Here is a 55380-nt window from a genome sequence, read left to right on the forward strand (position 1 = left end):
GTCGAGACGGTGAAGCCGTCGCCGTCTGCTTCGACATCCGTGACCTCGGTGCCCTGGTGGCGCTCGACACCGAACTCGTCGACCTGGGCGCGCGAGTCCTCCATGAACGCGGAGCCGTCCTCGCTCTCGATCCCGAGGTAGTTGAACAGGTGCGCCTTGTGCATCCACGTCTGGTCGGTGTCGAACAGCTGGGTCTCCAGCCCGTTCTTCGCGGTGAACAGCGCCGCGCTGAGTCCGGCCGGGCCACCACCGATGATCGCGACATCACTGTCCGTCATACCGTCGGCCGTACGACCGCCGGTCGGATAAATCGTGTGCGACGACCACTGGCCGCACGGTGGTGGTGTGGTTGGCTCAGCATTGTTCCGCCCTTCACCGAGTCGTCGGTCTTTTCGTGGTGCTCGTCGACCTCGAACCATGTCCGTCGCCGCCGAGACCAGACGCGCCGTCCACGAACAGCCGTTCGTCCACGAGGCGCTCCGGGCCGGGGTCATCAACTACACCGCCGCCGCCCGGTTCCTCGACGTCGGGGAGCCCGAACCCGTCGCGGCCGCGCTCCGGCGCTACGCCGAGGCCCTCCCCGACCCCGAGACCGCCTCCCGCGAGGCGCGGGTCACGATGCGAAGCGGGATCGGCCCCGCGGCCAATGCCGATCCGGAGGAAGCCGTGCTCGCGGTCGGCGACACCGCGTTCGCGGACGGGGGGTCACTCACGGGCGTGCTCGCCACGGGCGCGGTCGACCCCGCCGCGCTCGGACACGTCCTCTCGCGGTTCGCCGTCGAGGATATCGAGCCCGAGGCCGCCGGTGTCGCCGGTGACGCGCTCGTCGTCGTCGTGGGACGACGCGACGCGCCCGACGCCGTGCGTGTCGTCGAGGACGCGCTGTCGGCGGTCCCGGTTACGGGGACTCCGACGGATTGAAACGCTCGAACGCGTAGGAACCCCATGACGCTGCGCGTCGAGAACACGCTGACCGGCGAGCGCGAGCCGTTCGAGCCACGCGACCCCGACTCCGTTCTCCTCTACTACTGTGGGCTCACGGTCTCGGACCGCGCTCACCTCGGCCACGCGCGCACCTGGACTCACGTCGACGTGATGCACCGCTGGCTCGAATTCCTCGGCTACGACGTCCGCCACGTCGAGAACTTCACTGACGTCAACGAGAAGATCGTCGCCCGCATCGGTGAAGACGACCTCGGCGACTCGGAGCACGCGGTCGCGGACGGCTTCATCCAACGAACCCTCGACGACATGCGCGCACTGGGGCTCAAACGCGCCGAGGTCTATCCACGGGTCTCGGAACACGTCCCCGAGATAATCGACCTCGTCGAGACGCTGATCGAGAAGGGCTACGCCTACGAGTCGAATGGATCTGTCTATTTCGACGTCACGACCTTCGAGGACTACGGGAAACTCTCGAACCAGCGCCTCGACGACATCGAAGCCCAGGGCGAGGCCGACGAACGTTCGGAGAAGCGCCACGCCGCCGACTTCGCGCTCTGGAAGGCCGACGGGGTCTCGCCGAACGCGCTCGCCGACCACCGCTCCGAGGACCGTCCGGTCGGGGACCACCCGCCGAACGGCGAGATCTGGGACTCGCCGTGGGGCGAGGGCCGGCCGGGCTGGCACATCGAGTGCTCGGCGATGAGCATGACCCACCTCGACGACACTATCGACATCCACGTCGGCGGTCGGGACCTGGTCTTCCCCCACCACGAGAACGAGATCGCCCAGAGCGAGGCCGCAACAGGGGAGGAGTTCGCCCGCTACTGGCTCCACGCCGACCTCTTCTCGATGGACGAGGAGAAGATGAGCACCAGCCTCGGGAATTTCATTACTGTTGAGGACGCGCTCGCCGAATACGGCCGCAACGCGGTCCGCACGTTCCTCCTCTCGGGGAGCTACAACACCACCCAGACCTACAGCGAGGCTGCCATCGAGGAGGCCGTCGAGCGTGCGGCGCGCCTCGAACGCACCCACGAGCGCGCCGAGACGGTGCTCGACGGTTCGCACACGTCCTCGAAGTCACCCGACAGCGTGCTTCGGGAGTCGACGAACGACACGCGCGAGGCGTTCGAAGCCGCGATGAACGACGACTTCAACACCCGGGGCGCGCTCGCCTCGTTGCTCGAACTCTCGACGGTCGTCAACCGCCACCTCGACGACCGCGGGGCCGCCGGCGAAGCCTACGACTACCAAGGGCTCCTGGCGGCGGTCGAGACGGTCGAGGAGCTCGGCGGCGGGGTGCTCGGGCTGAGCTTCGGCGAGACGGCGGACGGCGACGTCAGCCTCGCCGACGAACTCGTCGAGCTCGTGCTCGAGACCCGCGAGGCCGAACGCGCCGCCGGCAACTACGACCGCGCCGACGACCTCAGAAACGAACTCGAAGCCCTCGGCGTCGAGATCGAGGACACCGACGACGGCCCCACCTTCTCGGTCGAGACGACGGAGTAGGAACGAAAAACACACCGCGACGACCGCTCTATTGAACGTATGAAGTCCGGCGAGCACTTCCTGATATCGATCCCCGTGGTCGGCGTCGTCCTCACGAAACTCCGCGAGCACTACTCGTCGCGTCAACTGGGACTGCTCGCGGTCTACGGCGTCGGGCTCGGCGTGCTGATCGACCTCGACCACTTCGTGCTCGCGCGGCTCCGCGTGGGCGACTGGCGACACACCGTGGACGTCCTCCGCAACCCGACACGTGTGTTCACCGACCAGGAGAACCTCTTCGAGGGGACGGGTGGGATGGCGAGCCTCCGAATCCTGAGCCACGTCGTGATCGGCGGCGCGCTGACCTGGCTCTGGGCACGGATCAGCCGGCCGGTCGCGCTGTTGACCGGGGCCGTGCTCTACGTCCACGTTCTCGCCGACCTCCTGCGCGACAACGACGTCGTCTGAGGCAACCCTCCCGAACGTATATGATGGTTCGTGGTGTAGGAAGCGGGGATGGCATCGAACGACGAGAGCGACGACCGGCAGCTCGCGGAGGACCGCCAACCCCGAACGGTGCTGTGCCAGCGTTGTAGCGAGGAGTTCGACTGGCACGAGGACGTCTGTCCGGCCTGCGGCTGGGAGAAGGACGAGTGGGTCGAGAGCGGTCGGTACGGCCTCGGCGGGTCCTACGGGATCGAAGGCTCCGGCTAGTCGCGCTTCAGTTTTCGCGCCCGGTCGAGCCCCTCGCAGATGGTTCCCTGTCCGGAGATGGTCGCGCCCGTCAGCCGTGCCCGGCGCTGTTCGTGGGCGAGGTCGTCGGCCGCGATCGGGTCCGCCTCGACGGTGGCGAAGAGCCGGTCGGTGGGTTCCCGGACCAGCCCGGTCTCGGCTGCCTTTTCGAGGTGGTCGGCGAGCGGGTCGGCCGGGACGCACACGGCGAAGGCGTCGTCGGCGAGGTAGACCAGCGCCTCGTCCGTTTCGTCCTCGAAGTCGACGTCCGCGCGGGTGAGGGCGACGACCTGGTCGGCGTCGAGCCCCGCATCGAGCAGCGCGTCGACGGCACGGTACTGGCGGCTCACGCGCGCCTTCTCCGCGAGGGTTCGACGGACCGCCTCGATGTCGTCCTCGGCGTCCTCGAAGACCGTCTCGAAGGCGAGGCGTTCGTTGACGCCACGGTTGATCTCCGTCGCGTGCATGTGGTCGTCGAGGGTGATCGTCGCGGTCGTCACGGTCGGAAGGGCTTCGAGCTCGTCGCGCGCGCCGGTCGCCATCATCCACGCGAACGCCGGCGAGCACCACGCCGTCGGCAACACGAGCGTTACCAGTACCTCCGACCCGTCGATCGTGAGGTCGTGGACGTACTCGAGGTCGACGATCGACTCGTCGAGCTCGGGGTCGTCGACCGCCGCGAGCCGCGCGCGGACGTCGTCGGCCGTCGGCTGGGCAGTGGCGGCCATCAGTCTGCGGTGGCACCCCCGTACTGGTCCCCGAGGTCGAACTCGGCGCTGATGGCGTCGTCGGCCAGTTTTTTCTTCTGCTCCTCGATGTCGATATCGTAGAGCTCGGCGGCGTTCTCACCCATCACCTTCTGCTTGGTTTCGAGGTCGAACTCGAGGCCGTACTCGTCGCGCTGGTCCTCGGTGAGTTCGGCCTCCATCACGGCCTCGACCACCCACTCCGGTTCCCAGAGCGCGTAGTCGCTGCCGAAGAGGAGGTTGTCCTCGCCGACCCAGTAGAGGAGTTCGCCCATGATCTCGCCGAACTTCCGTGGTCGGGCCAGCGCCATCGGCGCGACCACTGCGAGGCCGCCGTAGACGTTGGTCTCCTGGGTGGCGATGTGGGCGAAGTCGTCGAACCGGGGGAAGCCGACGTGCTCGACGATGAAGTTGAGCTCGGGGAACGAGGTCGCGGCGTCGTCGACGTCCCGCACGTCGAAGGCGTCGCGGTTGAGCGGGCGGATCGTCGGCCCCTTGTGAGCGTGGATGTTCGTGATGCCGAGCTCGGCACACTTTTCGAGGTACTCGAAGGAGTCCTCCGAGTCGAGCCGCCAGCCCTTCGAGTCACCCCGCCACTCGGCGGTGTAGAGCTTGACCCCCGTGATGTCGTGTTCGTCCTTTTGTCGTTCGAGTTCTTCGAGCCCCGCCTCCCCTTCACGCGGGTCGAACCGGCCGTTGAGCACGAACCGACCCTCGTACGTCTCGGCGAGCCCCGCGTTGTCCTCGATGGTGTTGAACCCGTTCTCGTAGAACTCGCCGAGGTAGGTCGGTTGGAAGACCGCCATGTCGTCGTGGCCGTCCCGAAAGAGGTCCTCGACCATCCGTTCGGCGCTGTACTTCCGGTACTCGTCGATGCTCCACTGGCGCTCCGCCGGTGTGAACGCGGTGTGGTAGTCGTGGAAGCACTGGATGAACTGTTCGCCGCCCTCGTGGATGATGTTCTCCGTGCTCGCGTCCCAGTGGTGGACGTGGGCGTCGATGACGAAGACATCCGCTCCCTCGTGCCGGTACATTGCACATCATCGATAGTGTTTGACAATCATACGTCTTTTGGCCCCGGAAAGCGGCTGTACCCCGATTTCGGTACGAACACTTTTGACCGTGACAGTCCTACCGCGGTGTGGTCACATGCAAGCAGCCAGACTCCACGAGTACACCGAGGAGATGGAGGACGCGCTCTCGATCGACGAGGTCGACGAACCGCAGGCCGAGGCCCCCGACGGCGTGGTCGTCGAGGTCGAGGGCGCGGGATGGTGCCAGACCGACAACCACGTGATCGAGGGCCAGTGGGCCGAGTACATGCCCCAGGACCTCCCGATGACCCTCGGCCACGAGAACGCCGGCCGGGTCGTCGAGGTCGGCGACGACGTCACGATGGTCGAGGAAGGCGACCCGGTGATCTGTCACACCGTGATGACCTGTGGGACGTGTCGCCCCTGCCGGCTCGGCGACGACATGCACTGTGAGGACCTCGCGTTCCCCGGCCTCTCGACGGACGGCGGCTTCGCCGACTACCTCCGGACGAACGAGCGGGCGGTGATCCCGCTCCCCGACGGCGTGAGCACCGTCGACATTGCACCCCACGCCGACGCGGGTATCACGGCCTACCACGCGGTCAAGCGCGCCTCGCGCGAACTCAACCCCGGCGACCACGCCGTCGTGATCGGGATCGGCGGGCTCGGCCACATCGGGCTCCAGTGTCTCGACGCGATGAGCCCCGTCACCATCACCGCGGTCGACATGAAGGACGAGGCGCTCTCGATGGCCGACGACCTCGGCGCACACCACACGATCGACCCGGGGAACGAGGACGTCGCGAGCGAGATCGAGGCGATCACCGACGGCGTGGGCGCACGCTCGGTGCTCGACTTCGTCGGGGCGGACGAGACCACGGCACTGGCTCCCGAGATCGTCGCCGCCGGCGGCGCACACACCGTCATCGGCTACGGTGGCCACGTCCACCAACCCTCCCAGGCGCTGGTCAACGGCGACTTCAGCTATCGGGGGAGCCTCGTCGGCAACTACACCGAACTCCAGGAACTCGTCGCGCTGGTCGAGCGCGGCGACGTCGACCTCCGGACCACGCGCTACGGGCTCGACGAGATCAACGACGTCGCGGCGAAGCTCGAACACGGCGAGATCGAGGGACGGGCGGTCATCACGCCGTAACCGGTCGAGGTTCGGGAGACGAAGCCACTAAATCGCCGTCGCCCGTAGGACGGGGTATGCCGGCGCTCGTCATCGTCGCCCACGGCTCACACCTGAATCCCGGCTCGCACGGACCGGCCTTCGCCCACGCCGACACCGTCCGCGAGTCCGGCGCGTTCGCCGAGGTCCGCGAGGCGTTCTGGAAGGAGGAGCCCTCCTTCCGGGAGGTCCTCCGGACCCTCGACAGCGAGGAGGTCTACGTGGTCCCGCTGTTCATCTCGGAGGGCTACTTCACCGAACAGGTCATCCCGCGCGAACTCCGCCTCGACGACTGGGACGTCTCGCTCTGGGACTCCTCGGGGACCGATGCCGACACCGCCACCCTCACCGCCGCGGACGTCGAGAAGACCGTTCACTACTGTGGTCCGGCCGGAACCCATCCCTCGATGACCGACGTGATCGTCCAGCGCGCCGAGAGTGTAACTGGTGATCCCGACGTCGGCGAGGACTTCGGCCTCGCGGTCGTCGGCCACGGCACCGACAGGAACGAGAACTCCGCGAAAGCCGTGAAGTACCACGCCGACCGGATCGCGGAGATGGACCGGTTCAGCGAGGTGAAGGCGCTGTTCATGGACGAGGAGCCCGAGGTCGACGACGTCACCGACTACTTCGAATCGGAGGACGTGGTCGTCGTCCCGCTGTTCATCGCCGACGGCTACCACACCCAGGAGGACATCCCCGAGGACATGGGCCTCACCGACGACTACCGCGAGGGCTACGACGTTCCGGCGGAGGTCGACGGCCACCGGATCTGGTACGCGGGCGCGGTCGGCACCGAACCCCTGATGGCGGACGTGATCCTCGAACGCGCCGCCGACGCGGGAGCGGACGTCACCGAGGCGCTCGACATCGTCCGCCGACGGACCGCGACCCCGGCGGCGGGGGACTAGATGAACGACTCCCAACTCGACGCGCTCCGCGAGGCCGCCGCCGACGACGTGGCGTGTGACGGTCTCTCGGTGAGCCACGACGGCTCGGGGTACGCCTTCGAGACGCCGGGCGCGAGTCACGCGGACCTCTCCGAGACCGAGTTCGACGCGCTCGCGACCGAGAACCCGTGGTTCGTCTCGAACTGGGAGTACTGGGACGGGCTGGACGGCGCGACGAAGGCGTTCCTCCGGTGGGTCGAACGCGCCGACGAGGTGGGGGTCCGGGAACGCTACGAGCGCCTCGTCGCCGGGCTCGCCCGCGAGTGGGGCCAGCTCCTGATCACCGCCGGGCTCGGCGACGACGGTGAGCGGGTCTACGAACTCCGGCACACCGCCGACGTCGACGTCGAGGTCGACGACCTCGAACACCACGACGACCCGCTCGACGCCCGCGAGCTGGCCACCCTCGACGACGACGGGGAGTACCGACCGCTCAAGACCGCGCCGACGCTCGCCACCGGGTGGGTCTTCCCCGCGCTCGACGGTCGCGACCTCGCCAGGACTGTGGAGTTCTTCTACCCCGCGACGGTGGCGAACTGGCACCGCGAGCGCGAGGGCGACCTCGACGTCACCCACTTCCGCGAGACCGCCGAGCGCCAGACAGGGATCTACGGCGTCGTCGACGAGCTCGACGTCGAGGGGGTCGAGAACCTCGCGGCGGCCTGCTGTGTGGATTCCCAGTGTCTCAAGCGCCGCGAGTGGGACGAGGATAGCAGTACGGAACTCGACGTGCCGCGCGGCGACGGCGTGTTCCCGTGTCGCGAGCCCTGCTCGCTCGTGATCGCCGCGGCGCGCCAGTGGGCGATCCTCGAAAACGAGGAGCCGCGAACCTACGAGGTCGAACTCACGCCGAGCGAACGGAGTCAGATCGAGACGTTGATCGAGGCGGTGGCCGACGGCCGGGTCGACGAGGTCCGCGAGGCCGACGTCGGCGACGGCGCGAACCGCTACCGGGCGCGGTACCTCCGAGCGAAACGGCTCGACGACGACGGCGGGTTCGAGGGGATCCGCGAGACGGACTCCTGATCAGTAGAGCACGAGATAGGCGGCCGCGATGACGCCGACGAGCACCGCGAGCGCGCCGATGTAGACCGCCACGACGTCCGAGAGGAAGAGCAGGACGATACCGACGATCACGACCACGGCCGCGGCCCCGAGGAGGGCGGGCGTGCTGAAGCCGTCGGTCGATCGAGCCGACGCCGAGGAGCCCGTCGAACCCGTGCGTCGCGGGGTGCTCGAAGCAGTCGAGCGGGTCGATTCGACGCTCCCCGAACTCGCGAGGCTCCCGCTCCCGGAGCGCTCGATGAGGGACTCGTCGATCTTGACGCGGCGTTTGCCCGCGTTGGGCTCGATGGTGAGCGGGACCGTCTCGGTCTGGCTGCCGTAGGCGGTCGCGATGGTGAGCGTGCCGCCGGCCGGTCCGGGGTCGCTGACGCTGACCGGGATACGCGTCGTCGCGCCGGGGCGGACGTAGTGGTTGCTCGATGGCACCGAAGCCACCCCCGAGAGCGCCTCGTCGAGCCGGAGGTGGACGTGGGTCCCCTCGCCGTGGTTCTCGAGTTCGATCACGAACGAGTCGGCGCTCGCGAAGCTCTCGGGGACGTCTATCGAGTGGAGCCCCGTGCGGTTGAGGTGGACGGTGAGCGTCGTGGAGTCGCTCGATTCGCCCGCCATGCTACGCCGGTGCGTCGTCGCGCATGTCCGGCGGCAGGAGGTTCGGGATGCCCTCCTCGATCGGGTACTCCTCGCCGCACTCGGTGCAGACGAGACGGCCCTCGAGCACCTCGTCGTCGGACTCCTGGATGGGTTCGAGTTCGAGTTCCTGCTTGTCCATCGGACACCGGATGATCTCCATCAACGACTCCTTCATCGCTGCTCGCCCCGGGTCATGCGCGAATCGATGGCCGGCGGTGATAAAAACATGGCGCTCGCCCGCGCGTCGACGGTCGGGGGCCGGTTATCGCTCGTCGATCGGGACGAACTCCTCGTCCTGGGGGCCGACGTATCGGGCGCGCGGGCGGATGAGGCGGTTGTCGGTCTGGTATTCGAGGATGTGGCCGACCCAGCCCGCGGTCCGGCTCATCGCGAAGATCGGGGTGTACATGTCGAGCGGGATGCCGAGCTGGTAGTAGACAGTTCCTGAATAAAAGTCGACGTTGGGCGCGAGGCCCTTGCTCGGGAAGTCCTCCTCCTCGGTGAGGTACTCCTCGATGGCGGCGGCGTAGTCGTACCACTTCTTCTCGCCGGAGGCGTTACCGAGGTCCTCTGACTTCTCGGTCAGGATCTCGGCGCGCGGGTCCTTGACGTTGTAGACGCGGTGGCCCCAGCCGGGGATACGGCGGCCGTCGTCGATCTGTTCGGCGATCCACTCGGTGGGGTCCTGACCGCTCTCGTCGAGTTCGAGCAGGACCTCCATCACGTCCTGGTTCGCGCCGCCGTGGAGCGACCCCGAGAGCGCCGAGATCCCGCCGGTCACCGAGCTGTAGGTGTCGGCGAGCGTGCTCGCGATCACCATCGAAGTGAACGTCGAGGCGTTGAGGCCGTGGTCGGCGTGGAGGATCAACGCCATGTCGAACGTCTCGGCGGCGACGTCGTCGGGCTCCTCGCCGTGGAGCATGTAGAGGAAGTTCGCTGCGTACGAGAGCTCCTCGTTGGGTTCCACGGGCTCCTCGCCGTTGCGGAGGCGGTCGTAGGCCGCGAGGATCGTCGGGAACTGCGCGGCGATCTGGAGCCCCTGGTGTCGGATCGCGTCGATGTCGCCGGGTTCGGCGTCGCCGTCGTAGGCCGAGAGCATCGACACCGCGGTCCGAACCGCCGCCATCGGGCGTTCGTCCGCCGCCACGAGGTCTTCGAGCGTCGTGATCACGCCCTCGTCGACGGCGTACTCCGCCGAGAGCTCCTCGACGAACGAGTCCAGCTCGTCGCGCTCGGGGAGCTCGTCGTTCCAGAGCAAGTAGAGGACCTCCTCGAAACTCGCCTCGCGCGCGAGGTCCTTGATATCGTAGCCGTGATAGACCAGCTGTCCGGCGTCACCGTCGATGTAACTCAACGAGGATTCGGCCACGAGAACCTCATCGAGCCCCTTCTGGAGGTCGTCTGCCATGGCGCTTGTACCCGACCTGCCGGGAAAAGTATTACCGTTTCCCCACGCACGTGCGCGAGCAACGCTTTTGCCCGCCCGGACGAACGTCGAGCATGGCACGCGAGGTCGACTACGAGCCGCGCAGCGTCAAGCGACTCCTCGCGGAGATGAAGGACATCGCCGAGCTCATGATCGACCTGTCGTACTCGGCGGTGCTCCTCGACAGCGACGAGGTCGCCGAGGAGGTCCTCCAGCTCGAATCCGAGATGGACGTCCTCCAGCTCAGAACCCACATGAGCCTGCTGATGGCCTCGCGCACCCCCGACGACGCCGAGGCGCTCGCCCCGGTGTTGGGGATCGTGGGCGCGACCGAGAAGGTCTCCGACGCGACCGGCGACATCGCGAAGGTCGTCCTCGAGGACATCCGGCTACCCGACGCGATCCGGGCGGCGCTCCCCGAGGCGGTCGAGACCCTCGTGCGCGCCCGCGTCGACCCCGACTCCCGGTTCGTCGGGGAGACCCTCGGCGGGCTGAACCTCGAAACCGAGACGGGGGTCAGGACCATCGCGATCCGGCGGGCCGGCGAGTGGATCCTGAACCCGGACCGCGAAACACAACTCGAACCCGCCGACGTCGTGCTGTTCCGAGGACCGGACGAGGGGGTCGCGGGGGTCTATCAGAGCACCACCGGCGAGGCCTACCTCCCACCGGACCCGCCCGAACCCCACACCCCGGACCTCGAACGCGCGATGGACTCGGTGGTGTTGATGAAGAACATGAGCGAGCTCGCGGTGGACCTCGCCTACGGCGCGGTGCTGTTCGACAGCGAGGCCCTCGCCGAGGAGGTCCTGAACCTCGAAGCCGAGGTCGACGCGCTCCAGTCGCGGTTCGAGGCCTGGACCCTCCGGGCGGCGGGCCGGGTCGAGGACCCGGTGTCCCTGCGGGGGCTGGTCCACCTCGCCCGAAGCACCGAGGTGATCTCCGACGCCGCCCTGGAGATCAGTGAGGGGGTCCTCCGCGGGATCGCCTCGCATCCGGTGATCGCCGAGGCCGTCAGCGAGTCCGACGAGGTGCTCGTCCGCGAGCGGATCGCGGCGGGGGGCGACCTCGACGGTACGACGCTCGGGGAGGCGATGGTGAAGACCGAGACCGGGATGCGGGTGATCGCGGTCCGGCGGGCAGGCGGAGAGCGCACGACCGACGAGCGCGACGACTGGGTGGTCTCGCCGGGGCCGAACACCGAGCTCCGGGCGGAGAACGTCCTGCTGGCGAAGGGGCCGCGAACCGGGGCTGACCGGCTTCGTGAGGCCTGTGGGGAGACGTCGAACACTCAGTAGGGGCGTGTCACTTTGTGTAGGAGAGGATCACAGTCACAAGCGGACAAATTTTATACGAGAAGTAGCAGTATCCCCAGCAATATGACTCTGGAAACACCGTACAGGCGCTTCAATCAGTGGATTAGTGGGGTGTCACTTATCAGGCGCATTCTTGCAGGGGCGGCTTTGTTCGCTGCTTTTTGGGCTCTTCTCTATTTTGCTCTCCTTGGAAGATCGTTGTGGTACTCCCTCTTGTTGGGTGGTTCAGGAGGTCTCGTTTACGCGGGACTACGCTACTGGTCGGCGAGATAACTCACCCCTCGTGAGCGAGGCGGTAGGCCGACACCAACGTCAGCCCGACCGCGACGACCGCGGCGGCGGCGAGGGCGAGGGTCACGGCGAGGAGGGCGAACAGTACGGGCGAGCCACGGGTGTCGGCGGTCGGGCCGGCGAGCGCGAACACCCGATAGACGTAGGCGAGAACCGCGAGCGCGACCCCGACCGCGAGCCCGATCTTGGCGTTGCGCGCGACCGAGAGCGCCGCGAGGAACTCCGTGGTCGGGGGGCGGTCGGGTGCGTCTGCCACGGCTGGACTACCGTCGGCGGCGGCAAAATCGCGTCGGTTCGCCGTCGATATCGAACGGCTAAAGTCGGTCGAAATGTCGTGTTCGAATAATGACGAGCCTCGGAACCGCGAGCGCCGCTCCCGGCGAGGTCGACACCGGTCGGCTGTCGGTCGGCGAGAGTCGCGACGGTGCGGACGTCGGTCTCCCCGTCTGTGTTATCAACGGTGCCGACGACGGCAAGACCCTCTATCTCCAAGCCGCGAGCGACGGCGACGAACTCAACGGCGTCGGGGTCATCCGACGGCTCGTCCCCCAGCTCGACCCGGCGGCGATCGACGGGACGATCCTGATCGTGGGAATCGTCAACGTCCACGGTTTCCGGGTGGCCGAACATCGAAACCCGATCGACGACACCAAGCTCAACCGGGCGTATCCGGGCGACAACCGGGGGACCTCCTCCGAACGCATCGCCGCCACCACGTTCGACATCGCGACCAGCGCCGACCTCGTGCTCGACCTCCACCAGGGGTCGACCAGTCGGATGATCCGCGAGACCAGGGTGCGGTGCGGCCCGCGCCACCGGCTCCACGACGCGTGTCTCGACCTCGCGAAGACGTTCGACTGCGGCTACGTCCTCGACCAGAAGGGGCCCGACGGTCAGCTCGCCCGTGCCGGGCCTGACGAGGGGGTGCCGACCATCGACCCCGAACTCGGCGGCTCCGTGGGCTTCGACGAGAAGAGCGTCGAGGTCGGGGTCCGGGGCGTGAAGAACGTCCTCCGGGAGTACGGGTTCGTGGAGGGGACGGCGAGCGCCGGGGAGCAGGTCCGGGCGACCGGCTTCGAGCAGTACGGCGCGTCCGCGGGCGGATTGGTCGAGTTCCTCGTCGACCTCGGCGACCGGGTCGAGCGCGGGGACCGGTTGTTCCGGATCACCGACGCGTTCGGCGGGGTGAAGGCCGAGGCGACCGCCGACGCCGCGGGCGTGTTCTGGCGTACCCGCCGGCTCCCGCAGGTCGCCACCGGCGAGTACGTCTGCTCGGTCGGGACCGACCTCGACACCTACTGATCAGTCGTAGGTCAGAGTGTAGCCGCCGTCGAACAGCAGGTCGCCGCCGTCGAGGTGTTTCGCGTGGCCCGAGAAGCCGAGCGCGAAGAGGTTCGCCACCTCGACGGGTTCCATCATCTCCTTCACTCTGGCTTCGCCGAGCATCACGTCCTCGACGACCTCGCGTTCCGATATCCCGCGGGATTCGGCGGTGTCGGCGATCTGGTCCGTCACCAGTGGGGTCTTGACGTAGGCCGTCGAGAAGGAGAACGAACGGATGTCACCGTCACCCTCGGCGGCGATGGACTGGGTGAGCCCACGGAGCCCGAACTTCGCCATGTTGTAGGCCACCTTGTCGCGGGTGACGTAGTGGCCGTGGATCGAGCACATATTCCCGACCGCGCCGGTCCCGTCACCCGCGCGCATGTGGGGCAGGCAGAGCTTCGTGAGGTAGAGCGGCGCGCGGAGCATCGCCTGCTGCATCAGGTCGTAGTCGTCCATCGAGAACTCCTCGATCGGGGCGACGGTCTGGAGCCCCGCGATGTTCGCGAGAAAGCGGATCTGACCTTGTTCGGCTGCGAACTCGACGACGTGCTCGATATCGTCGTCGTGGGGGAGGTCACCGGAAACGGTGTGGATCGCGCCGTCGAGGTCCAGCTCGTCGTGTTTCGCGGCGGTCTCGTCGAGGCCGTCCTCGTCGACGTCGGTCGCGACGGCCGTGAGGCCGTTGTGGGCGAGCGCGAGCGCGGTCGCCCGGCCGATCCCGGAGCCCCCGCCCGTGACGAGCGCGACGTTCTCGGGCGCGAAGGAGGAGTCGTCGAGGGTCAGTACGTCGTCGGGGTCGAACTCGGCGGGTTCGGTGAGGTCGTCTGCCATGATGCTCTCGGCCGAGGGTTCCGGGTCGGGACGCTAAATTCCCTCGCCCGACTGGTGAGCGGGGTGATGGATCGAGAAGAGTTGATGCCCGCCGGTGCAGCGGCGTGGCTGCGGCCGCGCCGGTGCGGTTGCGGCCCGCGGTGCCGTTGCGGTGTTCTCCTGGCGGATGAAGGGCGAGGCCCGAACGGAGTGAGGGCCGAGGGCTTCGGCGGTGCTGTGCGGGGCGGTTGTGGAGGTGATGGTGATTGTACCGCGAACGAGCGCGGAGCGCGAGTGAGCGGCTCTTTTTAGTCCACCGGAAGACGCTTCGCGTCTTCCGAGCCTTGCTTCACTACGTTCAGCAAGACAGGTTTTTGCGAGGTCGTACGGAACGGCTGCGCCGTTCCGTGATGCCAGAAATCTCCGATTTCTGAGCAACCCTGAGCGAGCGCAGCGAGCGAACGGGGACGAGGAAAAAAGTGGGGCTTTAGATGTTGTCGACGATCTCGTCGGCGAACTCGCTGGTGGCGAGTTTCTCGCCGCCGTCGATCTGGCGGTGGATGTCGTAGGTGACCTTCTTCGCCGAGATCGCGGCCTCGACGGCGTCGTAGATCTTCTGGGCGGCGTCCTCCCAGCCCATCTGCTGGAACATGAGGCGACCCGAGAGGATCATCGCGGTCGGGTTGGCCTCGTCCTCGCCGGCGTGTTTCGGGGCGCTCCCGTGGACGGGTTCGGCGAGCACGCGGCCGTCGCCGAGGTTCGCGCCGGGGGCGATCCCGAGCCCGCCGATCTGAGCGCCGGCGGAGTCCGAGAGGTAGTCCCCGTTCAGGTTCGGCATCGCGAGCACGTCGTACTCCTCGGGGCGGAGGAGGAGCCACTGGAGCATCGCGTCGGCGATCCGGTCGTTGACCACGACGGTGTCCTCGGGGACGTCGCCGTCGCGCTGGTTCCAGAGGGTGTCCTCGGTGATGACCTCGTCGCCGTACTCCTCCTCGGCGACCTCGAAGCCCCAGTCGCGGAACTGCGCCTCGGTGAACTTCATGATGTTGCCCTTGTGGACCAGCGTCACCGAGTCGCGGTCGTTCTCGAGGGCGTAGTCGATCGCGCGGCGCACGAGGCGTTTGGTCCCGAACTCGGTGATCGGCTTGATGCCGATACCGACCTCGCCCTCGTGGATGGTGTTGTCGTAGCCCATCTCGTCTTCGACGAACTCGCGGACCTGCTCGACCTCCTCGGTGCCCTGCTCCCACTCGATGCCGGCGTAGACGTCCTCGGTGTTCTCCCGGAAGTTGACCATGTCCATCGCGTCGGGGTCCTTGACCGGCGAGGGGACGCCGTCGATGTGGTAGGTCGGTCGGACGTTGGCGTAGAGGTCGAGCCGTTTGCGGAGCGCGACGTTGAGGCTGCGATAGCCCGCGCCGACGGGGGTCGTCAGCGGGCCCTTGATGCCGACGTTGAACTCGCGGAAGGCTTCGAGGGTGTCGTCCGGCAGGTTCTCGTCGTACTTCTCGCGTGCGGACTCGCCGGCGTAGACACGCATCCAGTTGATCTCGCGGCCCGTCGCCTCGGCGGCCGCGCCGAGGACCTTCTGGGCTGCGGGACCGATGTCGACGCCGATACCGTCGCCGTGGATGATCGGGATGATGGGGCCGTCGGGGACATCGAACCCGTCGTCTACGGCTTCGATCTGTGAACCGTTCGTCGGGACTTCGACCCGGTCATAAGACATACCGAAGATTCAAACGGACGCGCTAAAAGGTCTGGCTTTCTCGTTCGCGCGCCGGTTCGGGACGGTTATTCGTCCACCGGGTGAACCCCAGCCGTGCAGCTCATCGTCCACGGTGGAGCCAGCGAGACGCCCGACGAACCCGACCGACGGCAGGCGGTCCTCGACGAAGCCGTCGCGGTCGGTGCCGAGGAAGCTACCCCCGCAGCGGCGGTCGTGAGCGCGGTCGGCGTGCTCGAATCCAGCCCACGGTTCAACGCCGGCGTCGGCGGGGCGGTCCAGTCCGACGGGGTGGTCAGAACCGACGCAGGTCTGATGACCCACGACAGGCGGGTCGGGGCGGCCTGCTCGATGCCGGGCGTCGAGCACGCCGCCGCGGTCGCCCGTCTCGTGATGGACGAAACCCCGCACGTCTTCGTCTCGGGCGAACACGCCGTCGGGCTCGCCGACGAGTTCGGGGTCGAAATCGACGCCGACCTCACCACCGACCGAACCCGCGAGCGGTGGGCCGACGCCGATCCCCCGACGGATCCCCGTGCCCATCTCGACTGGGTTCGCGAGGAGTACGGCGGGTCGGATACCGTCGGCGCGGTCGCGGTGGACGACGGACGGGTCGCGACCGCGACCTCGACCGGCGGGCGGTGGGCAGCGCTCGCGGGTCGCGTGGGCGACGTCCCGCAGGTCGGGAGCGGTTTTTTCGCCACACCCGCCGGCGGCGCGAGCGCGACCGGTGCGGGCGAGGACATCGTCCGTGTGACGCTCACACGGGAGGCCGTCCGGCAGCTCGAAGCCGGCGCGAGTCCACAGACCGCTGCCGACCGGGCGCTCGCCGAGTTCGACGAGGTGACGGGATCCACGGCGGGGCTCATCGTGCTCGACGGCGAGGGGCGGGCGGGGAGCGCGTACAACTCGGCCGCGATGCAGACGAGCACCGGACCCTGAGAACGCCAGACCTTTTGCTCGAACCGGCGTAGTCGGCGTATGAGCGACGAATCGGTGGACCTCGAAGCCGAGCAGTACGAGAAACACCGCGAAGCGGGCGCGATCCTCGCCCAGGTTCGTGAGGAGGCCGCCGAGCGCGTCGAGGTAGGGGTGTCCCACCTCGAGGTCGCCGAGTGGACCGAGGAACGCATCCGCGAACTCGGTGGCGAACCGGCGTTTCCCGTAAATATCTCGATCGACGAGGAGGCCGCCCACGCCTCGCCGAGCGCCGACGACGAGACCACCTTCGGCGAGGAGATGGTCAACCTCGACATCGGGGTCCACATCGACGGCTGGCTCGCCGACACCGCCGTCACGGTGGACCTCTCCGGCAATCCCGACCTCGCCGAAGCGCCCGAGCGCGCGCTCGACGCCGCGCTCGAACTCGTCGAAGCCGGTGTCGAGACGGGCACGATCGGCGCACGGATCGAGGAGGTCATCGAGGACGCGGGCTTCAAGCCGGTCGTCAATCTGACGGGGCACGGCCTCGCGCGCTGGGAGCAGCACACCCCACCGAACATCCCGAATCGGGCGGTGAGCCAGAGCGTGACCCTCGACGTCGGCGACGTGGTCGCCGTCGAGCCCTTCGCCACCGACGGCAGCGGGAAGGTCGGCGAGGGCAACAAGGTCGAGATTTATGGACTCGACCGGGAGGGGTCGGTCCGGAACAACGACGCGCGTGCGGCGCTCGACCAGATCACCGAGGAGTTCCGGACGCTGCCGTTCGCCGCCCGGTGGCTCGACGTCGACCGCCCCGAGATGGCGCTCCGGCGACTCGAACGCCAGAACATCGTCCACAGCTACCCCGTGCTCAAGGAAGCCGAGGGGAACCTCGTGAGCCAGAAGGAACACACCGTCATCGTCACCGAGGACGGCTGCGAGATAACCACCCAGCGCTGAACTGACCGCTCCGGCCGACGAACGGAACCGAGGTGGTGCTCGTCGTTTCGCTGTTCGTCACCCTCAACGGGTCGCTGGGGACCGAACGGGAGCACTCCACGATAGTCGGTGACCGAGGGAGCTACTCGGCACTAAGCGGGGGATATGCCACTTCCCACCGGTGGTCGTCGGGATCGGCGAAGTAGCCGGAGTACCCACCCCAGAAGGTCTCCTGAGCCGGTTTCACGATACGTCCACCCGAAGCCGCTGCCTCGTCGAGAACCGCGTCGACCGCCTCCTTCGTCGATACGTTGTGGGCGATGGTGACCCCGGAGAAACCGCCGTCGTCCGTGGCCGCTGCGTCTTCGGCGAGCAGGTCCTTCGGGTAGAGCGAGAGCCACGCGCCGTCGAGGGAGAAGAACGCGACATCGCTGTCGTCCGCCCGGTCCTGCATCGGCAACCCGAGACCGTCCCGGTAGAATCGGATGGAGCCGGCGAGGTCCGATACACCGAGCGTGAGGAGCGTGATCCGTGGATCCATAGGAGGGAGAGGGGGGCAGTGACGATAAGCCGTCTCGACGGACCGGCCGATCGACGCGAGCGATCACGTCGTGAACGTGGGGAGAAGTCCTCACGGGGCCGACGACACCGACCGCGCTTCCCCGTCTATTCGATCGGGTTCGTGCGCACCACCGTCAGGTCCCTGTCGGGACCGATGCCGACGGCGTAGACGGGCGTGTCGAGTTCGTCGCCGAGGTAGTCGAGATACGTCCGCGCGTTCTCGGGGAGCGCGTCGTAGCCGCTTTCGGCGACCGCCTCCCAGTCGGCGTCCGGCCAGCCCTCGAACTCCCGGAGGACCGCCTCGCACTCGCTCCAGCGCTCGGTGGTCGCGGGCATCGTGCGCCGTTCCTCGCCGTCGAGGTCGTAGGCGTGGCCGACCTTCACCTCGTCGAGCCCCGCGAGGGTGTCGATGTGGTTGACCGCGAGACCGGTGAAGCCGCTGGCGCGGGTCGCGTGCCGGAGCATCGGCATGTCGAGCCAGCCGACGCGGCGCGGTCGGCCCGTGACGGTACCGTACTCGCCACCCTCGTCGCGGATGTAGCTCGCGAGCTCCTCCTTGTCGTCGTCCGCGTCGCCTTCGTAGCCGGGTGTGTCGCCCTCGACGCCGGCGAGTTCGGTCGGCATCGGACCGCTCCCGACGCGGGTGAGGTAGGCCTTGACGACCCCGACGACCTCGCCGTCGCCGACGACGGAGGGGCCGAGTCCCGTTCCCGTCGCGGCACCACCCGCGGTGGGGTTCGAGGAAGTCACGTAGGGGTAGTTGCCGTGGTCGATGTCGATCAGCGTCCCCTGTGCGCCCTCGAACATGACCCGCTGGTCGTCGTCGAGGCGGTCGGCGAGGAACTCGCCGGCGTGGACGAGCATCCCCTCGGTTTCGAGGCGCTCGGCGTACTCGTGGTACTCCTCGTAGAGGGCGTTGACGTCGAACTCGTCGCCGACCTCGGCCCCGAAGACCTCCTCGGCGAGCGCGCGTTTCTGCGGGACGACGTACTCCAGTTTGTCCCGGAGAACGTTCGAGTCGACGAGGTCGCCGACGCGAAGGCCGCGCCGTCCCGCCTTGTCCTCGTAGGTCGGCCCGATACCGCGGCCGGTGGTGCCGACGACCTCGCCGCCTTCGTCCTTCGCCGTCTCCTCGATGCCGTCGAGGACGCGGTGATAGGGGAAGATCACGTGTGCGCGACGGGCGACCCGAACGTCCGGGTCGAGGCCGCGCTCGCGGAGCGCGTCGATCTCCTCGAATAGCGTGGCGGGGTTGACGACGCAGCCGTTGCCGAGCACGCCGGTCTTGCCGCGGACGACGCCGCTCGGCACGAGCGAGAGTTTGTAGGTCTCGCCCTCGTGAACGACGGTGTGGCCGGCGTTGTCGCCGCCCTGGTACCGACAGACGACGTCGACGTGCTCGCTCCAGCGGTCGACCATCCCGCCTTTGCCCTCGTCGCCGAGCTGTGCGCCGACGATGGTGACTGTCATGCCCGAGAGTTCGCCGTTCGGGATAAACCGATTACGGTGTGTCGACGACCGTGCTCGTGGAAACCCGACCGTTGGGCGGTCCGTGTGCGGTCGCCGTAACGCGTTCGGGACACAGGCCAGAAAGTATATGACATCTGCTACCAAATCCGAACGAACGGAACGAGGGGCGGGTGCTGCCGGCGGGCGTGGCAGAACCTTTAAAACCCTCTCTCACGAGTTAACAAGTGCCATGATAGACAGACTCGAAAAAGAGGTCGACATGCTCGAACGCCACCTCCAGGTCCTGCGAATGGTGATCGAGAGCGAACCGATCGGTATCGTGAAGATGTCCAACGAGACGGGCTACCCCCATCACAAGGTCCGGTACTCGCTTCGCGTCCTCGAGGAGGAATCCCTGATAGAGCCCTCGAGCCAGGGCGCGATCACCACCGACCACACCGAGGAGTTCGTCGACGACCTCGACGGCAAGGTCGACGGGATCGTCGAGAAGCTCGACGGCATGAAGATCGGCACAGCGGCCGAGGCCTGACCTACTCCTTCTGGTTCGCCCGCCACTCCCGGCGGAGCAATCCATACTGTATCGTATCGCGGTACTCGCCGTCGACGAACCGAGCCTCGCGGCCGCGACCCTCCCAGGTGAAACCGAGCGATTCGAGCACGCCGCGCGAGGCGGCGTTGTAATCGAAGGCGTGGGCCGCGATGCTGTGGATGTCGTAGGTTCGAAAGAGGCTCTCGATAGCGAGCGCGACCGCCTCCGTCCCGTAGCCTTCACCGTGATACTCCGGCGCGAGCCAGTAGGCCAGCATCGGGCGGTCCCAGTCGACGTGGGTCGCGTTGACCACGCCGATCGGGGTGGTCTCGTCCGCCGCGGGATGGCCCGGCCCCGCCCCCTCGCTATCGAGACAGACGAGGAAGTTGGCGTGGTCGTCGCTCTCAACGAACTCCTCGAAGCCCTCCTCGACTTGGTGTTCGTTCTCGTGGCCGACCATCCCGAGCGGGTAGCGGATCGCGGGGTTGGCGTGGCCACGCTGGACGAACGCGCTGTCGTCGCGTTCGATCGTCCGAAGCGTGATCCGCTCGCCGGCCTCGACGCGTGCGCCTGGCATACACGACGGTTCGAAACCCGACACATACGCGTTCCGAAACGTGACTACGACGGGTCTCCGAGCAGTGAGGTCGGGTCACAGACGGTCGATTCGGGCGCTGAGTCGGTCGCGACGGCGACGTCGGCGACGGTGTCGGCGTCGGGGAACACGACGGTCGCATCGGCCATGAGCGGCGCGACGAGACCGGCGGCGACGGTGCCCGCGAGCGCGAGCGGCGCGCGGACCGCGACCGTCGTGCCGGCGTCCATGTCGGTGCGTTCGACGGCCCGTTCGGCCCCAGCGAGCAGGTCGCTGTGCGTGAACGACCCGTCGGCCGTCGCGAGCACGGGGTCGTCGGGAGCCACCGCCGACGGCGCGAGCGTCGGGTTCTGGCTCCAGACGTCGCGCTCGAAGTAGCGCGTGCCGGGGTCGTCGGGTTCGGCCCCGTAGGCGACCGGCGTGCTCCCGGGCGGGAGGTCGAATCGGTCGGTCTCGTCGGTCGGCGCGACGACCGCTCGGAGGTCGCGTTCGTCCGAGGGGTCGAACCGGACCACCGCACCGAGCGACACGGCACCGAGGAACGCGAGCACGGCTTCGGGGGTGCGACCGACGAGACCGACGGTGTGGCCGGCCCGAACCCCGCATTGATGGAGGAGGTTGCTCACCTTCCAGGCGTTCGTGAGGAGCCGATGGCTGTCGTACTCGCGGCCCGTTCCGTCCTCCCGGAGCGCGAGGCGGTCGTCCCGGCGCTCGCGTGCGAGGAGCCCGCGAAGGGTGTCCATGACCGGTAGTTCGAGCGGCCGGCTCAAAGTCCCGCCGACCGAGACCGATCAGGCGATCGAGCCAGTGGAGAGAGGTCGATAGGTGCAGGTAGTGAAGCAGCCGATGGGTGCGGGTAGCGGAGCAGTCGGTGGTGAGGCGGTCGATAGGTGCGGGTGGCGGGGCGGTTGGCGCGCGGCCTGCGCGCCGCCCGTCGGGCGGCGCGGAACGCCCGTGCGAGGGACGACCGAGCGCGCGAACGGAGTGAGCGGGCGAGGAAGTCGGCTGGGGAGGCTCGTGGCGCGTGGCGGAGGCGGTGCGGCGGAGAAGGTGCGGCAGTCGGTCCCCGTTCGGTCCGTTGTTCGGCTCTCGACGGTGTTCCGTGGGCATGGCGCTGTGAGACTGAGCCTCCGGGCCTCCGGGCCTTCGGGTCTCCGGGCCTCCGGACGCATCGGAAGACGGTTTCTCACGGGCCGTGAGATGCGATCCCTCATCGTCGGGCGAGATTCACGAGACTCCGCAGTCAGGAGGCGGTTCGTCCCTCGAAGAGAGGGGTCACGGGATGAACTCGAACGGGATGGGTGTGAAACAGAGCACGCCGAGCGCGAAGGTGACGAACCCGAGGAGGAGGCGCTTGCTGTCGAGCGCCTCGTCGTATATCGGGGTCGTGGGACCGGCGTAGGCGAAGCCCATCGTGAACACCCCCCAGAACATCCAGAGGAAGACCGCGTTGAACGCAGCGTCCTGGACGTAGTAGAGGTAGGCCGCGAGGCCGAACAGCGCGGCGGGCACCAGCGCGCCGATGGTGGCCTGGCGCTTTCCCAGCATCGCACGCACGAGGTGGCCGCCGTCGAGCTGGCCGACCGGGATCAGGTTGAGGAAGGTCACGAACATCCCGACCCAGCCCGCGAACACGACGGGGTTCACCGTCTCCCGCCCCGGGTAGTCGAGCGGCTGGCCGACGAGACCGGCGAGGCCGCGGATCAACACCGGATAGTGGAACTCGATGGGGAAGCCGGGGTCCGCGACCGGCGGGAGGAAGAGCCCCACGACGGTGACGAGACACGCTACCACGAGCCCCGCGAGCGGGCCGGCGACCCCGATGTCGAACAGGGTTTTCCGGTCGGGCATCCGGCCCCGCATCCGGATCACCGCCCCCATCGTGCCGATGACGTTGGGTATCGGGATGAAGTACGGGAGGCTGGCGTCGACGCCGTGATACCGGCTCAGGGCGTAGTGGCCGAGTTCGTGCACGCCGAGCACGCCGAGGACCGCCGCCGCGAACGGCCAACCGGCCAGGATGTCGAGCGGGCCGCCGACCGCGACGCCGTACCACTGGCTCCCGGCGTAGAGCGTCGAGACGACCGTGAGCCCCGCGAACAGCAGGTTGGTCCACGGAACGCCGTCGAGTCCCGTCGAGTGCGGGGTGGCGACGAGAACCTGGCGCTTCCGGGGGATCTCGACCCCGGTGAACGGGTCGCGCTCGGTGTACGTGTCGGTCGTGAGCCGCACCTCGTAACCCCGGTCGCGGAACACCGGCCAGAGACGACGTTCGAGGCGGTCGCCGGGCACCAGCGCCCGACCGTAGTACCGGAGCTGGTCGCCGTCGACCCGGCGCTGGGTGACGCGAAACAGCCCGGCGAACGCCTCGGCCGGCGGACCGCGTTCGTCCATTGTCGAAGCTACGTGAGGGTTCGGTATACACGTACAGACCCGCTCTCGGAGCCGACGTCAGCGGGAACCGGTGTGGGGGGGGAAACTCCTTGGGACCGTCGTGGGAACTCCATCGAACGATGGAACGCGGTGGGGAGGGCGGGTGGACCGCGGGGACGGCGACCGGCGGGATGACGGACCGGCCGCGATCGGGCGGATGGACGACCGGTGATTCAGGCCGGCGCGACGCGCCACGTCGTCGCGCTGGTGTACGACCACTTCTCGATCTCGAGGGTGGTCGCCGAATCCGTGAGCTTACACATCAACGCGCCGATCTCCTTCGGCGAGAGACCGACCTCGTCCGCGATGAACTTGCTCTTGAAGTAGAGCTCGCCGTCGGCCGCGTTGCGTTCGAGGTACGCTTCGAGTCGCTGTTCTTTCGTGGTCGAGTCGACCCCGGAGGGCTGTGTCGTGCTCATTGTGGCGTCCACTTGCATCCAGAGCGTACCATGTATTATACCCGACAGATGCTTCGGGTCGCTTCGGGTCCCTTCAGTCGCAAAATCGGTTGTGGAGTGATTTCACGACGCTTCGAGAAACCGTTAGACGTTTTATCGAGCCGATACAGATATTTGATCTATATTTCTATCGTGAGAGAATCCTGCGCGGAGTGCGCGCTCGTCGGGCGGGGAGATCGGTATTTAGCGGCAAAATAGCCTCGTTCCTGTGCGGGTCGAGGGGCCGCCGCGGTTCACGCGCGCTCGTGGACCCAGAACTCCTCGTCGGTCGTACGCTCCTTCTTGAAGATCGGGACCTCGGCTTTCAGCCGGTCGATACCGTCCTCGACCGTGCGGAAGGCCTCGCGTCGGTGGCCGGCGAGCACCACCACGAAGACGATGTCCTCGCCCGCCTCGATCAGCCCCGTTCGGTGGTGCAGGAGCACCCGATGGACGCCGTCGCGCGCTTCCAGCTCCTCGGCGATCGCCGCCATCGTTCGGTCGGCCACGCCCTCGTAGGTCTCGAATTCGAGGGCTTCGGTCGGTGTGTCGTCCGCCGAGTCCTTCGCCCGGACTCGCCCCGTGAACGTCGCGATCGCGCCCGCACGGTCGGCATCGGGGTCGGCCTTCACCGCCTCGACCAACGAGTCGAGCGTGACGTACGGTTCGAGTTCGTCGACCGTCGTCGAGACCGCATCGAGGTCCACCCCGTCCGCCTCGGGAGCCGTCGCGATGGTCGGCCCGGCGTGCTCGCGGCCCCCGAGGACCACCGCCGGGAGGTCTCGCGCCGAGAACCCCTCGACGACCACGTAGTCGTGGTCGGGTGCGAGGTCGTCGAGGAGCGCCGACAGGGGGCGGGGGTCGCCGGTGGCGAACCAGCCCTCGTCGCTCACGCCGTAGGTCGTGCTCGCCCCAGCCGCGCGATGGCGCGCCGTGTCCTTGCCCTCGGTGTCGATGTCGGGTGCGTGGTCGAGGTGTTTCACCGTGGCGACGCGCCCGTCGAGGCGGGGGAGGAGCCGTTCGACCAGCGTCGTCTTGCCCGCGTTCGAGGGGCCGACGACGGCGAAGACCTTCATGCGGAGGGGAGGGTCGGCCGTCGCTTGTACCCTTCGGCGGGGTTGACAATCCTTATGGGCGCGTCCGAGCAACCGGAGCCAATGAAAATCGTTCTCTCCCTCGGCGGCAGCGTGCTCGCGCCGCGGGACCCGGAGCGCGTCGGTGCACACGCCGAAGTCATCGAGGACCTCGTGGCCGAAGGCCACTCCGTCGGCGTCGTCGTCGGCGGCGGCACCATCGCCCGCGAGTACATCCACACCGCACGCGCGCTCGGCGCGAACGAGATCGAACTCGACCAGCTGGGTATCGACACCACCCGGGTCAACGCCCGGCTCCTGATCGCGGCGCTCTCCGAACGCGCGGTGACCAGCCCCGCGACCGACTACGAGACCGCTGGCGAGGCGCTCCGGCGCGACGAGGTCGCCGTCATGGGCGGGGTTGCACCCGGCCAGACCACCGACGCCGTGAGCGCCGCGCTCGCCGAGTACGCCAACGCCGACCTGCTGGTCTACGCGACGAGCGTCCCCGGCGTCTACAGCGCCGACCCCGCGGCGGAGGACGACGCCCACCGCTTCGAGGCGCTCTCGGCGACCGAACTCGTCGACGTGATCGCGGACATCGAGATGACCGCCGGCGCGTCGGCCCCCGTCGACCTCCTCGCGGCGAAGATCATCGAACGCTCGGGGGTTCGGACCGTCGTCCTCGACGGAACCGACCCCGCACGCGTCGCGCGCGTTGTGACCTCGGGCGACCATGACGGTACCGACATCGTGCCCGAGGGCAGCGACGAACCCACCTACTGGGCGATGAATGACTGAGGACGACCCCTACATCCTGAGCGGGCCACAGCCCCACGACTTCTGGGCGGAATCGGTCGCCGAGCGGCTGCTCGACCGCGACCCAGCGGACCCGATCGTGATCAAGGGCGGCATCTCACCGTCTGGCGTGCCCCATCTCGGCAACATGAACGAGATCCTCCGTGGTTACTTCGTTGCCGAGGCGCTCCGCGGACGGGGACGAACAGTCAAGCAAGTCTTCACTGCAGATGACCGCGACCCGCTCCGGAAACTCCCCCGCAAACTCGCCGACCTGGAGGGGAACATCGTGGGCCTCGGCGACGTGGACGCCGGCGCGCTCGGGCGCAACCTCGGGAAACCCTACACCGCGATCCCGGACCCGTTCGGTTGCTGTGACTCGTACGGGGAACACTTCTCGAACCTCATCGAGCGCAGCGCCGAGGCGCTCGGCGTCGACGTCGAGATGGTCTCGAACACCCAACGCTACGAGTCCGGCGCGTTCGAGGAGGTCACACGAACCCTGCTCGAACATCGCGAAGAAGCGAGAGACGTGCTCGCGAACTACCAGGACAAGGTCGACGAGGACTACGTCCCGTTCCGCCCGATCTGCGCCGAGTGCGGCCACGTCACCGAGACGGATGCCGTGACGAGCGTGGACCTCGATTCCGGTACCGTGGAGTACGTCTGTGGTGACATCGAGGCTGGCGGCCAGGTCATCGAGGGCTGTGGCCACGAGGGCACCGCCACCTTCCGGGAGGGCAAACTCCCGTGGCGCTTCGAGTGGCCCGCCCAGTGGCAGGTCCTGGGGGTGGACTTCGAGCCGTTCGGTAAGGACCACGCCGAGGGCTCGTGGCCGAGCGGGGTCGATATCTCCCGAAACGTGCTGGGGGACGAACCGCCGCTCGGCATGGCCTACGAGTGGTTCACGCTCGACGGCGAGCCCTTCTCCTCCTCCGAGGGCCACGTCATCATGGTCCAGGACGTCCTCGAGTTCCTCGAACCCGAAGTCCTCCGATACTTCTTCACGAAGGACCCGAGCAAGGCACGGGACTTCTCGGTCGCGCGCGCGGACCAGCTGGTCGACGAATTCGATGAATTCGAGCGGGAGTACTTCGACGAGCAGGGCGAACGAACCACCGCCGCGTACCCGCCGGTCGCCGGGACCGCCGACGAGCGGCCGATCCGGCTCCCGTACACGTTCGCCGCCGTGCTCGGGATGACCGACGACGGCGAGCTTCGGGAGGCGATGGCGCGCCGCGAGAACCACATCCCGGACGACGCCACGGACGGGGACGTCGCGGCGGCGCTCGCGCGCGTCGAGTACGCCCGGACCTGGGCCGAGCGGACCGACAACGCCTACAACTACCGGCTCGCGGCCGACCGCCCCGCCACCGACTTCGACCCGGACACCGAGGCGGCGCTCGACGACCTCGCGGCGGTCGTGGAGGCGGGCCACGACGGCGAGACGATCCAGGGCGAGATCTTCGAGACCGCCCGGGGGCACGGGATGGAGCCCGGCGACCTGTTCACGGCGGGCTATCGACTCTTCTTCGACACCGAGCAGGGACCGAAGCTCGGGCCGTTCCTCGCCGAGCTCGACCGGGCGTTCGTGGTCCGGCGGCTCCGGCGCGAAGGCTGAGTTGAGGCCGGGAACCAAACCCTCATGCCCGACGATTCCTGAGAGTGGCCAATGGTTAGCGCGCTGGTTTGGGTGCTCGCTGGAGTTCTTCTCTACACCGTCGTCGCGACGGCGGCCTCGACGCGGGGGCTCCTGCCGAACGCGGTGCGGGTCTCGGGGCCGATCACGACGATCCACACCCAGCGCGGCAAGGCGTTCTTGACCTGGCTCGCCGGGCCGAAGCGGTTCTGGCGGGCGTGGGCCAACGTCGGCGTCGGGATCACGCTGGTGGTCATGATCGGGGCGTTCGCGACCGTGATCGTCAGCGCGGTCCAGATCTTCGAACAGCCCTCGGCGAGCGTGATCACCCAACCCCAGGACGCGCTCGCGATCCCCGGCGTGAACTCGTTTCTCCCCCTGTCGGTCGCCCCCGAGATAATCTTCGGGCTGCTCATCGGGCTGGTGGTCCACGAGGGGGGGCACGGTCTGCTCTGCCGGGTCGAGGACATCGATATCACCTCGATGGGGCTCGCGCTGTTCACCCTGATCCCCCTCGGCGCGTTCGTCGAACCGAACGAGGAACAGCAGTTGAAGGCGAAGCGCGGCCCCCAGACCCGAATGTTCGCCGCGGGCGTCACCAACAACTTCGTGCTCACCGCGGTCGCGTTCGCGCTCCTGTTCGGGCCGGTGGTGGGCTCGATCGGGGTCGCGCCCGGCGTCGCGGTCGGCGGCGCGCTCCCCGGCACGCCAGCGGCGAACGCCGGGGTCGAGAGCGGCGACGTCATCACGGGCGCGGCGGGGCAGAACGTCTCGAACGAGAGCGAGCTCGCCGCCGCGCTCGACGACGCGAACCGTTCGGTCGAGGTCACGCTGGACGACGGGAACACGACTACGGTCCGGCGGTCGGTGGTGGTCACCGCCGCGACGCGAGGCGGCCCGACGGGGCTCGGGACGAACGAGTCCAACTCGACGACGATCGCGGCGGTCAACGGGACGCCCGTCGCGACCGAACAGGGGTTCGAGAGCGCGCTCAGAAATCACACGGTGGCGACCCTCCGGACCACGAACGGCTCCACGACGACCGCACCGATGGGGGCCTACGCGACGCGGATAACCCCGAACGGACCGCTGGCGAACGCCACCGACCAGGGTGGGGAGCCGGTCGTCATCACCCGGTTCGCCGGCGAGCGGGTCACCAACACCACGGCGCTCAGCGACATGCTCGCCGACACCCAGCCCGGCGACACCGTTCGGGTCGAGACCTTCGTCGGCGACGAGCGCACCACGGCGACCGTCACCCTCGGCGAGAACCCACAGAACGGGGCCGGTCTGCTCGGCGTGAACGACCTCCAGCAGGGAACGAGCGGGCTGGTCATGGACGACTTCGGGATCGATAGCTACCCCGCCGACGCGTTCCTCTCGATCCTCGGCGGGGATGCGGGCGGACCCGGCGGATCGTCGCTGTTGGCCGGCCTCCTCCCGGTCGTCACGCTGCCACTCGCGGGCGTCGCGTTCCCGCAGCTCGGCTACAACTTCCCGGGGTTCGTCGGGACGAACATCGACTTCTACACCGTCACGGGACCGCTCTCGTTCCTCGGCGACGGGGTGTTCACGCTGGCGAACCTCCTGTTCTGGACCGCCTGGATCAACCTCAACCTCGGCTTCTTCAACTGCATCCCGGCCTTCCCGCTCGACGGCGGCCACATCCTTCGGACCAGCACCGAGGCCGTGGTCTCGCGCCTCCCGGTGGGCGGCCGGCGGGCCCTGACGGGGGCGGTGACCACCGCGGTGAGCGTCACGATGCTCGCGGCGCTCGTGGTGATGATCTTCGGGCCGTCGCTGCTCTCGGGGTAGCCGGTCGACTCACAAGACCCTTGTCCGCCTCGGCCCTCCGTCCGGCATGGACCGACGGAGACCGCCACGAACCGAGGAGGGCTGGTACGTGCTCCACGACTTTCGCACGGTGGACTGGGACGCGTGGCGCGCCGCACCCGAACGCGAGCGCGAGGCCGCCATCGAAGCGGGTACCGAGTACCTCGCGAGCCACGAAGCCGTCGCGGACGCCGATGCGGGCGGGTCGGCGACGTTCAGCGTGCTGGGCAACGACGCCGACCTCCTCGTGCTCCACCTCCGGCCGTCGATGGCCGACCTCGACACCGCCGAACGCGCCTTCGAGCGGACCGCGCTCGCCGACTTCACCGAGCAGACCGACTCCTACGTCTCGGTGACGGAGGTCTCGGGCTACATGTCCGAAGAGTACTTCGAGGGCGAGGAGGTCGAGGACTCGGGGATGGCGCGCTACATCGAATCCCGGTTGAAACCCGAGATCCCCGATTCGGCGTACGTCTCCTTCTACCCGATGGACAAGCGCCGCGACCCCGAGTACAACTGGTACGACCTCTCGTTCGAGGAGCGCGCCGACCTCATGAGCGGTCACGGCGACATCGGACGCGACTACGCGGGCAAGGTCACCCAGATCATCACCGGCTCCGTGGGGTTCGACGACCACGAGTGGGGCGTGACGCTGTTCGCCGACGATCCCGCCCAGATCAAGAAACTCCTCTACGAGATGCGCTTCGACCCTTCGAGTTCGCGCTACGCCGAGTTCGGCCGCTTCAGGTTCGGGCGGCGCTTCCCACCCGCGGACCTCGACGCGTTCCTCGCCGGCGAACCGGTGCCGGCCGAGGGCGATACGAGCGGGGCCGACAACGGCCACCCACACGGCGACACCGACGGCGGTCACCATCACGGGGAGTCGAGCGAGGACGAAGGGGAGGGAGCGGACATGCGCAGCGCGCTCGCCGAGGAGGGTATCTACGCCGGTCAACCTCACGGCGAGGACGTCCACGCGGTGGTCGTCTACTCCGAGGCCGACCCGGACGAGCTCGCCGAGGACGTGGACGGGCTCCGGGGCAACTTCGAGCACTACGACACCCACGTGAAGACCGCGGTCTACGAGCCTCACGAGGCGCGCGACGCCTCGGGGACGACCGAGGAGATCGCGAGCCGAGGCGGCAACGCGGCGGTCGCGAGCATCTGGGAGACCGAGAGCGCCGCCGAGACCGCGAGCGGCTTCCTCTCGGACCTCCCGGGAGTCGTCGCCCGGGCCGAAGCCGAGGAGGGCGAGGCGATCGACGCGGGGAGCGGGTTCGGCACGATGGGGATGTTCTACACCACCAAGCCCGAACACCGCGGGGAGTTCGTCGACCGGTTCGAGACCGTCGGCGACCTCCTCGCGGAGATGGAGGGGCACCACGATACCGACCTCCTCGTGAACCGCGACGACGAGAACGACATGTTCATCTCCAGCCAGTGGCGCTCGCGCGAGGACGCGATGGCGTTCTTCCGGAGCGAGGCGTTCCGCGAGACCGTCTCGTTCGGTCGCGAGGTCCTCGACGACCGCCCGCGACACGTCTTCCTGACGTAGCCGAACGGTTCTACGACCGTTCCACGGGTCCGGAACGACCGGTCAGCGGTCGTCGACGGTACCGAATCCAGGGAGAGCGCCGACGAGGTCTCCGATGTCGTCGAGTTCGGCTCGGAGGCGTTCGACGCCGGGTTTCTCGGTTCGTGAGGGGTTCGCGAGCACCCGGACCCGCTCCTCGCCGACCGACACGAACCCACAGTCGAGTTTCTCGGCGGTCGCCCGCAGCCCGAGCCCGGCGTCGGCGTCGCCCGCGACCACGCGTCGGGCCGGGCTCTCGTGGGACTCGACGGCGAAGTCGAACCCGTCGATGGCGTCGACGAGGTCGTGGCGGTCGACCCCACGCTCGTCGGCGAGGGCGGCGAGCGCGTTCGCGAGGCTCGTTCGGAGCCCGGAGGCCGTCGAGCGGTTCACGAACCGGAGGTCGCGCTCGACGAGGTCCGCGAGCCCCTCGATCCCCGCCGGGTTCCCCGCGAGCACGACCAATCCCCACTCGCGGGTCCAGCCGCCGAGTTCGGTCCCGCTCTCGACCTCGTCGGCCGTCGAGACCACCGCGACGTCGGACACGTCGTCACGGAGCCGTCGCCGGCCGACCCGGCTGCCGTGGCCGAGATAGCGCGGGCGGTCGAGGCGGTCGAGCAGGCGCGAGAGCAGCGGGTCGTCCTCGCCGACGCCGAAGACGGTCGGCGGGCGCACGTCGGGCGAGAACAGCGCCACCGAGACCCGTTCGTCGCGGTCGAGGTAGGAGACGTCGGCGGGCATCTCGACGATCCCGTCGGCCTCGACGAGGCTGGTGGTCGCGCCGCTGCCCTTGTCCACCGGATAGACCAGCGTGTCGCCGTTCCCGTCGGTCACGAGCCCCACGGGAACCAGCCGGTGGCGGCCCTCCTCGTGGCGCTCCCGGACCGCCATCCGGCCCGCGACGGTCGCGCTCGGCGGGGCGGCGCGTCCCGCGGCACGGCGGATGGCGGGCGCGACGAACGTCCGGAAGATCGAGAGCGCCGAGACGGGATAGCCCGGCAGCCCGATGTACGCGGATTCGTTGAACTGCCCCACGAGCATCGGCTTGCCGGGCTTGATCGAGACCCCGTGGAGGAGGAGGTCGCCCTGCTCCTCGATGACGCGATAGACCACGTCGACGGCGCTCGCGGAGGTCGATCCCGAAGAGAGCACGAGGTCGCACTCGTCGGCCGCTTCCCGGAGGGCGCGCTCCATCTCGGCCATGTCGTCGCCGGCGTGGGGATAGACCACCGGCTCGCCGCCGGCCTCGCGCACCCCCGCCGCGACGGCGTAGCTGTTCACGTCGTAGATCTGGCCGCGCCCGCTGTCGACGGTCTCGCCGGGTCTGACGAGTTCGTCGCCGGTCGAGACGATGCCCACCCGCGGCTTCGCGCGGACCGGGACCTCGTCCACCCCGAGCGCCGACAGCAACCCGATCTCGCGCGAGGTGAGCCGAGTACCGGGCCCGAGCGCCCGCTCGCCAGCCGCGATGTCCGCACCCGCCGCCATCACGTTCTCGCCCGGCGTCACCGCCGTTCGAACGAGGAGCGTGTCGCCGTCCCTATCCGTCCGTTCGACCGCGACCATCGCGTCGGCGTCGGGCGGCATCACGGCCCCGGTGGCGATCTCGACCGCCTCGCCGGCCCCGAGGTCGGTGGCGGGGCGCTCGCCCGCTTCGACCGTGCCGACCACCGTGAAGGTCGCCGGGTCGGTCTCGCCCGCCCCGAACGTCTCGCGTGCGTGGAGCGCGTAGCCGTCGAGCGCCGAGCGGTCGAAGCCGGGGACGTCGAGGCCCGCGTCGACCCGCTCGGCGAGCACCCGGCCGTCGGCCGCGTCGAGGTCGACCGTCTCGACGCCGGGATCGAGGTCGAGGGACTCGATGGCGGCGTGGGCCTCCTCGACCGTCGAGAGGTCGCGGAACTCCTTGCGCTTGCTCACGGCAACCGCCCCCAGTGCTCGACCGCGACGGGTTCGTCCGCCGGGATCCCCTCGCGTTCCTCGGGAACGACGACCCAACCGTCGGCGAACGCGACGCTCGACAACGCGCCCGCGCCGCTGGCCCGGGTCGGTACCGCCGTCCGCTCACCGTCGGTCCCGTCGAGACGGACCCGCACGAACGTTCGCGTGCCGACGTCGCTCCGGACCTTCCGGTCGAGTCGGGCGGTGGTCGTCGGGAACGGGTCCGGCGGCAGCCGCCCGGCACGTTTCAGCGCCGGGCGGAGGAGCTGAACGGCACCGACGATACACGAAACCGGATAGCCCGGCAACAGCACCACCGGTGTGTCGTTGACGACGCCGAAACCGACCGGGTGGCCCGGCTTGAGCCCGACCCCGTGGACGAGCAGTTCGCCCGCGTCCTCGACGACGGCCGGGAGCAGGTCGCGCTCGCCGACCGACGACCCGCCCGCGGTGACGACGAGGTCGGCCGTGGTATCGCGCTCGATCGCCGCCCGGAGCGCGGCGTGGTCGTCGGTCACCACGTCGCGGTAGGTCGCGCGCCCGCCCCAGCGCTCGACGTACCGCGAGACCGTGAGCCCGTTCGTCTCGACCACCTCGCCCGGGCCGGGGTCGGCCTGGACGAGCTCCTCGCCCGTCGGGATCACGCCGACCGTCGGCCGCTCGTAGACCGGTATCTCACGGATCCCGACGGACTTCAACAGACCGAGGTCGGCGGGTCGGAGGCGATGACCGGCGTCGTAGAGGTGTTGCCCCGCCGCGACGTCCTCCCCGGCCGGAGCGACGTTCTCGCCTTCGGCGACGGCCGCGGTGACTTCGATCCCGTCGCCGACCGGCTCCGTGTGCTCGACCATCACCACCGCGTCCGCCCCGTCGGGCAGCGGGCTCCCGGTGTGTACCCGTACCGCGGCCTCGGGACCCGGCTCGTCGGCGACCCGAAGGGGAGCGGGCGAGCGCTCGCTCGCCCCGAAGGTCTCGGTCGCTCGGACCGCGAAGCCGTCCATCGCGGCGCGGGTGTAGTGGGGGACGTCGCGTGCCGCGTCGATCGGTTCGGCGAGCACGCGGCCGTCGGCGGCGTCGAGGCGGGTCGTCGTGGTCCGCTCGACCGGCGCGACGCGTTCGAGGAGGCGGTCGCGGGCCGCGTCGAGGCGGGTCAGGCGTTTGAACCCGGCCGGTTGGCTCATGGCACCCCTCGGTGACGGGGCGCAAAAACGTCTGGCGTTAGTGGAGCCCGGCGACCAGGATGGTGTCCCGGCGAACGACGAACTCCGGGACCGGCGACCGGTGGAAGTCGACGGTGAGGCTGGCACAGCCACCGTGGTCGGCCCGGAGGTCGACGCGAAGCGTGTCGTCGTCGGTGCCCGTGATGACGGTGCGCTGGCTGTCGCCGGCGACGGTGTGGCGGCCCTCGGCGAGCACGGTGTCGCCGCCGGCGATCCGGACGTCGAGTTCGTGGCTCGTGTCGTCCTCGTTGCGGAGGAGCACGGCCGGGGAATCCGGGGTGTCGGGAGAAGATGGGTCGGTGGTCGCGGTACGGTTCTCGCGGGAGGTCTGCGTCATCGTCTTTATGATGTGGAGTCCCGCACATGAAGCAAGTCGATCGTTGCCGATTGTTTCGAGGGTTTCGAACCGTTTCAAACCGTTTCGGACGGCGATTCGGGTTCGAGCCGCCGCTATCGCGGGCTTTTTCGCCCCGGCGATAGTAGGCCTCCTATGTCGCTGTCAGACGCGCTGGCGAACCTCCCCGAACCCGTGTTCGCCGACGGCTACGAGTCCGAGACGGCGTACCTCCTCGTGGTCGACCTGCCGGGCGTGACCGACGAGACGCTCGACGTCCGGGTCGAGCGGGGTCGCCTCCACGTCGAGGCACGACGGGCGAAAACCCCGCCGACGGCCTTCCGCTACCGCCGCGAGGACCGCCCGCTGTTCGTGGAGTTCAGCCTCCCGCTCGTCCCCCGTATCGACGAGACCGGGATCGAGGGGAGCCTCGACCACGGGACGCTCACCCTCACCCTCCCGAAGCGCGAGGCCACGGCGACCTCGATCCCGATAACCACCGACGACCGAAGCGACGGCCAGTGACGGGGCGAACGTGAACGTTCGGGCGTACGGACGGTTCTTCGTCGTCCTCCGGCAGTTCCTCCCCCTGATTCTGGCGTACCTCCGCGACCGCCGGCGGTTCGTGGTCTTCGGCGGCCGGCGGCGGGTCACGAGCGAGATGCGGACCGAACGCGCGCGGATACTGCTGGACTCGTTGCTCACCCTCGGGCCGACGTTCATCAAGCTCGGCCAGATCCTCTCGACCCGGCCCGACGTCCTGCCCGGCGAGTACGTCGCCGAGCTCTCGAAACTCCAAGACGAGGTGCCGCCCGCCGAGTGGGACGAGGCCCGGCAGGTGATCGAAGCCGAGTTCGGGTCGGCCGAGACGGCGTTCGACTCGTTCGAGACGGACGCCATCTCGGGGGCGAGCCTCGGGCAGGTCTACCGCGCCGAGTTCGAGGGCGAGGCGGTCGCGGTGAAGGTCCGTCGACCGGGGATCGTCGACCTCGTGGAGGCCGACCTCAAGGTGGTGAAGTGGAGCCTCCCGCTGGTGATCCGGTTCATCGGTGAGGCGCGGTCGTTCTCGCTCGAAACCCTCGCCGAGGAGTTCGACAAGACGATCCACCAGGAGCTCGACTACGCCCGCGAGGCCCGGATGCTCCAGGAGATCAAGGGCAACTTCGCCGACAACGACGAGGTCCGGATCCCGGAGGTCGTCGAGGAACGCTCCACCTCGCGGGTGCTCACGATGGAGTACGTCTCGGGCACGAAGATCACCGCGGTCGACGAGCTCGATGCGATGGGGGTCGACCGAACGGCGCTCGCCGAGCGGCTCGAACGGGTCTACCTCCAGATGATCGTCGACGACGGCGTGTTCCACGCCGACCCACACCCGGGCAACCTCGCGGTCGAACCCGACGGCACCCTCGTGTTCTACGACTTCGGCATGAGCGGCCGGGTCGATCCCTACATCCAGGACAAGATCATCGAGTTCTACATGGGGATCGCGAACCAGGACATCGACGCGATCCTCGACGCACTGGTCGAGATGGGCACCCTCAGCCCGGAGGCCGACCGCGAGACGATGGGCAACGTGATGGAGCTCGCGATCCAGGACGTCCGCGGCGAGGAGGTCGAACAGTACCGCGTCCAGGAGGTGGTGAGCCAGGTCGAGGACACCATCTACGAGTTCCCCCTCAGGCTACCGGCCAACCTCGCGCTCGTGCTCCGGGTGGCGACGGTGGTCGAGGGCGTCTGTGTCACGCTCTCGCCGAAGTTCGACTTCATCTCGGTCGCCACCGACTACCTCGTCGAGCAGGGCTACCGTGAGGAGGGTGTCCGACAGTTCCTCGAAGGCCGGAGCGAGGAGGTGCAGGACCTCGCACGCGCGGCGGTCCGAACCCCGCCGAAGATGGAGCGCCTGCTCGACCGCCTCGACCGCGAGGACATCGTGCTCCACACCGACATCGAGGACACCGACAACCTGCTCGACACCCTCGCGAACCGGCTGATCTTCGGGGTGCTCCTCGCGGTCGGGGTGCTCTCGACGACCTTCCTCTACGCGACCACCGACCTCATCGCGACGGGCGTGGCGGCGGCGTTCTCGCTGGTGGTGGCGTTCTACCTCGCCCGGTCGTTCCGGCGATCGACCCCGGTCGCGGACACCGCACCGGAGTTCACGCGCCAGGGCTTGAGCCAGCCGCCCGGTAGGCAGGGGAACGAGCAGGACGGACAGAGCGGTATCGAGGCGATGGCGCAGACTGGAAGCGACATCGCCGACGACGCGGACGCCGAGTCGATCGCTATCGAGCGCGAGTCCGACGACTCGAAGCGATGAGCGCGAGGGAGGAGAGTGCGTCAGCCGCGATTTGAACGCGGGTCATCAGCATGGGAAGCTGAGGTGATACCAGGCTACACCACTGACGCGCACACGTCGATCGCACCACGAGCCCCATAACGATGACGGTCCGCACCACCGACACCGGTCGGCCGTCCGCGAGCGGTTTCGGTCACGGCAGCCGTCTCGACGCGATCAGAACGTTTTTATCTACACCGAACACCCATCCGATAGACTGGCATTGGGACCAGTCTGGGAACTCCAACGAAGGGTGATGCCACGCAACGGGTTCTCCTCTTTTGATACCAGCCGTCGAGCGGTGCCGTCGGCCCGTCGCTGACTACACCGAACCGAGCCGCTCGCGACCGCGTGCTTCGTGAAGCGTCCACAGTGTAGCGGCCGCCGTCCCGTCGAACCGCAACGGCCGCCGCCACCACGGTCCCTTCCCCGAATCGCTCGACAGCTCGGTCACGAGTTCGTTGGCGTCGACACCCGCCGTCGGTGCGGAGAGGGGTATCGCGCGGTCGTAGAGTCCCGACCCATCGGGGTCGCCCGCGAGCAACACCCGCGCGTCGAACGTCTCGCGTTTGCAGTGGGCGTTGGTGGCGAACCGCTCGCGTTCCGCGGCCGGGAGGGCGCGGTACGCCTCGCCCGAGACGGGGTCGGCGGCGAGTTCGAACCCACCGATCAAGTAGGCACCCCACTCGGGGGGCTGCCGGGCGGTCGGCTCGCCGACCATCGAGAGCGTGGCGTAGAACAGCACGAGGTCGCCCGTATCGAGATCGAGGAGGGGGCGTGCCTTGACGCCGAAGGGGTCACCGTAGGTGTAGCGCTCGCCGGAGGGGTACTCAGCGAACTCGGGGTCGAGGTGGACGGGCGCGTCGAGCGCGTCGGCTGGGATCGCGGTTTCGAGGTCGAGGTCCCGGTAGGTCGGGACGGGTTCGGCGACCGGTTCGGGCTCCGGGATCGGGACGAACTCGAAGCGGCCGTCGGGGTGGACCGGTCCCCGAACGCCCGGCGCGTTGGTGTTGGCCCCGACGTTGATCGCGACGGCACGCGGCATGGAGGAGGGTGCCCCGGCACCGACTCAGTTCTGTCGGTCGCCGGTCGGTGGACCGGACCGGGTCGAAAACCGAACGGATGATCCGCAGACCAAACGGAACGGTATATATACATACGGAGAATTCATGGAGATGGCTTTTATTCCCCCGTTGTCGAATGAGACTATTGCGCCATGACCGAACGCTTCCCCTCACCCAGCCGCGGCCCGGCGGAGACGGTCACCTCGATGCCAGCGACGCCGTCCGGGTCGGCCGACGCCCGGCAGCGCCACGCGCTCGCGTATCTCTCGCACTTCGAGTATCCGGTCGAGCTCCGGACGCTCGCGGCGTACGTCGCGGCCGACGAGGGGAACGTGCCGGTCGAAGCCGTCGACGACCGGGTACGCGAGGAGACCGCGATCGCGCTCCACCACATCGACCTCCCGCACCTCATCGCCGTCGGCGTCGTGGAGTACGACCCCGAGAGCCGGATGGTCGTCGCGACCGAAAACGCGCCCGTGGGCCGATACGTCGACGTCACCGAGGGGCCACGCTCGTTCGACGCCGTCTGATCACGTCGGCGGGCGGCGGTCGCGGCCGAACTCGTCGTACTCGTCGAGGTCCGCGGGGAGGTCGACGGCCACCCGTCGTTCGTCGCGGCGGTCCTCGTTCGCCTCCTCGATCGGGTCGGCGACCGACTCCCAGCCCGGTTTCACCCGCACCGACTTCGCGGGCGTGCCGACCGCGACGTGGTGGTCTGGCACGTCGCGCTGGAGCAGTGACCGTGCGCCGACCATCGCGTTCTCGCCGACCCGTACCCCCGCCCTGACCATCGAGTCGTAACCGAGGCGCGCGTCGTCCGCGATGAACGTGTGGAAGTTGGTGACGTCGGTCTGGTCGACGATGTCGTGGTCGTGGCTGTAGACGTGTGAGTCGTCGGCGATGCTGACCCGCGAGCCGATCGTGAGCCGGCCACGGTCGTCGAGGTGGACGTCGTCGTGGACCACGGTGTTGTCGCCCATCTCGATGTTGTGGCCGTAGGTCATCGTGATGCCCTTGAACAGCCGGAGGTTCTCGCCGGCCTCGGCGAAGAGGTGGTTCGCGAGCATCGCCCGGAAGCGGAGGGCGAACTCGACGTTGTCGGCCATCGGCGTGGCGTCGAACTGCCGCCAGAGCCACTGGAGGTGTTTCGAGCGCTCGAACGCCTCCTCGTCCTTCTCGGCATAGTACTCGCTTTCGAGGGTCGCGTTGCAGGGGTCGTAGCCCTGGAGGCGGACGCGTTCGGCGGCCGAGACCGCGCCGTCGTCCCGGAACCGCCGGTAGGCGTCGTCGTCGCCGTAGAGGCCCGCGAGGGTCTCGGCGACCACGTCGCAGGTGTCCTCGGGGCCGGACAGCCGGTCGTCGACCTCGGTCAGGAACGTTTCGAGTCCCGCGTCCGCTGCCGGCGGCAGCGTGACGTGGCGCTTTGTCATCGCGCGCGCTACGAGGGTGTGACATTTGACTCCGTGGGTTCGGGCGATCCGTCACGGAAAGAAAGCGTCCCTCAGGCGGGTTCCTCGGCGCGTTCCTGGATCAGGTCGCGGAGGTCGTCGGGGTCGCGGATGGCGTCGATCTCCTCGCGCTCGATCAGCGCGGTGCCCTCGACGGCGTCGCGCTTCGACTTGTCGACGACGTAGACCGACCGGGTTCGCGTGACGGTCCCGAGCGAACTCATGATCCGGGCGCGTTTCTCGGCGGTCGGGGTGAACGCCGAGTTCCCGGTCAGAACGTTCTCGGCGGTGCCGTCGTCCTCGCTCACGGTGGTGAACGGCGCGCGGGTCGTGGGGTGGACGTCGAACCCGACCCTCGTCAGTACGGCGACCAGCGAGTCCTCGGCCGAGTCCGATTCGCTCTCGTCGTCGTCCGCGAGCGCCTCGGGGCTCTCGAAGACGTCGACGGGGTTCGCGAGCGGGGCGTCGAGGAGGTCCTCCATCCGCGCGGCGACCTCGACGGAGGCGTTCATGCCGTCCTCGTACTTCGAGACCGTCCGTCGCGAGACACCGAGTTCGGTCGCGAGCCGCCCGAGGCTCCAGTCGCGTTCCTCGCGTTCGTCGGCGAGCACCTTCCCGTCGATGTTGACGTAGAGCCCACCGGGGGCGGCGTAGATCATCGGTGGGACGTCCTCGACGAAGAGGTCGAGGGCGGTGTCGGGGCTCAACACGGGAACCCCGTGGCGGAGGTACATCACGCCGGGTTTGAGCTCCTCGTCGCGGGTTCGGAGCCCGATCACCATCGGGGTTGCGTCGAGGAAGCCGCCGAGGCGTCGCATCTCTATCCCTGTGCGTCCGTCGAACGCGTCGATGTTCCCGAGGATCTTCACGAGCAGGAGGCTGTCGTCGCGGCGGGCGGCGACGTCGAAGCTCTTCGGCCGCACCGCACACCGCTCGCTCACGAGGAAGCCCGCGTCCTCGAGCATGGCGGTCACGTTGCCGACCAGCGCGGACCGTGACATACCCGTATCTAAGTGCACGTACCCATATATGGATTGTGGCGGTGAGGGACCGTTCCGTCCGGCGATCTCGACTTCGAGCGACGATAGAGCTAAATACGATGGTCGATCCGGAATGGGGTTGTCGAACGAGGTGAAAAGGGGCCCGTGACGCTCATCGGGTTCGACGACACCGACTCACGCGAGGCGGGGATGTGTACCACCTACCTCGCCGCGCGGGTCGCCGAGCGGATACGAGCGGCCGGCGGGACCGTCGAGCGCCTGGTGCTCGTTCGGCTGAACCCCGCGATCGAACACAAGACGCGGGGTAACGCCGCGCTCTGCGTCCACACCGACCTCGCCAGCGAGGACGCCGTCGTCATCGCTCGCGACGCGGTCGAGGCACTCGCCGTGACCGACGACCCGCGGACGAACCCCGGGCTGGTGGTCGCCGACGGGGAGGTTCCCGATCCCGTCGTCGAGTTCGCGCGGCGCGCGCTCCGGGAACGGCTCGACATCGAGGAGGCGGAGGCGCTCGTCGACGCCGCCGGCTATCGACACGCGGGCTGGAAGAACGCGCGTGGCGTGGTGGGGGCGCTCGCGGCGGTCGGGGCCTGGGCGGCGTTCGACGACTGGACCTACGAGCACATCGCCTACCGTGAGGCTCACCGGCGCGGCACACCGCGCGAGTTCGACCACGAGTCGGTGTTCGAAGCGGCGGATCGCGGCTATCCGACGGTGTGGGACACCGTCGACCGAGTGGAGGGGACGGCGGTCTGCGTGCCGCACGCACCGGGACCGATCCTCTACGGGATCCGAGGCGACGACCCGGACGCGGTGCGGGCGGTGGCGGAAGGCATCGAGAGCGAACCGGTCGAACGGAGGGCGCTGTTCGTGACGAACCAGGGCACCGACGCGCACCTCGGGGATGGGTCCGTGGGTGAGACACGGGACGGACGGGCCTACCGTCTCGACGGGACCGTCGAGTCCGCACCCGAGACCCGCCGTGGTGGGCACGTCTTCTTCGACCTCTCGGATGGCGAGAGATCGCTTCCGTGTGCCGCGTTCGAGCCGACGAAGCGGTTCCGCGACCGGGTGCGCGCGCTCCGGGTCGGCGACCGGCTCACCGTCTGTGGCGAAGTGTCGAACGGGACCCTCAAGCTCGAGAAGTTCGCGGTTCGCGACCTCGTGCGAACCGAACCAGTAGTACCCGACTGTCCCGAGTGCGGGCGCTCGATGGAGAGCGCCGGCCGGGACCAGGGCTATCGCTGTCGACGGTGTGGGACCGACGCACCCGGGAAGATCGATCGGGAGATCGACCGTGGGCTCGAACTCGGCTGGTACGAGGTGCCGCCGTGTGCCCGCCGCCACATCGCCAAACCGCTCGTCAGGGGCGGGTTCGACGCGCCGACCCATCCCGAGCGGTAGGATGAGGGGGGCCGCGACCCCGCGAGCCGTTAAGGTCGTTCACCGCGAGTGGCGGGTATGGCCGTTCGACGGGGGTTCGTCACGCAGGTCGGGATGGGCTACGAGGAGTCGTTCGAGCGCGCCGACGAGTACGGGCTCGACTTCGTGGAGGTGATGCTGGACGGCGCGCACGAGCGGACCCGCCTCGACCCGGACGCAGTGCGCGAGTCGGCCGCCGACCACGACCTCGACCTCCTGGTACACCTCCCGTTCGCGCTCGACATCGCCTCGCCGTTCGAGCACGTTCGCGAGGGCGCGCTCCGGGAGCTCCTCGCGGCGATCGAGACCGCGGTCGACTGTGGAGCCGAGAAGGGCGTCGTCCACGCGAGCACGTCGGCGTGGTCGGCCGCGTGGGACCCCGAGGACCTCCGGCCCAACCTCTTCGAGACGGTGCGCGAACTCGACGAGTTCGCCCGGAACCACGACTTCGCGGTCTGTGTGGAGAACATCCCTGGCGACCTCCTGCCCGCCGGCGAGTTCCCCGACCTCTTCGAGGCGACCGAGGCCCGGATGACCCTCGACACCGGTCACGCTCGGATGAACGGACTCAGCTCCGAAGAGATGGGCGACCTGCTGGCGACCCACGGCGACCGGATCACCCATATCCACCTCAACGACACCCGCAAGCCCGCCGACGAGCACCTCCCGTTCGGGTCGGGCACCATCGACTTCGAGCGCGTCCTCGAACCCCTCTCGGAGGGTTGGGCCGGCACGCTCTCGCTCGAAGTGTTCACCCGGGAGTGGGACTACATCGAGACCAGCGTCGACCACCTCGACGCGCTGCTCGCCTGATCAGCCCTTCAGGCCGGTGCCGGTGAGCGGGACGACGATATCGTCGGTTTCGTCGAGGACCCCTCGTTCGCGGTACTCGGCGAGCGCGGCGGTCGCCACCGCGCAGGTCGGTTCGACGTTGAAACCCGCGCGGCCGAGCCGGTCGTGTTCGCGTTCGGTGTGTTCGGCGTCGATGGCGATCGCGTCGCCGTCGGTCGTCCCGATCGCCTCGCGGATCTCCTCGGCTCTCACCGGCTCACGGATGTGGATGCCGTCGGCGAGGTCGTTTCGGTCGTCGGTTCCGTCGGGGTCCGCGATCGGGGCGTAACCCGTCGCCTGCGCGCCGAGCAATCGCGGAATTTCTCCCGTCCAGCCCGCATCACGGAGCGCGCGAAACCCACGATAGGCCCCGAGGAAGAGGGTGCCGTGGCCGAGCGGGAGCACGACCGCGTCGGGGACCTCCCAGTCGCGCTGGGCCGCGACCTCGAAGGCGAACGTCTGTGTGCCGGCGAAGAACGCGGGGTTCCACGAGTGGCTCGCGTACCAACCCCCGTTCTCCTCGACCGCGTCGATGGCGGCGTCGGTCACGTCCTCGCGCGAGCCCTCGGTGGGGTGGAGGGTCGCGCCGGCGCGCTCGATGGCCCGGAGTTTCGCGGGTTTCGCGTCCGCCGGGGTGAATATCTCGGCGGCGAGGCCCGCGCGGGCGGCGTAGGTCGCGATGGCCGTGCCGGCGTTGCCCGAGGAGTCCTCGACCACGCGTTCGGCACCGACTTCGAGGGCGCGGGAGATCGTGGTGACCGCGCCGCGGTCCTTGAAGCTCCCCGTGGGCGAGACGTATTCGAGTTTGAACGCGCAGTTCCAGTCGGGCGCGTCGACCAGCGGGGTCCAGCCCTCGCCGAGGCTGGTCCGCTTCTCGACCGGGAGGAATTCCTCAAAGGTCCAGAGCCCGTCGCGAGTGTCCACGTCGGAGAACGCGGGTGCGGGGCGGTCGGGGAGCGGGCGGTCGGCGAAGTCGAGCGGGTGGCCGCAGGTGCACCGCCAGCGGTCGGTGTAGGTGGTGCCGCAGGCGGGACACCGGAGGGTTGCGGGCATGGCGACGTCACGAGACCGGGAGACCAGTAGCTGGCGGTTCGGAGCGGTTGCGGTGGCGGTGTCGGTGGCGGTGCGGCCGCCCCCGGGCGGTGGCCGTGTGGTCGCGGTCCCTGGTGTCTCGACGAACAAATGTGAGCCAAGGCCCAGGAGAGCGAAGCTCTCCTGGTGGATGAAGGGCGAGCGCCGTAGGCGCGAGGGCTTCGGCGGCGCTGTGCGGTTGCGGAAAGCGATAGCATCCGCGCGAACGGAGTGAGCGGGGTTCACCGCGAGTGAGCGGCGCGAGGTTCGACCGGAGGGAGAACCTCGGAAGCGAACGAGCGGCTTCCTCGATCCACATTTCTTGGCGGGGGTTGAGCGCGAGCGGAGCGAGCGCGATGCCCCCGTTAAGAAAGGTGGGTGAACCACTCGTCGTGGTCGTCGGTGCGGCGCTCGACGAGGTCGAAGAAGGCCGACTGGAGGTCCTCGGTGACGGGGCCGCGCTCACCGTCGCCGATGGTGGTGTCGTCGACCGAGCGGATCGGGGTGATCTCGGCGGCGGTGCCGGTGAAGAAGAGTTCGTCGGCGGTGTAGAGTTCGCCGCGGGAGATCGAGGCCGAGTCGTCGACGTCGTAGCCGCGTTCGCGCGCGAGCGTGACGACCGACCGGCGGGTGATCCCGTCGAGGATGCTCTCGGCGAAGCCCGGAGTGTGGATGGTGCCGTCGCGAACCAGGAAGAGGTTCTCGCCGGGGCCCTCGGCGACGTTACCCTCCTTGTTGAGCACGATGGCCTCGACGTAGCCGTTTCTTCTGGCCTCCTCGCCCGCGAGCATCGAGTTGACGTAGAGGCCAGTGGTCTTGGCGTTGGTCGGAATTTGGCTAGAGGCGTGTTTGCGCCACGAGGAGACCATCACGTCGACGCCGTTCTCGAGCGCGTCGTCGCCGAGGTAGGTCCCCCATGGCCAGCACGCGATGGCGGTCTGCGTGGGGCAGTCCTGCGGGCTCACGCCGAGCGTGTTGTAGCCGTAGAAGGCGATCGGTCGGATGTAACACGATTCGAGGTCCTGGCGCTCGATGAGTTCGAGGGTCGCCTCGGTGAGTTCCTCGCGCGTGTGGTCGATGTCCATGTCGTACGGCTTCGCGGAGTCGTAGAACCGGTCGAGGTGTTCGTCCCACCGGAATATCGCCGGGCCCTCCTCGGTGTCGTAGCAGCGGACGCCCTCGAAGACCCCGGAGCCGTAGTGGAGACCGTGCGTGAGGACGTGGACCTGCGCCTCGTCCCAGTCGACGAACTCCCCGTCCATCCAGATCGTGTCGACGTCCATCTCGTCGAATCCCATACCCGTAGTTGGGGAGGGGGTGGTTATGAGTGTTGACGATGTGCCGTGTGACCAGGAGACGGGAGTTACGAGCGGTCGAATCGCTCCACGATACGCGCGCCCTCGACGTAGACCAAGCCCTCGTGGTCGGCGTAGGCACGGGCGTCGGCGGGCGAGAGCGCCCCGCCCGAGTCGTCGAGCATCTCGCAGACGACGACCGCCGGCGGGCGCTCGGCGGCCGCGGCGAGCGCGAGCCCGAGTTCGGTGTGGCCGCGGCGGTCCGCCAACAAGTCGGGTGCGCCCCGCAGGAGGTGGACGTGGCCGGGCGCGCGAAACTCGGCCGCGAAGTCGAACGTGTCGGGCGCACTCGCGGCCCGCGAGAGCGCCGTGATGGTCGTCGAACGGTCGTCGTCGGTGATCCCGGTGTAGGTGTCGCGGTGGTTCACCGTGAGCGAGAACGATGACCGGTCGCCGTAGCTCAGGGTCTCGCCGCTGGCGACCGGATGGTCGATGACCTCGCGGGCGAACGGGAGGTCGAACGCGTGGGCGACCGCGTCGGAGACCGCGACGCAGACCAGGCCGCCGGCGTCGTTGCGGAGGCGGGCGACGGCCGCGGGTGTCACGGCCCCTGCGGGGTAGATCAGGTCGGTCTCGCCCTCGCGGTCGGCGGCGTCGTGGACCAACACCGGATCGCCCGCCCGGAACGCCTCGATGGCGCGCTCGACGGGGTCGGCGTGGTCGGCGGCTCGTTCTGTTCGCGACATCACGACTCGGCCTCGATCCGAACCGTGACCAGGTCACCGTCGTCGAGGTCGAGTTCCTCGCGGAGCTTCGTCGGCGCGATGAGTTCGAGCTGGTCCTCGTCGTGGTGGGTGCGCTCGGGCGCGATGACGTGGGCGGGCTCGTACTCCCGGCCGTCGGCCTCGACGGTGGCGGGATAGCAGAAGGCGGGACCGTAGGTCCGGTCGTCGTCCTCCCAGCCCTCGATCTCGACCGGATCGACCGAGTCGAGGCCGGTGCGCTCGCGGGTGCTGTCCGACACCAGCGAGACGTTGAGGGTGCCGAGGAAGGGCTCGTAGCCGAGCCGTGGTTCGAACTGCTCCATGTAGCCCGGGAGGGAGATGTAGTGGCGGCCCTCGCCCATCCCGCTGGTGACCTCGCCGTCGAGTTCGATCGTGGTCTCGCGTTCGAAGATCCGGCGGTAGGCGGCGTACTCCTCGTGGAGCGCGCGTTCGCCGGCGTCCGTGACCGCGACCCACTGGCCGTCCGAGACGGTCTCGCGGTCGAGGAGACCGAGGTCGTCGAGGCGCTGGAGCCGGCGCGAGGCGGTCTGGTTCGAGGCGTCGAGGTCGGCCGCGAGGTTCGCACACGAGACCTTGATCTCGCCGTCGAGCCCGCCACGGAGGGCGAGCCGTTTGAGGGTGGCGAGCTCGTCGTTTCCGACCGCCGCCTCGGTTGCCGTCGACATGGTTCGACGGAGGGGGTCGCCCCGGATAAGCGTGCCGAACACGTGATCCGTCCCATCGGCGTGACGGTCCGGATGCGGTCCGGTATCGCAGTACGCCGACGGCCCCGAACCCAACACGCATTTAGCGACGGCCGGGAAACCCGATTTCATGTTCCTCTCGCTCCGAACGGAGGTCACGGAGGCGCTGTCGAGCGCGCTCGCGACGCTCGATGTGCCTTCGGCCGACCTCGGTATCGAGGAGCCACCCGAGAACGTGGACGCAGTGTTGGCGTCGAGCGCGGCCTTCCGGCTCGCCCCCGACCTCGAAGCGCCACCACCGCAGATCGCGAGCCGACTCGCCGCGGCGATAGACCCGGACGCCTACGAGTACATCAGTGAGGCGTCGGCCGCCGGGCCGTACGTCAACTTCCACCCCAGTAACGCCTACTACGAGGACACCCTCCGAGCGGCGAACGACGACGAGTTCGGCCGGCTCGACTCGACCGGCGAGCGCGTCGTGGTCGAACACACCAGCGCGAACCCAACTGGTCCTGTGCACGTCGGCCGGGCGCGCAACCCGATCATCGGCGACGCGCTCGCGAACGTGCTGGACTTCGCCGGCAACGACGTCGGCCGCCACTACTACGTCAACGACGCGGGCCGACAGATGGCGGTGTTCACGTGGGCCTACGAGAGCTTCGACGAGTCCGACCTCCCCGACCCCGAACGCGACAAAGCCGATTACGACCTCGTGCGCTACTACCGGAAGGGCAACGAACTGCTGGAGGAGGGCGACGAGGCCGAAGTGGAGGCCGCCGAGACGGAGATCCAGTCGATCCTCCAGGGACTGGAGGAGGACGACGAGGCGACCTACGAGCGCGTCGAGCGGGTCGTCGACACCGTGCTCGCCGGAATGAGCGAGACGCTCTCGCGGCTCCCCGCCGAGTTCGACGAGTTCGTGAAGGAGACGCGGTTCATGCGTGACGGGAGCACCGACGAGGTCGCCGAGCGCCTCCGCGAGATGGACGAATCCGTGCTGGAAGAGGGCGCGTGGCAGCTCGACCTCTCGGCGTTCGGTTTCGAGAAGAAACTCGTCTTCCTCCGGTCGGACGGGACCAGTCTCTACACGACCCGTGACCTGGCTCACCACGAGTGGAAGCTCGCGAACTACGACCGCGCCGTGACCGTCGTCGGCGAGGACCACAAGCTCCAGGCCGACCAGCTCGACCACGCGCTCGATATGCTCGGGAACGACACGAGTCGTTTGAAACACCTGCTCTACTCCTACGTCAACCTCCCCGAGGGGAAGATGAGCACCCGTGCGGGCACCGGTATCGACCTCGACGACCTGCTCGACGAGGCCGTCGCGCGGGCACGCGAGGAGGTCGAGAGCCGCCTCGACGACCGGATCCGCGACGACGACCTCTCGGCGGACGACGTCGAGCGGATCGCCCGCCAGGTCGGGATCGGCGCGGTGCGCTACGACATCGTCTCGAAACAGCCGGCGAAAGCCATCACGTTCGAGTGGGAGCAGGCGCTGAACTTCGAGGCCCAGAGCGCGCCCTACGTCCAGTACGTCCACGCGCGGACCTGTGGGATTTTGGATGAAGCCGATGAGGTCCCGCCGAACGACCTCGACGCGAGCGCGCTCTCGACGCCCGAGGAGCGCGCGCTACTCCGCGTCGTCGCGCGATTCCCGGCGGTGGTCGAACGGGCCGCCGACGAACTCGCCCCCCACGTCGTCGCGACCTACACCCGCGAGTTCGCGGAGACGTTCAACGCCTTCTACCGCGAGTGTCCGGTGCTGTCGGCGGAGGGCGAGGTCCGCGAGGCGCGGCTAGCGCTCGTGGCTGCCTCGCGGCACACGATGGCGAACGCCCTCTCGCTGCTCGGGGTCGCCGCGCCGGAATCGATGTGAAACTACCCGTTCCGATCCCGGTCGAGCGCACCCGAGATCCGACCGACCACCCGCGAGACGCCGGATTCCGACGTTTCGGACGCCGCGGCGATCGAACTGTCGGCGAAGGCCGTCTCCCGACTCGGTTCGTCGCGGTCGACGAGCGCCGACGCGAGGCGACGGTAGGCCTCGGCGGCGTAGCCCTCGGGAGCCGTCCGAACCAGCGGCTCGGTTCCCACGTCAGCTGATTCGGGGACCACCGCGAGCATCTCGGTTCCCAGCCGTCGAGCCACCCCGGAGACGTCGGTCTCGTCGGTCGCCCGAGTGAGCACCGACCCGACGACCATCCCGCCCGCCCGTTCGGCGAAGCCCGCGGTCTTTCGCGCGTCCGCGACCGCCACCGGATCCGGGGTGGTCACGAGCACCACACCGTCCGCAACGCCGAACGGCACCGCGTTCTCGTGGGTCAGGCCCGCACCGGTGTCACAGACCACGAAGTCGGCGGCCGCGGCGAGCGACTCGACGACCCGCCGGAGCTCGCCGGGGTCGGCGGCGGCGAACGAATCGAGCGAACGCGACCCCGGTACTACCACGAACGACGGCCCCTCCGCCGGCGGCGAACGCTGCGGCCCGTTCTCGTCCACCCACACCAGCGCGTCGCCGAGGGCCACCTCGTTCGCGAGCACGTCGTGGACCGTCGGACCGTCGTCGATACCCACGAGACCACCGAGGTTCGCCATCGCGAGGTCGGCGTCGAGGACGACGGTGTCGTAGCTGGCGTCGTGGAGCGCCGCGCCGAGGTTGACCGCCGACGTGGTCTTGCCCACGCCACCCTTCCCGCTCGCCAGCGCGTAGACGCGTCCCGCCATGCGCCGAACTATCGAACACGAGGGATATAAACCTGACCGGGGGCGAACCGCGCGTTCGGGCGGTCAAAGGGTACTTACCACCGAAGGCGGTAGGATCCCCCAATGAGCACCCAGCAAGCAGAACAATCCGACCGGAAAAAGTACGAGTTCCGGCGGCTGATCGAGGACCTCAAGCAGTACGAGGGATCAGGAACGCAGCTCGTCAGTCTCTATATCACGCCCGACGAGAAGATCTCCGACAACGTCGCCCACGTCAACGAGGAGTACTCCGAAGCCTCGAACATCAAATCCAAACAGACCAGAACCAACGTCCAGGACGCGCTGAAGTCGATCCGCGACCGGCTCCGCTACTACGACACCTTCCCACCCGAGAACGGACTGGTGCTGTTCAGCGGGGCGATCGACACCGGCGGCGGGCAGACGAAGATGATCACGAGAGCCCTCGAGAACCCGCCCCAGCCGATACAATCCTCGCTCTATCGGTGCTCCTCCGAGTTCGTCACCGAACCCCTCGAAGCGATGCTCGCCGATCAAGGACTGTTCGGACTCATCGTGCTCGACCGGCGCGAGGCCAACGTCGGCTGGCTCCGTGGCAAGCGGGTCGAACCCGTGAGTTCGGCGTCCTCGCTCGTCCCCGGCAAACAGCGAAAGGGTGGCCAGTCGGCCCAACGGTTCGCCCGCCTCCGGCTCGAAGCGATCGACAACTTCTATCAGAAGGTCGCGGGGATGGCGAACGACCTGATGGTGCCCGAACGCCACGACATCGACGGCGTGCTCGTGGGTGGCCCCTCACCGACCAAGGACGAGTTCCTCGACGGTGACTACCTCCACCACGAACTCCAGGACAAGGTCCTCGGGAAATATGATGTGTCCTACACCGACGAGTCCGGCCTCTCGGACCTCGTGGACGCCGCGAGCGAGACCCTCGCGGGCCAGGAGGTCATCGAGGACAAGAACCAGATGGAGGAGTTCTTCGGCGAACTCCACGGGGGCAACCTCGCGACCTACGGCTTCGGCGCGACCCGCGAGAACCTGATCCTGGGGTCGGTCGACCGGCTCCTGATCTCCGAGGACCTCCGTCAAGACGTCGTGGCCTACGAGTGTCCGAACGGCCACGAGGAGTTCGAACTCGTCGGGCCGCGGGCCGAGACGCCGGTCCACACCTGCGAGGAGTGTGGCACGGAGGTCGAGGAGGGCGACCGCGAGGACGCCATCGACCACCTCATCGACATCGCGGACAAGCGCGGCACCGAAACCAAGTTCATCTCCTCGGACTTCGAGAAGGGCGAACAGCTGCTCGACGCGTTCGGCGGGATCGCGGGCATCCTGCGGTACTCGACGGGCGTCTAAAGCGAGCGGTCGCCGGAGGGCGGTGGGGTTTGAGCAAACTATTTATTCCGTCGCGCGGAGGAAAATACAGCGACCATGGTTTCGCCCGGAACACTCACAGCCCTCACGGCGCTCGCGGACGGGTCGACGGCGGAGTACGAGCCGTCGATCGATACCGATACCGGCGATGTCGGCTACCCGGCGGCCGAACGCCACCTCAACGACGACGACCCCGGGGCCTACCAGGTACTCGAATCGTTGGCCCAACGCGAGATCCTGGAGAAGACGTTCGTCGAGAAGGTCTACGTCTGCCCGAGCTGCGACGCGGAGGGGATGCAGTACACCACGGCCTGTGGCGGCTGTGGCTCGGCCTACACCGTCGAGACCGAACTGTTCGAACACCTCGCGTGCGGACACATCGCCCCGCGCGAGGAGTTCGAGGTCGGCGTCGAGGAGTACGTCTGTCCCGGCTGCGAGGCGGAGCTCGAGACGCTCGACGAGGTCGAGCGCGGGACGCGCCACGTCTGTCAAGACTGCGGGTCGTACTTCGAGACCCCCGAACACGCACTCCGGTGTCGGGAGTGTAGCGAGGTCTTCGCCCCCGAGGACACCATCGAGCGAGTGCTCTGTCGGTACAGCCTCACCGACGGCGGTCGACAGTGGGTCGACGCCCAGCTCGCCGCCCGCGAGTCGGTCGTCGAGATGCTCGAAGAGCGTGGGTTCGAGGCCGAGGCCGACACGACCGTCCACACCGACGCCGGCGACCAGCCCGTCCACGTCTACGCCGAGGACATCCTGCTCGACAGCCGGATCGTGGCGTCGATCCACGAACGCCCCGTGGAGGCGGACGCGCTCCACCTCCGCGACGTCGCGACGGCGGTCGACGCCCGTCCCTTCCTGATCACCACGCTAGGGTCGATCGGGGCCGGCGTCGAACGGGTGGCCGAATCGGCGGACATGCGGATCCTGAGCGCCGAGACCGACGGCGGGCTCCGGAACGACTACCAGGTGACCGAGAACGCACGGCCCTCCCAATCGCTGATGCAACGGATCGCCTCGGCGGTCAGACAGCCGTAGCCTCACCCCCGGAACTGCGCCACCTGCCGCCGCCGTCCGTCGAGGTCCATCCGTGCGTCGACCTCCGGATCGGCCGCGAGGCGGTCGAGCACCAACAGCGGGTCGGCCCCGGCGCGTTCGACCCGTTCGAGCAACGTCTCGATGGCCGAGCGGTGGAGCGCGAGCGAATCGAGCAGCCCGAGCGCGAGCGCCATCGGTATCGCGGCCGCACCGCTCGGAAAGGCCTCGCCCACCCGCGCGAAATCGGGATCCGGGTCGGCGTCCGCGGTCGGGTGGAGTCCGAGACAGGTCGGACAGAGCGCGAGCACCTCGTCGTCGTCCGGGGTGAACTCCCGATACTCGTCCGGAACGGCGAACGCGACGGTCTCGTCTCCGCAGTCGGGGCAGTCCATGCGGCCGGAACGAGGGGAGCGGGGAAAAGCATCGAGCACTGACGACGGACGCCGATGAACGCGTTTTTGCCGCGCTGTGTCGTAGGTCGACGGAATGGATCGTCGAGCACCGTCGACGCCGGCCGCCTGGCTCGGGCTCGCAGGTGGCTGTTTCGTGCTCACGGTCGTCGTCTACTTCCGGTACGGCTTCGTCGCCGGCTTCTTACCCCTCCTCGGTGGCGTCTACGCCTCGCGACGGTGGCTCCTCGGTCGGACCGTGGCGGCCTCACGCGAGCACAGCGAGGACGAGACGGGGCTGGTGGCGCGGTACGAGGTCGACACCGACCGCGAGTACACCACCGGCGAGCAGGCCACGATGTTGCGCGAGGTCCGCGCCGAGTATCGCGGTAAACACCACCTCTGGGCGGGGCTGGCCGCGGGCTGTCTCGTGGTCGCGGCCGCCGCGGCGCTCGTCTCGGTCGTGCTCGCCGGCTGTACCGCCGTCGTCGCCGGCTACTGTGGGCTCCGCTGGTATCGCGTCCGACGGGCACTCGGGGTACTCGACGGGCGGCTCGAAACGCTCGAAGGCGGGTCCTCGGCCCCCGAGAGCTCAGAACCCGACCTGTGAGCCGATCACGTAGACCCACATCACCGCCAACACCGCGAGCGCGACCAGGATCCGGTACTCATCGGGTTCGGCGATCAGTTCCATACGGGGAGCGACACCGTCGGCCCGTTTAGGCCTTCGCACCGTCCGTCGGTGTCCGGAAGAAGTGGTCGGGTCCGACTACGGTGCGAACCCGAAGAACTGGGCGATCGAGACGACGCCGGCGATCGTCAGGAACGACCCGGCGACGACGAGCCCGAGGTCGAGTTTCCAGCCGCCCTGCCACTCGGGGGGCAGCGCGGTCTTCTCGGCCCACAGCATCGCCCAGCACCAGAGTCCACATCCGAACACCCCGCCGAGCAGCGATGCCGGGGTGACGATGCTGATGGCGTCGAGGTCCGACCAGAGCAGGACGAGCGCGACCCCGCCGGCGTAGACGACCGTTATCGTTCGAGCCAGCCCCAGGCGGTCGCGTTCGAGCCGACGGATCCGGGCGGAGAAGGGTTTGAACGATTCGAGCCACGTCCAGGTGTAGCCCTCCCAGACGGCGTAGAGCGACCCGAAGATCGCGAAGAACACCCCGACCTGCCAGAGGATCGTGAGGCTCGGGTTGATGTCGGCGAACCACTGGGCCTGATACTGGAACAGCTGGAAGTCGGCGGGCACAAGCTGTGCGGTGTTGAGACTCTCCGCACCCAGGATCATCGCCGCTGCGGTGAAGAAGGTGATCGCGACGAACGCGACCAGCACGTCGATCTGTGGGGCCTTCAGCCACGCCCGGCCGCGTTTTCGGTTGGCCTCGCTCGTGGCGATCGGGACGGTCTCGCTGCTGTCGAGCTCCCGGACGAACCGCTCCACCTCGGCGTGGTCGGACCGGCCGAGCATCCCCCAGCCTCGTCGCTTGGCGTAGCCGACGTAACCGACGTAGTCGTAGACTCCACCGCCGACCGCCCCCATGTACGTCACGACCTCGACCCAGACGGGCCGCTCGGCGATCGTGGGGTAGTTGTCGACCACGAACGAGGGATAGCCGCCCGGAAGCGAGGGGACCAGCCCGCCGAGGATCGCTACCGGCGAGGGGAGCGAACTCACGGTCAACACGAGGATCGCCGCCGAGAGGAACGCCACGATCAGGACCTGTACACGCTCGACGAGGTCGTAGCCACCGAGGATCGCGAGCGCCGCCGTCACTAGGATCAAGACGGTGCCCACGACCGCGAAGTTGGTCTCGTTCTGCCCGACGCCGAGCGTCCAGGTCACGATCTGCCCGAGGAACTCGCCGTAGCCCGCGATCCACGCCGGGAAGGCCGCGATCGATATCACCCCGATCAGCAGCGGAAACCAGCCCCGCGGGCCCGGCAGCTTCGCCCACCGGGAGGTGACGTGCTCGCCCGTCAGGGTGTAGTACCGGATCCCGGAGTAGGCCACGATCCCCTTGACGAGCCCCGCCCAGACCAGCGTCCAGAGGATCGCGTAGCCGAAGATCGCCCCACCCCGCGGCGCGAACAGCACCTCGCCGGAGCCGAGGGTCGCGGACGCCACGACCGCGCCCGGCCCGAAGTACGCGAGGAGTTTGAGCCAGTTCCCCCGTCGGCCCGCCGTGAGCTCCGTCGGCGGTTCGGGATAGTCGTAGGGGCCCTCCCCCGGCTCGTCCTCGCCATCGGTCGCCGTCCGCGCTGGGTCAGTCGTCATCGATCATCCACACGAACACCGGTCGGTGAAACCGTATAACGGCTTCGCGATCCGTCCGGATCGCCGCCGATTTCGGGCTCGAAGATCGAGATCGTCGTTATTTGTGGAGCGGTTCCGTGTAAACAACCGCTCATCTCGCGTCGGGGGAATCGGGCAGCACGCGCCCTGGCCCTTGACACCGGTCCGTCCGACGGATCAGTACAGGGAGAGGTCGCCCGTCACGCGGTCGACGACGCGGTCCTCACCCGGCCCGACCGCGAGCGCCGTCACGGTGCCGGGGTCGAGCTGGGTGTGACCCGCGTCGCGGATGACGGCGTGGGGCAGCCCCTCGCGCTCGGCGCGGTCGGCGAGCTCGAACAGCGTGCGCTCGGAATCGCCTTTCAGCACCACCTTCTTCTGGCCCTCGCCCTTCCATGCCGTCCGAGCGCGTCGGTCGGCGTCCTCGTAGGCCGACAGCGAGGCGTGGGCGACCTGCGCGGCGAGCTTTCCCTTCCCCATCCCGATGTCGGTGCGCGCGACGATGGCCTGTTTCACGTCCGGATCCAGGCGGCGGCGAATAAAGGACTGCCTACTCGGTCGATGCTTCGAAAAAGATCGCGGGCGTCAGTGAGCCCTACTCCTCGCTCCGTCGGTTGAGTTCGTCGACGAGGGTCTCGGCCAGGTCCTGGAGGTCCTCGTCGGACATCGCGTCGAGGTCGCCGAGCGCGCTCGACTCGTCTTCGTCCTCGTCCGAGCCGCCCGCCACCGAGTCGAGGGCGCTCGTCACCCGTTCCGCGACGCTCCCGCCGGCCGACTCGTCCTCGTCCGACTCCGTCTCGCTCGACTCGTCGGTTCCTTCCTCTTCTTCGGCCTCCTCTTCGTCGGCTTCCTCTTCTTCGTCCTCGTCGGATTCGTCCGCTTCGTCCCCTTCTTCCTCGTCCTCGTCGGTTTCGTCCCCGTTGCTCCCGAGGAACGATCGCTCGATCCGGTCGCCGATCGAGCTTCCGACCCGCTCGCCGACGATCCCGCCGATGAGCCGGAAGAGGGTCGTGGCTACACCCATCGGCTCACCTCCGGGGTCGGGAACGAGGGCTGGTTCCGCTTCGGGACGCCGTCCGGTCGCTGTTGGTGTCGGGTCATGGTTGAGTTTCGTCGGCGAGCGAGTCGCTCGATGGGTCGATATGGCCGGGTCGGTGGTATAACTGCGCTGCTTGCACGGGCGTGGATCCCCGTCTCCGGGGCCGGGATCGGTGTCACGGCTCCTCTCCCTCCAACTGGCCCGGGTCGTCGGTCGGTCCCTCCGCGAACCGCGCGTCGGTGAGTTCGTCGCCGGCGAGCGCACGCTGGCGCTGCTGGCGGTCCCACTCCTCGAAGATGCCGTACTCCGTCATCGTCGCCATCCCGGCGAGCGCCGCCCGGAGTTTCAGCCCGACGAGGGGGATGTCGGCGACGCTGATGATGGCGTCGGCCTCGATCACCGCCCCGTCGCGGAGGATGACGTCGAGCAGGTCGACGATGACGTCGTCGTCAGCCCGTTTCGGCTCCATCCTCACCCCCGATGGCCGGCGCGAACGAGTACGGCGGCCACGGCCCGGTGAACCTGACCTCGACCCCGGACTCGGCCGCGACCTCGTCGAGCAGGTCGCCGAGGTCGTCCTCGCGGTCGGCCGGCGCGAGCACCGTGAACCGGGCTTGGGTCTCCATACCG

General features: G+C 68.5%; 58 protein-coding genes and 1 tRNA gene (2 of these 59 running past the window's edge). 25 read left to right on the forward strand and 34 right to left on the reverse strand.

Annotated features, from left to right (window positions below):
* Positions 1–278, reverse strand: the beginning of a protein-coding gene (locus GT355_RS11735) for an NAD(P)/FAD-dependent oxidoreductase (protein WP_160134808.1). It extends 286 nt beyond the left edge of the window; 278 of the gene's 564 nt are visible here — the first part of the coding sequence; it begins with the start codon at positions 276–278; its stop codon lies beyond the left edge, outside the window.
* Positions 279–417: 139 nt separating this feature from the next.
* Between GT355_RS11735 and GT355_RS11740 the strand changes: the two genes are divergently transcribed.
* From GT355_RS11740 to GT355_RS11755, 4 genes are read left to right on the forward strand one after another with little or no spacing between them, the layout of a single operon-like run.
* Positions 418–921, forward strand: a complete 504-nt coding sequence (locus tag GT355_RS11740) for a DUF7523 family protein (RefSeq protein ID WP_160134809.1) — start codon at positions 418–420, stop codon at positions 919–921.
* Positions 922–945: 24 nt separating this feature from the next.
* A complete protein-coding gene (cysS, locus tag GT355_RS11745; RefSeq protein ID WP_160134810.1) occupies positions 946–2454 on the forward strand; it encodes a cysteine--tRNA ligase in 1509 nt (502 codons plus the stop codon).
* Between the two features lie 39 nt (positions 2455–2493).
* Positions 2494–2901, forward strand: a complete 408-nt coding sequence (locus tag GT355_RS11750; RefSeq protein ID WP_160134811.1) for a hypothetical protein — start codon at positions 2494–2496, stop codon at positions 2899–2901.
* A 48-nt stretch (positions 2902–2949) separates the two neighbouring features.
* On the forward strand, positions 2950–3147 hold the full coding sequence (locus GT355_RS11755; RefSeq protein WP_160134812.1) for a hypothetical protein: 198 nt from the start codon (positions 2950–2952) through the stop codon (positions 3145–3147).
* Here GT355_RS11755 and GT355_RS11760 read toward each other — a convergent pair.
* Together GT355_RS11760 and GT355_RS11765 are read right to left on the reverse strand one after the other, a co-directional pair.
* Entirely contained in the window at positions 3144–3893 is a 750-nt protein-coding gene (locus GT355_RS11760) for an iron-sulfur cluster assembly protein (protein WP_160134813.1), read from the reverse strand. The genes GT355_RS11755 and GT355_RS11760 overlap by 4 nt on opposite strands.
* On the reverse strand, positions 3893–4945 hold the full coding sequence (locus GT355_RS11765) for an amidohydrolase family protein (protein ID WP_160134814.1): 1053 nt from the start codon (positions 4943–4945) through the stop codon (positions 3893–3895). The genes GT355_RS11760 and GT355_RS11765 overlap by 1 nt, the downstream gene beginning before the upstream one ends.
* 115 nt (positions 4946–5060) lie before the next feature.
* Here GT355_RS11765 and GT355_RS11770 point away from each other — a divergent pair, with 115 nt between their 5' ends.
* From GT355_RS11770 to GT355_RS11780, 3 genes are read left to right on the forward strand one after another with little or no spacing between them, the layout of a single operon-like run.
* The gene (locus GT355_RS11770) at positions 5061–6101 is read left to right on the forward strand and encodes an NAD(P)-dependent alcohol dehydrogenase (protein ID WP_160134815.1); all 1041 of its coding nucleotides are present in this window, start codon (positions 5061–5063) and stop codon (positions 6099–6101) included.
* Between the two features lie 56 nt (positions 6102–6157).
* On the forward strand, positions 6158–7030 hold the full coding sequence (locus GT355_RS11775) for a CbiX/SirB N-terminal domain-containing protein (protein ID WP_160134816.1): 873 nt from the start codon (positions 6158–6160) through the stop codon (positions 7028–7030).
* Positions 7031–8095, forward strand: a complete 1065-nt coding sequence (locus GT355_RS11780) for a DR2241 family protein (RefSeq protein WP_160134817.1) — start codon at positions 7031–7033, stop codon at positions 8093–8095.
* On the opposite strand, the gene GT355_RS11785 is transcribed toward GT355_RS11780, so the two are convergent.
* From GT355_RS11785 to citZ, 3 genes are all read right to left on the reverse strand, one after another.
* A complete protein-coding gene (locus tag GT355_RS11785) occupies positions 8096–8743 on the reverse strand; it encodes a DUF7524 family protein (RefSeq protein ID WP_160134818.1) in 648 nt (215 codons plus the stop codon).
* A gap of 1 nt (position 8744) precedes the next feature.
* Entirely contained in the window at positions 8745–8939 is a 195-nt protein-coding gene (locus GT355_RS11790; RefSeq protein WP_192928009.1) for a methytransferase partner Trm112, read from the reverse strand.
* Positions 8940–9026: 87 nt separating this feature from the next.
* The gene (citZ, locus tag GT355_RS11795; protein ID WP_160134819.1) at positions 9027–10172 is read right to left on the reverse strand and encodes a citrate synthase; all 1146 of its coding nucleotides are present in this window, start codon (positions 10170–10172) and stop codon (positions 9027–9029) included.
* A gap of 92 nt (positions 10173–10264) precedes the next feature.
* Between citZ and GT355_RS11800 the strand changes: the two genes are divergently transcribed.
* Positions 10265–11488, forward strand: coding sequence for a potassium channel family protein (locus tag GT355_RS11800; protein WP_160134820.1), 1224 nt, complete (start codon positions 10265–10267; stop codon positions 11486–11488).
* A gap of 292 nt (positions 11489–11780) precedes the next feature.
* Here GT355_RS11800 and GT355_RS11805 read toward each other — a convergent pair whose 3' ends face one another.
* A complete protein-coding gene (locus tag GT355_RS11805) occupies positions 11781–12053 on the reverse strand; it encodes a DUF7536 family protein (RefSeq protein WP_160134821.1) in 273 nt (90 codons plus the stop codon).
* Between the two features lie 89 nt (positions 12054–12142).
* Here GT355_RS11805 and GT355_RS11810 point away from each other — a divergent pair, with 89 nt between their 5' ends.
* The gene (locus tag GT355_RS11810; RefSeq protein ID WP_160134822.1) at positions 12143–13099 is read left to right on the forward strand and encodes a succinylglutamate desuccinylase/aspartoacylase family protein; all 957 of its coding nucleotides are present in this window, start codon (positions 12143–12145) and stop codon (positions 13097–13099) included.
* Here GT355_RS11810 and GT355_RS11815 read toward each other — a convergent pair whose 3' ends face one another.
* Both GT355_RS11815 and icd read right to left on the reverse strand, forming a co-directional pair.
* On the reverse strand, positions 13100–13954 hold the full coding sequence (locus GT355_RS11815; protein WP_160134823.1) for an SDR family NAD(P)-dependent oxidoreductase: 855 nt from the start codon (positions 13952–13954) through the stop codon (positions 13100–13102).
* A gap of 466 nt (positions 13955–14420) precedes the next feature.
* Positions 14421–15662 (reverse strand): isocitrate dehydrogenase (NADP(+)), encoded by a 1242-nt coding sequence (icd, locus tag GT355_RS11820; RefSeq protein WP_160134824.1) that lies wholly within the window; start codon positions 15660–15662, stop codon positions 14421–14423.
* 93 nt (positions 15663–15755) lie between these two features.
* On the opposite strand from icd, the gene GT355_RS11825 reads away from it, so the two are divergent.
* Both GT355_RS11825 and map read left to right on the forward strand, forming a co-directional pair.
* On the forward strand, positions 15756–16601 hold the full coding sequence (locus tag GT355_RS11825) for an isoaspartyl peptidase/L-asparaginase (protein ID WP_160134825.1): 846 nt from the start codon (positions 15756–15758) through the stop codon (positions 16599–16601).
* Between the two features lie 39 nt (positions 16602–16640).
* Positions 16641–17540: a type II methionyl aminopeptidase gene (gene map / locus GT355_RS11830; RefSeq protein ID WP_120074247.1), complete on the forward strand. Its 900-nt coding sequence runs from the start codon at positions 16641–16643 to the stop codon at positions 17538–17540.
* Positions 17541–17661: 121 nt separating this feature from the next.
* Here the strand turns inward: map and GT355_RS11835 are convergent, their stop codons facing one another.
* Both GT355_RS11835 and GT355_RS11840 read right to left on the reverse strand, forming a co-directional pair.
* The gene (locus GT355_RS11835) at positions 17662–18060 is read right to left on the reverse strand and encodes a VOC family protein (protein ID WP_160134826.1); all 399 of its coding nucleotides are present in this window, start codon (positions 18058–18060) and stop codon (positions 17662–17664) included.
* Positions 18061–18185: 125 nt separating this feature from the next.
* Positions 18186–19550 carry an adenylosuccinate synthase gene (locus GT355_RS11840; RefSeq protein ID WP_160134827.1) on the reverse strand — a complete coding sequence of 455 codons (1365 nt, stop codon included), beginning with the start codon at positions 19548–19550 and terminating at the stop codon, positions 18186–18188.
* Positions 19551–19779: 229 nt separating this feature from the next.
* Here GT355_RS11840 and GT355_RS11845 point away from each other — a divergent pair, with 229 nt between their 5' ends.
* A complete protein-coding gene (locus tag GT355_RS11845; protein ID WP_120074242.1) occupies positions 19780–20079 on the forward strand; it encodes a hypothetical protein in 300 nt (99 codons plus the stop codon).
* Position 20080: 1 nt separating this feature from the next.
* On the opposite strand, the gene GT355_RS11850 is transcribed toward GT355_RS11845, so the two are convergent.
* From GT355_RS11850 to GT355_RS11870, 5 genes are all read right to left on the reverse strand, one after another.
* On the reverse strand, positions 20081–20656 hold the full coding sequence (locus GT355_RS11850) for a GNAT family N-acetyltransferase (protein ID WP_160134828.1): 576 nt from the start codon (positions 20654–20656) through the stop codon (positions 20081–20083).
* A 44-nt stretch (positions 20657–20700) separates the two neighbouring features.
* A complete protein-coding gene (locus GT355_RS11855) occupies positions 20701–21417 on the reverse strand; it encodes a class I adenylate-forming enzyme family protein (RefSeq protein ID WP_160134829.1) in 717 nt (238 codons plus the stop codon).
* Between the two features lie 532 nt (positions 21418–21949).
* Positions 21950–23068, reverse strand: coding sequence for a site-2 protease family protein (locus tag GT355_RS11860; protein ID WP_160134830.1), 1119 nt, complete (start codon positions 23066–23068; stop codon positions 21950–21952).
* Between the two features lie 212 nt (positions 23069–23280).
* Positions 23281–23526 carry a DUF7123 family protein gene (locus tag GT355_RS11865; protein ID WP_007695162.1) on the reverse strand — a complete coding sequence of 82 codons (246 nt, stop codon included), beginning with the start codon at positions 23524–23526 and terminating at the stop codon, positions 23281–23283.
* A 272-nt stretch (positions 23527–23798) separates the two neighbouring features.
* Entirely contained in the window at positions 23799–24620 is an 822-nt protein-coding gene (locus GT355_RS11870) for a molybdopterin synthase (protein WP_160134831.1), read from the reverse strand.
* 81 nt (positions 24621–24701) lie between these two features.
* On the opposite strand from GT355_RS11870, the gene pyrH reads away from it, so the two are divergent.
* From pyrH to GT355_RS11890, 4 genes are read left to right on the forward strand one after another with little or no spacing between them, the layout of a single operon-like run.
* Entirely contained in the window at positions 24702–25418 is a 717-nt protein-coding gene (gene pyrH, locus GT355_RS11875) for a UMP kinase (protein ID WP_160134832.1), read from the forward strand.
* Positions 25411–27036: a lysine--tRNA ligase gene (gene lysS, locus GT355_RS11880; RefSeq protein ID WP_160134833.1), complete on the forward strand. Its 1626-nt coding sequence runs from the start codon at positions 25411–25413 to the stop codon at positions 27034–27036. Before pyrH ends, lysS begins: the two co-directional genes overlap by 8 nt.
* Before the next feature lie 51 nt (positions 27037–27087).
* Complete coding sequence (locus GT355_RS11885; RefSeq protein WP_160134834.1) at positions 27088–28869, forward strand: site-2 protease family protein; 1782 nt, start codon at positions 27088–27090, stop codon at positions 28867–28869.
* 46 nt (positions 28870–28915) lie between these two features.
* Positions 28916–30442, forward strand: coding sequence for a heme-binding protein (locus GT355_RS11890; protein WP_160134835.1), 1527 nt, complete (start codon positions 28916–28918; stop codon positions 30440–30442).
* 42 nt (positions 30443–30484) lie between these two features.
* On the opposite strand, the gene GT355_RS11895 is transcribed toward GT355_RS11890, so the two are convergent.
* Genes GT355_RS11895 through GT355_RS11905 form a run of 3 tightly spaced genes read right to left on the reverse strand, consistent with a single transcriptional unit; the run spans position 30485 to position 33955 of the window.
* The gene (locus GT355_RS11895) at positions 30485–32377 is read right to left on the reverse strand and encodes a molybdopterin biosynthesis protein (protein WP_160134836.1); all 1893 of its coding nucleotides are present in this window, start codon (positions 32375–32377) and stop codon (positions 30485–30487) included.
* Complete coding sequence (locus tag GT355_RS11900; RefSeq protein WP_160134837.1) at positions 32374–33579, reverse strand: molybdopterin molybdotransferase MoeA; 1206 nt, start codon at positions 33577–33579, stop codon at positions 32374–32376. The genes GT355_RS11895 and GT355_RS11900 overlap by 4 nt, the downstream gene beginning before the upstream one ends.
* 37 nt (positions 33580–33616) lie before the next feature.
* On the reverse strand, positions 33617–33955 hold the full coding sequence (locus GT355_RS11905) for a hypothetical protein (protein ID WP_233554019.1): 339 nt from the start codon (positions 33953–33955) through the stop codon (positions 33617–33619).
* A 153-nt stretch (positions 33956–34108) separates the two neighbouring features.
* On the opposite strand from GT355_RS11905, the gene GT355_RS11910 reads away from it, so the two are divergent.
* On the forward strand, positions 34109–34477 hold the full coding sequence (locus tag GT355_RS11910; protein WP_120074221.1) for an Hsp20/alpha crystallin family protein: 369 nt from the start codon (positions 34109–34111) through the stop codon (positions 34475–34477).
* Between the two features lie 10 nt (positions 34478–34487).
* Positions 34488–36272 (forward strand): ABC1 kinase family protein, encoded by a 1785-nt coding sequence (locus tag GT355_RS11915; protein ID WP_160134838.1) that lies wholly within the window; start codon positions 34488–34490, stop codon positions 36270–36272.
* Positions 36273–36288: 16 nt separating this feature from the next.
* Here the strand turns inward: GT355_RS11915 and GT355_RS11920 are convergent.
* Both GT355_RS11920 and GT355_RS11925 read right to left on the reverse strand, forming a co-directional pair.
* Positions 36289–36361 (reverse strand) — tRNA-Gly (locus GT355_RS11920).
* Between the two features lie 251 nt (positions 36362–36612).
* The gene (locus GT355_RS11925) at positions 36613–37335 is read right to left on the reverse strand and encodes an Nmad3 family putative nucleotide modification protein (protein WP_160134839.1); all 723 of its coding nucleotides are present in this window, start codon (positions 37333–37335) and stop codon (positions 36613–36615) included.
* Positions 37336–37506: 171 nt separating this feature from the next.
* Between GT355_RS11925 and GT355_RS11930 the strand changes: the two genes are divergently transcribed.
* Entirely contained in the window at positions 37507–37884 is a 378-nt protein-coding gene (locus tag GT355_RS11930; RefSeq protein WP_160134840.1) for a DUF7344 domain-containing protein, read from the forward strand.
* Here GT355_RS11930 and GT355_RS11935 read toward each other — a convergent pair whose 3' ends face one another.
* Both GT355_RS11935 and GT355_RS11940 read right to left on the reverse strand, forming a co-directional pair.
* Complete coding sequence (locus GT355_RS11935; RefSeq protein ID WP_160134841.1) at positions 37885–38784, reverse strand: acyltransferase; 900 nt, start codon at positions 38782–38784, stop codon at positions 37885–37887.
* Between the two features lie 71 nt (positions 38785–38855).
* Positions 38856–39803, reverse strand: a complete 948-nt coding sequence (locus GT355_RS11940) for a transcriptional regulator (RefSeq protein WP_160134842.1) — start codon at positions 39801–39803, stop codon at positions 38856–38858.
* Positions 39804–39947: 144 nt separating this feature from the next.
* Here GT355_RS11940 and GT355_RS11945 point away from each other — a divergent pair, with 144 nt between their 5' ends.
* Both GT355_RS11945 and GT355_RS11950 read left to right on the forward strand, forming a co-directional pair.
* Positions 39948–41207 carry a tRNA(Ile)(2)-agmatinylcytidine synthase gene (locus GT355_RS11945; protein ID WP_160134843.1) on the forward strand — a complete coding sequence of 420 codons (1260 nt, stop codon included), beginning with the start codon at positions 39948–39950 and terminating at the stop codon, positions 41205–41207.
* Positions 41208–41264: 57 nt separating this feature from the next.
* The gene (locus GT355_RS11950; protein ID WP_120074207.1) at positions 41265–42038 is read left to right on the forward strand and encodes a sugar phosphate isomerase/epimerase family protein; all 774 of its coding nucleotides are present in this window, start codon (positions 41265–41267) and stop codon (positions 42036–42038) included.
* Here GT355_RS11950 and GT355_RS11955 read toward each other — a convergent pair whose 3' ends face one another.
* The 4 genes from GT355_RS11955 to GT355_RS11970 all read right to left on the reverse strand — a co-directional run bounded on the left by GT355_RS11955 (position 42039) and on the right by GT355_RS11970 (position 45872).
* A complete protein-coding gene (locus tag GT355_RS11955; RefSeq protein WP_160134844.1) occupies positions 42039–43109 on the reverse strand; it encodes a threonine synthase in 1071 nt (356 codons plus the stop codon). It abuts the gene before it with no gap.
* Positions 43110–43492: 383 nt separating this feature from the next.
* Positions 43493–44425 carry a branched-chain amino acid transaminase gene (locus tag GT355_RS11960; protein WP_160134845.1) on the reverse strand — a complete coding sequence of 311 codons (933 nt, stop codon included), beginning with the start codon at positions 44423–44425 and terminating at the stop codon, positions 43493–43495.
* Positions 44426–44490: 65 nt separating this feature from the next.
* Positions 44491–45168 (reverse strand): 3,4-dihydroxy-2-butanone-4-phosphate synthase, encoded by a 678-nt coding sequence (ribB, locus tag GT355_RS11965; RefSeq protein ID WP_192928010.1) that lies wholly within the window; start codon positions 45166–45168, stop codon positions 44491–44493.
* Positions 45168–45872, reverse strand: coding sequence for a DUF120 domain-containing protein (locus GT355_RS11970; RefSeq protein WP_120074200.1), 705 nt, complete (start codon positions 45870–45872; stop codon positions 45168–45170). Before GT355_RS11970 ends, ribB begins: the two co-directional genes overlap by 1 nt.
* A gap of 148 nt (positions 45873–46020) precedes the next feature.
* Between GT355_RS11970 and argS the strand changes: the two genes are divergently transcribed.
* On the forward strand, positions 46021–47769 hold the full coding sequence (argS, locus tag GT355_RS11975; protein ID WP_160134847.1) for an arginine--tRNA ligase: 1749 nt from the start codon (positions 46021–46023) through the stop codon (positions 47767–47769).
* A gap of 2 nt (positions 47770–47771) precedes the next feature.
* Here the strand turns inward: argS and GT355_RS11980 are convergent, their stop codons facing one another.
* Positions 47772–48617: a P-loop NTPase gene (locus GT355_RS11980; protein WP_160134848.1), complete on the reverse strand. Its 846-nt coding sequence runs from the start codon at positions 48615–48617 to the stop codon at positions 47772–47774.
* 102 nt (positions 48618–48719) lie between these two features.
* On the opposite strand from GT355_RS11980, the gene prf1 reads away from it, so the two are divergent.
* Both prf1 and GT355_RS11990 read left to right on the forward strand, forming a co-directional pair.
* Positions 48720–49967 carry a peptide chain release factor aRF-1 gene (gene prf1, locus GT355_RS11985; protein ID WP_160134849.1) on the forward strand — a complete coding sequence of 416 codons (1248 nt, stop codon included), beginning with the start codon at positions 48720–48722 and terminating at the stop codon, positions 49965–49967.
* Between the two features lie 75 nt (positions 49968–50042).
* Positions 50043–51023 (forward strand): TackOD1 domain-containing metal-binding protein, encoded by a 981-nt coding sequence (locus GT355_RS11990; RefSeq protein WP_160134850.1) that lies wholly within the window; start codon positions 50043–50045, stop codon positions 51021–51023.
* Positions 51024–51025: 2 nt separating this feature from the next.
* Here GT355_RS11990 and GT355_RS11995 read toward each other — a convergent pair whose 3' ends face one another.
* Positions 51026–51415 (reverse strand): DUF6276 family protein, encoded by a 390-nt coding sequence (locus tag GT355_RS11995; RefSeq protein WP_160134851.1) that lies wholly within the window; start codon positions 51413–51415, stop codon positions 51026–51028.
* A 94-nt stretch (positions 51416–51509) separates the two neighbouring features.
* On the opposite strand from GT355_RS11995, the gene GT355_RS12000 reads away from it, so the two are divergent.
* The gene (locus tag GT355_RS12000; RefSeq protein ID WP_160134852.1) at positions 51510–52022 is read left to right on the forward strand and encodes a hypothetical protein; all 513 of its coding nucleotides are present in this window, start codon (positions 51510–51512) and stop codon (positions 52020–52022) included.
* Positions 52023–52181: 159 nt separating this feature from the next.
* Here GT355_RS12000 and GT355_RS12005 read toward each other — a convergent pair whose 3' ends face one another.
* From GT355_RS12005 to gvpL, 5 genes are all read right to left on the reverse strand, one after another.
* Positions 52182–53693, reverse strand: coding sequence for an Nramp family divalent metal transporter (locus tag GT355_RS12005; protein ID WP_160134853.1), 1512 nt, complete (start codon positions 53691–53693; stop codon positions 52182–52184).
* Between the two features lie 195 nt (positions 53694–53888).
* Entirely contained in the window at positions 53889–54227 is a 339-nt protein-coding gene (pth2, locus tag GT355_RS12010) for a peptidyl-tRNA hydrolase Pth2 (RefSeq protein WP_160134854.1), read from the reverse strand.
* 79 nt (positions 54228–54306) lie between these two features.
* Positions 54307–54735, reverse strand: coding sequence for a hypothetical protein (locus GT355_RS12015; RefSeq protein WP_160134855.1), 429 nt, complete (start codon positions 54733–54735; stop codon positions 54307–54309).
* 190 nt (positions 54736–54925) lie between these two features.
* Entirely contained in the window at positions 54926–55219 is a 294-nt protein-coding gene (gene gvpM / locus GT355_RS12020) for a gas vesicle protein GvpM (RefSeq protein ID WP_160134856.1), read from the reverse strand.
* Positions 55200–55380 carry the 3' end of a gas vesicle protein GvpL gene (gene gvpL, locus GT355_RS12025; protein WP_160134857.1) on the reverse strand. Its footprint extends 641 nt past the window's final position, so only the last 181 of its 822 coding nucleotides appear in the window; its start codon lies beyond the right edge, outside the window — the gene reads right to left on this strand; the stop codon is at positions 55200–55202. The genes gvpM and gvpL overlap by 20 nt, the downstream gene beginning before the upstream one ends.

Source organism: Halococcus salsus (assembly GCF_009900715.1).
Classification (GTDB): domain Archaea; phylum Halobacteriota; class Halobacteria; order Halobacteriales; family Halococcaceae; genus Halococcus; species Halococcus salsus.

Coding starts and splice junctions, on each gene's coding strand:
- GT355_RS11740 (WP_160134809.1), top strand. CDS start 418: ATGTCCGTCGCCGCCGAGACCAGACGCGCCGTCCACGAACAGCCGTTC.
- cysS (WP_160134810.1), top strand. CDS start 946: ATGACGCTGCGCGTCGAGAACACGCTGACCGGCGAGCGCGAGCCGTTC.
- GT355_RS11750 (WP_160134811.1), top strand. CDS start 2,494: ATGAAGTCCGGCGAGCACTTCCTGATATCGATCCCCGTGGTCGGCGTC.
- GT355_RS11755 (WP_160134812.1), top strand. CDS start 2,950: ATGGCATCGAACGACGAGAGCGACGACCGGCAGCTCGCGGAGGACCGC.
- GT355_RS11760 (WP_160134813.1), bottom strand. CDS start 3,893: ATGGCCGCCACTGCCCAGCCGACGGCCGACGACGTCCGCGCGCGGCTC.
- GT355_RS11765 (WP_160134814.1), bottom strand. CDS start 4,945: ATGTACCGGCACGAGGGAGCGGATGTCTTCGTCATCGACGCCCACGTC.
- GT355_RS11770 (WP_160134815.1), top strand. CDS start 5,061: ATGCAAGCAGCCAGACTCCACGAGTACACCGAGGAGATGGAGGACGCG.
- GT355_RS11775 (WP_160134816.1), top strand. CDS start 6,158: ATGCCGGCGCTCGTCATCGTCGCCCACGGCTCACACCTGAATCCCGGC.
- GT355_RS11780 (WP_160134817.1), top strand. CDS start 7,031: ATGAACGACTCCCAACTCGACGCGCTCCGCGAGGCCGCCGCCGACGAC.
- GT355_RS11785 (WP_160134818.1), bottom strand. CDS start 8,743: ATGGCGGGCGAATCGAGCGACTCCACGACGCTCACCGTCCACCTCAAC.
- GT355_RS11790 (WP_192928009.1), bottom strand. CDS start 8,939: ATGAAGGAGTCGTTGATGGAGATCATCCGGTGTCCGATGGACAAGCAG.
- citZ (WP_160134819.1), bottom strand. CDS start 10,172: ATGGCAGACGACCTCCAGAAGGGGCTCGATGAGGTTCTCGTGGCCGAA.
- GT355_RS11800 (WP_160134820.1), top strand. CDS start 10,265: ATGGCACGCGAGGTCGACTACGAGCCGCGCAGCGTCAAGCGACTCCTC.
- GT355_RS11810 (WP_160134822.1), top strand. CDS start 12,143: ATGACGAGCCTCGGAACCGCGAGCGCCGCTCCCGGCGAGGTCGACACC.
- GT355_RS11815 (WP_160134823.1), bottom strand. CDS start 13,954: ATGGCAGACGACCTCACCGAACCCGCCGAGTTCGACCCCGACGACGTA.
- icd (WP_160134824.1), bottom strand. CDS start 15,662: ATGTCTTATGACCGGGTCGAAGTCCCGACGAACGGTTCACAGATCGAA.
- map (WP_120074247.1), top strand. CDS start 16,641: ATGAGCGACGAATCGGTGGACCTCGAAGCCGAGCAGTACGAGAAACAC.
- GT355_RS11835 (WP_160134826.1), bottom strand. CDS start 18,060: ATGGATCCACGGATCACGCTCCTCACGCTCGGTGTATCGGACCTCGCC.
- GT355_RS11840 (WP_160134827.1), bottom strand. CDS start 19,550: ATGACAGTCACCATCGTCGGCGCACAGCTCGGCGACGAGGGCAAAGGC.
- GT355_RS11845 (WP_120074242.1), top strand. CDS start 19,780: ATGATAGACAGACTCGAAAAAGAGGTCGACATGCTCGAACGCCACCTC.
- GT355_RS11850 (WP_160134828.1), bottom strand. CDS start 20,656: ATGCCAGGCGCACGCGTCGAGGCCGGCGAGCGGATCACGCTTCGGACG.
- GT355_RS11855 (WP_160134829.1), bottom strand. CDS start 21,417: ATGGACACCCTTCGCGGGCTCCTCGCACGCGAGCGCCGGGACGACCGC.
- GT355_RS11860 (WP_160134830.1), bottom strand. CDS start 23,068: ATGGACGAACGCGGTCCGCCGGCCGAGGCGTTCGCCGGGCTGTTTCGC.
- GT355_RS11865 (WP_007695162.1), bottom strand. CDS start 23,526: ATGAGCACGACACAGCCCTCCGGGGTCGACTCGACCACGAAAGAACAG.
- GT355_RS11870 (WP_160134831.1), bottom strand. CDS start 24,620: ATGAAGGTCTTCGCCGTCGTCGGCCCCTCGAACGCGGGCAAGACGACG.
- pyrH (WP_160134832.1), top strand. CDS start 24,702: ATGAAAATCGTTCTCTCCCTCGGCGGCAGCGTGCTCGCGCCGCGGGAC.
- lysS (WP_160134833.1), top strand. CDS start 25,411: ATGACTGAGGACGACCCCTACATCCTGAGCGGGCCACAGCCCCACGAC.
- GT355_RS11885 (WP_160134834.1), top strand. CDS start 27,088: ATGGTTAGCGCGCTGGTTTGGGTGCTCGCTGGAGTTCTTCTCTACACC.
- GT355_RS11890 (WP_160134835.1), top strand. CDS start 28,916: ATGGACCGACGGAGACCGCCACGAACCGAGGAGGGCTGGTACGTGCTC.
- GT355_RS11900 (WP_160134837.1), bottom strand. CDS start 33,579: ATGAGCCAACCGGCCGGGTTCAAACGCCTGACCCGCCTCGACGCGGCC.
- GT355_RS11905 (WP_233554019.1), bottom strand. CDS start 33,955: ATGACGCAGACCTCCCGCGAGAACCGTACCGCGACCACCGACCCATCT.
- GT355_RS11910 (WP_120074221.1), top strand. CDS start 34,109: ATGTCGCTGTCAGACGCGCTGGCGAACCTCCCCGAACCCGTGTTCGCC.
- GT355_RS11925 (WP_160134839.1), bottom strand. CDS start 37,335: ATGCCGCGTGCCGTCGCGATCAACGTCGGGGCCAACACCAACGCGCCG.
- GT355_RS11930 (WP_160134840.1), top strand. CDS start 37,507: ATGACCGAACGCTTCCCCTCACCCAGCCGCGGCCCGGCGGAGACGGTC.
- GT355_RS11935 (WP_160134841.1), bottom strand. CDS start 38,784: ATGACAAAGCGCCACGTCACGCTGCCGCCGGCAGCGGACGCGGGACTC.
- GT355_RS11940 (WP_160134842.1), bottom strand. CDS start 39,803: ATGTCACGGTCCGCGCTGGTCGGCAACGTGACCGCCATGCTCGAGGAC.
- GT355_RS11950 (WP_120074207.1), top strand. CDS start 41,265: ATGGCCGTTCGACGGGGGTTCGTCACGCAGGTCGGGATGGGCTACGAG.
- GT355_RS11955 (WP_160134844.1), bottom strand. CDS start 43,109: ATGCCCGCAACCCTCCGGTGTCCCGCCTGCGGCACCACCTACACCGAC.
- GT355_RS11960 (WP_160134845.1), bottom strand. CDS start 44,425: ATGGGATTCGACGAGATGGACGTCGACACGATCTGGATGGACGGGGAG.
- ribB (WP_192928010.1), bottom strand. CDS start 45,168: ATGTCGCGAACAGAACGAGCCGCCGACCACGCCGACCCCGTCGAGCGC.
- GT355_RS11970 (WP_120074200.1), bottom strand. CDS start 45,872: ATGTCGACGGCAACCGAGGCGGCGGTCGGAAACGACGAGCTCGCCACC.
- argS (WP_160134847.1), top strand. CDS start 46,021: ATGTTCCTCTCGCTCCGAACGGAGGTCACGGAGGCGCTGTCGAGCGCG.
- GT355_RS11980 (WP_160134848.1), bottom strand. CDS start 48,617: ATGGCGGGACGCGTCTACGCGCTGGCGAGCGGGAAGGGTGGCGTGGGC.
- prf1 (WP_160134849.1), top strand. CDS start 48,720: ATGAGCACCCAGCAAGCAGAACAATCCGACCGGAAAAAGTACGAGTTC.
- GT355_RS11990 (WP_160134850.1), top strand. CDS start 50,043: ATGGTTTCGCCCGGAACACTCACAGCCCTCACGGCGCTCGCGGACGGG.
- GT355_RS11995 (WP_160134851.1), bottom strand. CDS start 51,415: ATGGACTGCCCCGACTGCGGAGACGAGACCGTCGCGTTCGCCGTTCCG.
- GT355_RS12000 (WP_160134852.1), top strand. CDS start 51,510: ATGGATCGTCGAGCACCGTCGACGCCGGCCGCCTGGCTCGGGCTCGCA.
- GT355_RS12005 (WP_160134853.1), bottom strand. CDS start 53,693: ATGACGACTGACCCAGCGCGGACGGCGACCGATGGCGAGGACGAGCCG.
- GT355_RS12015 (WP_160134855.1), bottom strand. CDS start 54,735: ATGGGTGTAGCCACGACCCTCTTCCGGCTCATCGGCGGGATCGTCGGC.
- gvpM (WP_160134856.1), bottom strand. CDS start 55,219: ATGGAGCCGAAACGGGCTGACGACGACGTCATCGTCGACCTGCTCGAC.